Consider the following 57,671-nt stretch of genomic DNA (forward strand, 5'->3'; position numbering starts at 1 on the left):
GACTCCTATTGGGGCATATTAAAACAAAATGCTTCGTTCAGAGCTGTCCCTGAGATAAAAGCGGTTATAGATTGCAGTCAGGTACTAGAGTCTAGAATTGAACAGGCAATTACCCGTTCAATTTATAAACCCATGGCATTGCGGTTGATTCGTGCACTATCTGTACACCGGCTTACAACCGGTGATATCCATGCAGCGTTGGGTGCCACAGCAGCAGAACTGCGAGATAGTTTATGCCTTTATGATTCCACGAATGCAGAAATGGGTAGTAATGAGCCGGAACTGGATCTGCAAACGCATGTTGAGACCGTTCTGCGTGAAATACATAAAACGGTCAGTGGACAATTCATATCTTCTAATCCGGATAATGGTCAATTTTATATAGATCTGAAAAAGACTGATGATTTTGACGCCCTCATTGACAAACGTGCCGAAAGCCTTGATGACCCAGCATTGGACCGTTTCTACTATGAAGCCCTCCGAAGAGTAATGGAATGCCAGGATACCACTTATGTTACAGGCTATAAAATCTGGCAACATGAGCTGGAATGGCTGGAACGTAAAGCTGCCAGAACCGGTTATCTTTTTTTCGGTTCGCCAGATGAGCGGTCGACAGCGGTTCCTCAGAGAGATTTCTACCTCTACTTTATTCAGGTCTACGATCAAAGCCCCAAGATTAACCGATATTTAAAAGAGAAAAACAGTGACGAGGTATTCTTCAGACTGAACGGTACTGACGAAGAGTTTCAGATATCACTCAAAAACTATGCAGCGGCTCTTGATTTGGCATCAACATCATCTGGACATGCAAAGGCAACCTACGAAACAAAGGCAAATCTGTTCTTGCGGAATCTGGTTCAGTGGTTGCAGAAACACATGATGGATGCTTTTGAAGTTACCCACCAGGGAAAAACCAAGTCCATTACAGACTGGGCCAAAGGAAAATCCTTGAGGGATCTTGCAGGCATTTCTGCTCATGAGACCATAAACTTCCGGGATTTAGTCAATGCTGTCAGTGGAATCTGCCTCTCAACTTGTTTCGAGGATCAGGCCCCTGACTACCCTTTTTTCTCTGTAATGATAACGGGTAGTAACCGGCAACAGGCTGCTATGGATGCCTTGCGTGCTATTGCCGGTCAGAGTAAAACAAAACAGGCAACTGCTGTTCTGGATGCCCTTGAGCTGTTTGATGGAGATAAGATTGATACGACTAAATCAAAATACGCATCTTTCATTCTTGATATTACCAGAAAGAAAGGTCACGGCCAGGTTGTCAACCGAAATGAAATCATCCAAGACTACAATGGTATCGAATATATGAACCCCGAGAAAACAAGACTTGAACCGGAATGGAGTATAGTGATTATTGCAGCACTGGTTTACGCGGGTGAAATCGTCATGGCTATTCCCGGAAAAAAGTTTGATGCCACCGCACTTCAAATGATGGCTGGTACTCCCATGGATGAGCTGGTTCGTTTCAAGCATCTGGAGCAACCGAAAGAGTGGAATCTTCCAGCCTTGAAGGCCCTTTTTGAGTTGCTGGGTCTGGCTCCCGGAATGGCACAGTTGGTTTCTCAGGGGAAAGATGAGCCGGTACAACAAATGCAACAGTCCGTAACCGGAATTGTGAAAAAAGTAGTGATGACACAGCAATCAATCCGTGACGGCTTGGCCTTCTGGGGGATTAATTTGTTGTCTGAAGAACACCTTGCCGAGCAAAAAGAGGTGTTGAGTCAGGCGAAGGAATTTTTCGAATCGCTACAAGCATACAACACACCAGGGAAATTGAAGAACTTCAAATACAGTGTAGAAGATATAAAAGGGTATGGTAAAGCTGTTAAGTTGCTGGATACTATTGCTATTCTACGAGAATTCATTTCAGACCATGGAACGGCAGCATCCTGGCTCTCTACGGCTGAAGCTGTTTTACCATCCGATCATGATTGGTCAGACCGGATGAAAGCCATCAGACAGGATATTATGAGTGATGTTACCAGTTCAAAGTCCAATATAAAAAGTCTGGGAGTATCTGTTTCTAAGAAACTGAACGAACTCAAAGGAGAGTATATAACAATTTACACCACGTTACATACAAAGGCCAGACTGGGAGTAAATGATGACAAACGAAAGGCCAGATTGCTGAACGATTCCCGACTTAAGATACTCCAGAAACTGGCCGGAATTGATTTGATGCCAAGGCAACAGTTAACAGATTTCCAGACCAGACTCAGCTCTCAGAGAAGCTGTTTTTCGATGACAGAGCAGGAACTTTCACAAACACCGGTATGCCCACATTGCGGATACAGGCCATCAGTTGAGAACCGGGAATCTCATCTGCAGGGCTCGGCTATGCTGGGCCAGCTCGATGAAGAGCTGGATACTATGCTGGAAGGCTGGACCGAAACCATACTGGACAACCTTGAAGATCCAATCACGCAATCAAATCTGGAACTGCTGAAAACCGATGCTAGAGATGCTGTTGATACATTTATCAAGACCAGAGAGCTACCTGAATCGCTTGATGGCGAATTTGTAAACGCATTACGTGAGGTCTTGTCCGGTCTGATAAAGGTGGCTGTAAAGACAGGTGATCTTCAAAGAGCCCTGAGAGTCAGTAGTGGTCCGGCAACCCCAACAGAGATGAAGAAACGGTTTGATGAATATATCGATGGACTGACCAGAGGAAAGGATCCGGCAAAGGTACGTATTGTCATGGAGTAGAACCATAGAAGATTAGTCCACAGATTATGCAGATGGGCACAAATTTATAGTATGAGGGATGAGTGGTAAAAATATGAAACAAGGGGAATTGTTTAAGAAGAAACTGGTTCCAGCCAAGCCCGGTTCCGGTAAGTTATTTGAAGAAGAAATTGTGGTTAATGATGGTCCAGTTGTGTGCCTTGGTCAAGAATTTGAAAGTGATGTAGCACGTCGTGAATATTTTGCAGCGTTGCTTCGGGAAAAATTAAATGATCCTGAATTCCGTAAAATAGAAGGTTTCCCTATTGGTGAGGATGAGGACATCCTCGCTCTTTCCGATCCACCATATTACACTGCCTGTCCGAATCCCTGGATTGGTGATTTTATTAAAGAGTGGGAAAGTCAGAAGCCTGAAAAGCCGAAAAATTATCAATACCACAGAGAGCCGTTTGCAGTAGATGTGAGCGAAGGTAAAAACGATCCATTTTATAGAGCACACTCTTACCATACTAAAGTACCGCCTAAAGCGATTGTAACCTATCTACTTCATTATACGGATGTTGGAGACATTGTCTTTGATGGTTTTAGTGGTTCTGGCATGAGTGGTTTAGCTGCATATTTATGTGAAAATTTAAATAGTCAAGATAAAGAGCAGATAAGAAATATTTTTCATGGTGCTTCATATAATGAACCTAGTTTTGGTCCAAGGCACTCTATTATTGGTGATTTAGGGCCAGCTGCAGTTTCAATAGGATATTCGTATAACCGGAAGGTTAATTCTATTGAATATAATAAACAAGCAAAATCACTGATTAAAGAACTAAGAAATGAATTTGGTCATTTTTATGAAACTTTACATTCAGATAATCAAAGTACTGGAATTATAAATTATACTGTTCTTTCTGACATATTTATATGCCAATCTTGTGGTGCAGAATTATGTTATTGGGATATTGCAGTTGATAAAGAAAAGAATGAACATAAAGAAATATTTGAATGTACAAGCTGTAAATCATCATTGAAAAGATCTGATTTGGATAGAGCCTACACTTCATACTATGATAATATTGCCGGTGAAGTTGTTAAATGTGTAAAAAGAAAGCCTGTCCTGATAAATTATTACATAGGAAAGAAAAAATACGAAAAAATACCAGACTCAAAAGACATAGAGAAATCAGAAAATATTGATTTAAAAAGAGTCCTTCAATACTTACCAGTGAATAAGATCCCGTATATGCATATGACACATGAAAGAAATAATTTGGCAAGTCAGGGTATAACTTATATTCATCATTTTTATAGTGCGAGAAATCTATTTATTGCAGCAGAAATGTGGCAAAGGATAATCAATAAATATACTTTACTTATTAATATTTTTACAGCAATAAATCCAAGGCTTATTACCCAAATGTCTGCATATAGAGTAGGTAAAGGAAAAAGTAATTTAAGAACTGGAACGCTTTATATTCCATCGTTAACGTCAGACTATAATGTTATTGGTGCTTTTGAAAGCAAATACAAAGTTTTGTCTAAAATACTTTTATCTTCAGAGAAAAGTAAGCCACATACTATATCAACTACACAAAGCCATATTGACTTATCAAATATACCTTCAAATTCAATAGACTATATATTTACAGATCCTCCATTTGGTGAGAACATATATTACTCAGATTTGAACTATATATGGGAAAGCTGGCTTGGGGTAATAACTAATAGTGATTCTGAAGCAATTGTTGATAAAGCAAAGAAGAAAGGTAATGTGGAATACAAATATTTAATAAGTATGTCTTTCAAAGAAGCCTTCAGAATTTTAAAAAAGGGAAGATGGATTACTGTTGAGTTCCACAACTCTCAGAATGCAATATGGACATGTATTCAGAATGCTTTAATAGAAAACGGTTTTGTTATTGCAGACGTAAGAATTCTGGATAAAAAGCAAGGCTCAATAAAGCAGGTCATTGAAAGTTCTGCGATAAAACAAGATTTAATAATATCTGCTTACAAGCCTGTTGAAGCTCTTAACGAAAAAATAAATCTCTACACTAGTAGTGAACAAAGTGCATGGGATTTCGTGAGAGAGCACTTAAAAATGTTACCTGTTTTTGTTAGTAATTTAGGTATAGCTGAGGTTGTTATTGAAAGACAAGGCTTTCTACTTTATGACAGGATGGTCGCTATTCATGTTCAAAATAACATGACAGTTCCTTGTTCAGCAGCAGAATTTAACTTAGGTTTGAAGACTAGATTTTCAGAGCGTGATGGAATGTATTTCTTGTCGGAACAGGTTACTGAATATGACAAAAAACGTTTACAATCAAAAGGAATTAGGCAGCTTTCATTATTTGTTACAAATGAGGCGTCGGCAATTCAATGGCTATACCACAAATTAAAAGATAAGCCACAAACGTTTAGTGATATACATCCTCAATTTATGAAAGAGATCAGTGGTTGGAGCAAAAATGAAAAAATACTGGAACTTTCAATTCTGCTTGAACAGAACTTCCTATGTTATGACGGTAAGGGCAGGGTTCCTGAACAGATCCATGCCTACCTCTCTACTAATTGGAAGGAACTGCGTAATCTGCGAAAAGAAGATCCGTCATTAGTTGCCAAGGCAAAAGATCGATGGTATGTCCCTGATCCAAGCAAAGCTGGCGATCTTGAAAAACTGCGTGAAAAATCCCTTCTCAAGGAGTTTGAAGAATACAAGGCGTCAAAGAAAAAGCTCAAACTCTTCCGCCTGGAGGCCGTTCGTACAGGATTCAAGAAATGCTGGCAGGAACGAGACTATGCCACTATCATCAGTGTTGCAGAAAAGATTCCGAACAATGTCCTTGAAGAAGATCCGAAGCTGCTCATGTGGTATGACCAGGCAGTGACGAGAAGTCAGGGATAGGAACCACAGATGGACACAGATAAACACAGATTTTTGTATAAGGAAGAGACACATCAGATTATTGGATGTGCATTTGAAGTTTTGAATACGCTTGGCCATGGTCTTCTTGAAAAACCATATGAAAATGCACTTGTTGTTGAATTTGGTTTAAAACAAATACCGTTTCAGCAGCAGACGCGGTTTCCGGTGATTTATAAATCGGTACAAGTTGGTGAATATATCCCCGATCTGATTGTTTTTGATAAAATTATTGTTGACACCAAGGTCATTGAGAAAATTGGCAATAATGAAATAGCGCAAATCATCAATTATCTAAAGATTACCGGGTTGAGAGTAGGGCTGGTATTAAACTTTAAACATGCCAAACTTGAATGGGAGAGAATTATCTTATGAAGAAAATGCCACAGATGGACACGGATTTTGTATTATCGAAAAACAAAATTATTAAAAATATTATCTGTGTGAATCTGTGTTCATCTGTGGTTACAAATGGAGTTGTTTCGTGAGGATGAATGAACAAGAACTCTTAAAATTGCTCAGCGCCCATGAGTGGAAAGATATTGAGTTTAAAGAAGCCCAGAGAGCTGTCCCTAAAAATGCTTATGAATCTGTTTCCGCCTTTGCCAATACGGAAGGCGGTCATCTTGTATTTGGTGTAAGAAAAGACGGATCAGATTTTGAAGTAGTAGGCGTCTTAAACGTGGATAAAGTACAGAGCGACTTCCTGACTTCATTACGCCAAAAAGATAAGATCAGCTTGATTATTGATGTAAAGGAACAGCTCCATTTGGTTAACGAAAAAAATCTACTCGTGTTTTATGTGCCGGAAGCGCCACGTACTGATAAGCCGGTGTTCTTGAATGGAGATATTAGAAGAAGTTTTCTTCGCAAAGGAGCCTGCGACGTAAAATGCTCCAATGAAGAAGTTCAGCGGTTAATCAGTGACGCTTCACTGGAACGGTATGATGGGCAAACAGTTGATCATGATTTAAACACCTGCTTCAGTTCCAAAGATATTGGCTGGTATCGTAGGCAGTACGAAGGAAAGACAGGTAATCGCAGTTATGGCGATTTAGAGGATTTGGAGTTTCTATTTCAGCTTGGTCTGATAAAAAATACGGACAGAGGCCAAAAACCGACTATTGCCTCAATTCTTTTATTTGGTCAGGATGGTTACTTACGCGGTCTACTTCCCCGGCCGGTTATTGATTGTCAGCGGTACTTATTTAAACATGACGATTATTCAAGAGGTGAACGTTGGCATGATCGCACGGTTTGCGATTACAATTTAGTCCAGAGCTGGCTTGCTGTTCTTGAATGGTACTATCGTTTCGCTGAGATTCCGTATGAAGTAAATCCAAAAACTCTTCAACGCAGTGATACTCCACCGGATTATATTGCTTTTCGAGAAGCAATCATCAACATGCTGATTCATCAGGATTATGCCGACCATTGCCGCAAACCGGTTATTGCTCATTTTACCGATTTAACCCGATTTTGGAATCCAGGTGATGCATTTGCCAATGTAAGGGATCTGCTTGAGCCAGGAGAGAAGGAAACAAGAAACCCAATTCTGGTGACGGCATTTAGACGTATCGGATTCAGTGAAAACGCAGGCTGGGGATTACGGGATGTATTTAAGAACTGGCGAGGATTGGGTAAGGTCCCGCCTGTAATAAACAACGATAAATCAAAGAAATCATTCGAACTTGTTTTACATAAGGAAGTCCTGTTATCAAAAGAACAGGTAGAATTTCAGAAGACAATCGGTGTTCACCTCTCAGAAGATGAGGCGTCTATTTTTGCATATGCATACAAGCACAAAAAACTCTCCATTTATGATATCCGGGATGTTTCAGGTAATCCACTTCAAAGCTGTCGAGACATTGCTGATCATTTAGTCATTCAGGCTCTTTTTGTTAAGATTGACAATGATTTATACGAACTTTCACCCGTCATGCAGGAACGGTTCAAACATATTGAAGCTGAGGCCCATGATGAGGCCCATGATGAGGCCCATGAGAAACTTCTAGGTGACATGACTGAAACAGAACGGCAAATTCTCAATTACTGTGTCGAACCCAAAAGTACTCCTGAATTACTCAAATTACTCGGATACCGTTCAAGAACGGGTAATTATAAATCTGCTCTATCTAACCTGCTTTCAAGTGGTTATCTGGAAATGACTATTCCAGGCAGTCCAAGAAGTAAGAATCAAAAATATAAATCAACAATGGAAGGCAAACGACTTGTACACAACGACTAAGACACGAGTTTATAAGCTTGGTCAGTTGTGCTTGCAACTTGTGCACTCAAATACTTCATTTTCAAGTATTTCTCGCCTTTCATGGCTTATGCACATTAAGTATCTGTTTTTATGCGCTTTCATCCTTTGTTTAATAAAGGGCTCCTATGAACTCGGAATGGCAATACAGCACAATCCACAACTGCATATGCAAGGTGATTGAAAAGCAAACCTTGTGGGGACAGACAGTTTTTCGTATCTGGCTTCCTGCAAGCGATGCCATTGTTAAGATTCCAGGTTCTGCGCTTAACCCTATAAGAGAGGAAATTAATCCGGAAAATGAACGCCATCGAATATCATACATAGCTACAGCTGCTAAGGTAGCGGATTTACTGGAAGGCAGCATTAATGTCCGTAACGAACATTTACTCCTTGCCCCGATGGAATCAAATGTTATTCCTCTTCCCCATCAGATTACGGCATTGTCACGGACAATGTCGGGAGACAGGGTTCGTTATCTTCTTGCTGATGAAGTTGGTCTGGGAAAGACCATTGAAGCGGGACTCGTTTTGCGCGAACTCAAATTACGTGGACTTGCTCGTCGTATACTTATTGTTGCACCCAAAGGCATTGTTACCCAGTGGGTTTCTGAAATGCAGACACACTTTAACGAAAAATTCCAGTTGATCCTTGGTGAAGACCTGAAAACATTAGGTAAGGTGTCTTCAGGTGAATCATCAACACCGTGGACAATATTTGATCAGATTGTGGTATCCATTGATTCGGTTAAACCAATGGAGAAGCGCCGTGGGTGGCCAAAAGAGCGTATTGCGGAATACAATAAGATTCGATTTGAGGATCTGATAACAGCCGGTTGGGACTTAGTCATTGTGGATGAGTCACACCGCCTTGGAGGCAGCACTGACCAGATTGCTCGATATAAATTGGGACAAGGTCTTGCAGAATCGGCACCCTATCTTCTTTTGCTGACAGCAACACCTCACCAGGGGAAAACAGATGCTTTTCATAGATTGATGAAACTCCTTGATACCGAAACCTTTCCTGATATTGAAAGCGTTTCAAGAGACCGTGTCGCTCCTTATGTTATCCGTACAGAAAAGCGTAAAGCTGTTGATGCTGAGGGGCAACCGTTATTCAAGCCGAGACGGACAGAAATGTCTCCTGTTTCCTGGCAGCAACATCACCACCTGCAGGAACTTCTCTATAAGTCAGTTACTGATTATGTGAGGGAAGGATATAATCAGGCGATTAAGGACAAAAATTATCATATCGGTTTTCTGATGATTCTCATGCAGCGACTGGTTGTGTCAAGTACAAGAGCAATTCGAACTACACTGGAACGAAGGCTTGAGGCTCTTAAGAATCAAACGCAGTTAATAATCGAGAAACTTGATAATTATGAGAGTCTGGACTCTGAATTAGAATCCATATACGACATGGACGGACAAGAACTGCTTGATGAGCTTTTGGAGTTTCATGTTGCAGCCTTGGAAAACGAAGTAAACCTTGTGGAATCTATTCTTAATAGTGCTGTTCAGTGTGAGCAGGCAGGACCTGATGCAAAAGCTGAATATCTTATCGACTGGATTTATCGCCTTCAGTCTGAGGAAAATGAATCTGACCTCAAGACTCTAATCTTTACTGAGTTTGTTTCGACACAGGCAATGCTTAAGGAATTTCTGGAGGCCAGAGGAATTTCTGTTGTTTGTCTTAACGGTTCATTAAGTATGGAAGAACGTATACAGGTCCAGGAATCCTTCCGGACTAAAACACGGGTTTTAATTTCTACGGATGCCGGTGGAGAGGGATTAAACCTTCAATTTTGTCATATTGTTATTAATTATGATATCCCCTGGAATCCAATGCGGCTAGAGCAGCGGATAGGACGTGTAGACCGTATCGGTCAGCGAAAAACAGTGCGTGCCATCAACTTTGTTTTTGAAAATTCAGTTGAGTTAAGGGTCCGTGAAGTGTTGGAACAGAAGCTCTCTGTTATTTTTCACGAGTATGGAATCGACAAAACCGGAGATGTTCTCGATTCAGCTCAAGCTGGAGGGATTTTTGAGGAAATGTTTACAGCGGCTATCTTGAATCCTGATAACATCGATGACGTCACCCAGAAAACTGTTGACCAGATAAAACAGGAGATCCGTGATGTTAGAGAACGTTCGGCAATATATGGCATTTCAGATGAACCGGATTTGCATGCAGCAGAACGCCTTCGCTCACATCCTCTACCTCATTGGCTGGAACAAATGACAATTTCCTACCTGGAGTCACATGGAGGAAAAGCTTCCCGGAAGAAATCGTGGTGGAATTTACTCTGGCCTGACGGAGCAAAACATACAAAAGCGGTTTTCAACTCCCGTGATGCGGACATCTTTAATGCTAAGCTTTTAAATCTAGAAAATCCCCGAATCAGAGGTCTGGCCTTAAATATACCTCCGATTGCTGCGGGACAACCAATCCCGAATGTACAGGTTAAAGATCTCCCGGAAAACATTGCCGGTTATTGGGGACTCTATGAAATTCGCATTACTTTGAGTAACCTTCAAATACCTTCATCATTAAGAACACCACATGCCAGGCGAAGGTTTCTTACTGTTTTCACCAATGAAGAAGGCAAAGTCTTTCTGCCTACAGCACGCCACATCTGGAATGGAATTAATGATTCAGAACTGTCCGTGACGGGAACGCTATCGATGGATGACTCAAAGCATGCCTTTGAAAGGCTGAGGGAGGTTGCTGAAGAGACGGGGAAGGATATTTTCAGCGAGCTAATGCAGGAACATTCAACTGCTCTGGATAAAGAGTCTGAGAGAGCGGAATATGCGTTTGAGTACCGTCGTAAATCCATTGAAAAGCTTGGTCTTGCTGAAGTTAAGAATTATAGAAACAAGAAGCTGGACGAAGAGATATCTACATGTCAAAGGGATATAAAGTTAGCACGGAATGTGATTCCAGATCTCAGGCCACTCCTTATTATGAAAGTAGGAAAAGGGGCGAAGGATGAATAGCTGGAGAGACACCATATTAAATGAATTTGTGCCAAAGATCAGCCGATTGACGATCGTTTCTGATCCTGATGCTCTATTAACAGAAGAAAAACTGGCAGTCACATTAAGAGAACGAGGATTTGATTTGATAGAGTTCAATGATGCTATTGAATTCCGTTATGCATATGAATCGAATTACAGAATCTTCTGGGATCAGGAAAAACACACTGATCTTGTCGTCGTTCTAAGGTTACAGGACACTGAGGTAGATAACCTGCCATTTGATTTGTTAAAAGCAGGACGAAGATTATCTTTTGATTTAGGGTCGATTTTCCCTAATTTGAGCTATCCGGTTATAGAAAAACTTGATCGTAGTCTGTTGGACACATTATTTGATGCTCAACAAAACTATTCTCCAGGACGTATTGGAGATAACGCAACAAAAGACTTTATACTCAGTCATGTATTTGGTATTGCAGCAGAACTGATAAAGAGTGATGCTGACCTGCTGCGAATTCTTTTACGTATTCACTACAATTCTCTCAGCATACCAGGAGAGCTTATTGATCGACTCGTACAGGTATTGAGTGGGCACAAGGCATTTGCCGGTTGGCCTCTTGCCGATGTCATTCCGGATGAAAATGCTTTTTTTGCATTTTTGCAGGAGAGATGGCCAATCTTCCTTTCTGGTCTACATGCAACTGATCAAGTAGGAGAAGTATCAGAAGGATACGGGCTTAAGCATCACGGGCCAGATTCTCTCCCTTTTGATCATCAGGATATTCGAGTCTACATCGACAATCTGTTTGTAGAGGGCAAGCTTACACCAGTTGCTGCTGATACTATAGGATTCGACATAAATACATTACAAGGTGATACATGGATAAAAAGCGGTATTGCGGATACGGGAAAAAATGAAGGGGTTAGAATCACCAGATTGCTTGATTTGATTGTAGGGGAAGGACCTACAGAAGATTCCCGATACTCCGATTGGACTTCTTTGGCATTTAAATGGGCAGAATTAGCAACTCTTATTCATAATGATTCTACAAAAGAACACCGGGACTGCTTTCTTAAGCTAGGAGATAGCCTTAACAAAACCTTTACTGACTGGCTGAATAATCATTATGCCGGACTTATAAACCTGCCACCAACTAATCCGGTAATGCTCCACCATGTTTCAAGAAAAATGGCGAGGGAACTGGAAGACTCACAATGTGCGGGTGTGGCATTGGTAGTATTGGATGGTCTGGCGCTCGATCAATGGATTCCTTTAAAACATGTCATCCAGGAGCAGGCGCCTGATATTACGTTTCGAGAAACTGCTGTTTTTGCGTGGGTTCCGACATTAACATCGGTATCAAGACAAACCATCTTTGCAGGTAAAGAACCTCTCTATTTTCCAAACTCAATCAATACAACAAACAATGAACAGGTGCTATGGCGACAATTTTGGGAAAACCATGGTTTATCACGGTTAGATATTTCCTATAAACGTGGACTGGGTGATGGCGATCCAATCGTAGATCTTGAACCTGTATTCAATCCAGGCAGGACGAAGGCCATTGGTCTGGTCGTAGATAAAGTTGATAAGATTATGCATGGAATGCAGCTTGGCGCAGCAGGAATGCATAATCAGATTAGGCAATGGTCTAAACAAGGCTATCTGTCGGCATTGATAAAGTATTTACTGGAGATGGACTATCATATTTGGCTCACATCAGATCACGGAAATATTGAATGCAATGGTAAAGGACGACCTTCGGAAGGGTCCATCGCAGAGACATGCGGTGAACGTGCGAGAGTATACCCAACGCCTGAGTTGCGATCGAAGGTTTTGAGTGATCATATATCTGCCAAAGAGTGGAGAGCTCCCGGATTACCTGCAGATTACTATCCTTTGGTAGCTGAAGGGAGAGATGCATTTATAAAAGAAGGTGATAGTATAGTAGGGCATGGAGGTATATCGATTGAAGAGATCATCGTGCCGTTGGTTAAAATTGAGCGGAGGACACGATGATGGGTAGCCGACATGAAAAAATCGGAATAAAACAGGTTATTCGTTTGGAGTGGATGGATAAAGTGCTATCAATGTTGCTAGCTGGCATGTCTGAAGCATTAATTCGGCAGGAACTTGACGAATACCTTTCAACTCAGAAACAGAGCGGCGGTCAGGGAGAACGTGGTAAAAAGACCTACGGTATGGCCATAGGTGCTCTTTCCTCCTGGTTTTCACCAGACAAAGATCTTATTCATTTCAGGAATGATGCATTAAAGCTGGCTCGTGAGCTTCCAAAAGATAAATGGCTTCCGCTTCATTGGGCGGTCATATCAGCCGCATATCCATTCTGGTTTAATGTGGCAAAACAGGTTGGTCGGCTTCTGAACCTCCAGGATAAGATCACACAAAAACAGATATTCAACAGATTAAAAGAGCAATACGGTGATAGAGAAACGATAGCAAGAAATGCTCGTTATACCGTTCGCTCATTTGTAGCATGGGGAGTACTGAAAGATTCTGACGTTAAGGGATGCTACGTAAAAGGAAACAAATTATTGGTATCTGATTCTAAAGAGATAATGATACTATTAGAAAGCGGACTACTTGCTAACGAAGAAGGAAAAAGTCCTCTCAATGTGCTTTTGGCATTTCCAGGCTTTTTTCCGTTTGCCATGTCAACGGTAACCGGAGCATTTATAGCACAAAATTCTCAACGTATCAATGTTGCCCGTTATGGCCTTGACGATGAATTTCTGAAGTTGAAATAAATTAAAAGTGAATTGTGACCTCTGTCTGTTGTTAGTCATTATAAAAGAGTATGGTTGTATTGCAATATGAAACATATTAAAAAATTCATTTATATCATGCCCAACGCTTCATCAGCCGCCTTTGCAGATGCACCGGGAGATCCGATTAAAGATGTTATCTCTTTAAGTCCGGCAATGCACGCCTCTCTCTTTTCTTCATTTAAAAGGAGCTTGGTTGCATGTGAAGCCAGCCATTTATAGTCATCCTTATACATGAGTTTCTCCGGGACAATTGTTTTTTCTGCCATTGCATTGACCGGACAGATGTAAGGTGTGCTCATGTGTGGTTTGACAGACAATAGGGGAAATACAAACTGTAATCTTCTTGACTAATTGATTTATAAGGGCATACTTGTTTGATAGTTAATGAAGAGAAGTAGGAAGGGTCAGGCTATGTGGAGTAGAGCTACATTAGACATTGGAAATTTGCGAGAGGCTTCTGCTTGCTAAACTTAGAAGTAGCAGACGTTTTTGCTTTTTGCCTACTTTTATCATCTTTAGATCAAAAGATTAGTCTATGAAAATTTACCTCATATACATCCGAGACGAGGACTATTACAATATTCTTCCTGAAAAACTCAGGAGATTGGGGAATAGCGACCTTATTGAGGTGATGGCTTTCCCGCCACTTGGCATTCAGACACTGGCTCCGATAATTCGCAATTACGGACACAAGGTAACCATGTTCGATACCTGTCATCCACAGATGAAAGAAGAGCATATAGAGCAGGCCGTGAAAGATGAAAAACCTGATGTAATTGCCCTTTCATTTCTTTCAACTACTTGTTATCTCCTTGTAAAGAGTATGGCGCAAAGGCTAAAGAAGACGGCGCCAAAAACACCCATTATTATCGGAGGGGCTTTTGCAACGGTAAATGCTGTTAAGATACTGAAAGACACACCATACATCGATTGCGTTGGCAGAGGGGAAGGTGAAGAGTTGATTCCTGAGTACCTCGACAACCTAGACAATCTGAAAATAGTAAGTGGTCTTACCTGGCGATCCAATGGTGAAGTGGTTCATAACCCTGATCGCCCCCTGATCAGTGACCTTAACCAGTTTCCTTATCCTGACCGAAAAAGTTTACCCATTGAATACATCGAATCGATGCCAATGGATACACCGGCAGTTCTTTCTCTCGATCGTTTTTGCACCATGCAAACCACACGCGGCTGTCCTTTCAAATGTATTTATTGCGACATTCCATCCCTCGCACGTGGTAAGTGGCGGAACCGCTCACCGGAGCATGTCCTGGGTGAAATGCAACAGTTGCATGATGAAGGCTACAGATCAATCTACCTGACCGACGATCATTTCCTGATGCAGCGTAAACGCATAGAGACCATTTGCAACGGTATCATAGACAAAAAGCTGGGATTTCATTGGGGATGTGAGGGTAGAGTTGATTCGGTGGCTGTAGAGGAACTCCCATTGATGGTAAAGGCTAACTGTACTTTTCTTGCCTTTGGTGTGGAAGCAGGAACAAAGAAAGTACTCGACCGCCTGAAAAAGAACCAAACCCTTGAACAGATAGAATATGCCGTAAAACAAGCCAAAAAAGACGGAGTTGAAACGACACACGGCTTTTTTCTGGTCGGCTCGCCGGATGAAACCTTTGAAGATATTCTGGAGAGTTTTCGATTTGCCGTCCGGCTTAGACTCGACACATTTAGCTTTAGCCGGTTATGCGCCTACCGCGGAACTCCGTTATGGCAGGAATATGTGGAAAGGGGTATTATTGATGATGAACGCGACTGGCATAAGTGGTTCAAGTGTTCAGACATCGATCCAACAATTCTTCCGAGTGAAGTGATTCAGCAGGCAAGGATAAAGGGATATAAGCAGTTGTTTGGTTACCTGATACTCCGTCGTCCCATTGCTACATTCAGGCTTCTTCGCAAGTTTGGCCGGTATATGACGTTTTCAGATATTCTCAGATTATTATGGAGTCCATTTATCAGAAAGGCTAAAACCAGAAAACCTGAACTTCCTGAATGGATGGTTGAGCAGGGACTGGATTCACCGATCAGGTCCGCTTTTTAGGGAAAATAGATCTAAATAGTAACCAAAACCAACATGCCAATCCTTAGTATTATTGATCATATCGAGGTTGGTGTTCTCCTGAAACAGGTACGAGCTCCAAAGAGGTTGATGATTCTTATGGAGGGAGGGAGTCTGTTTAGTGAAGTTACCCTCATTGTCACCGCTCACCTCGTATTTGGGACGGCCATTGCCATATGAAACTCACCAAAGATTTGGCTTATATCATACCCAATACTTCATCAGCAGCCTTTTCCGATGCGCCGGGAGATCCGATTAAAGATGTTATCTCTTTAAGTCCGGCAATACACGCCTCTCTTTTTTCTTGATTTAATAACAGTTCAGTTGCGTGTGAAGCCAGCCATTTATAGTCATCCCTGTACATGTATTTTTCTGGGACAACCGTTTTTCCCGCAATCGCGTTGACCAGGCAAATATAAGGTGTTTTCATATGCGGCTTGGCGATAAAGTAGCAAAACGGGGAGGTGCGGTAGAAAATTACCATGGGTACATGATAGTTCGCTATTTCCAGGACAACCGTCCCCGAACTTGCGATACAGAGCGAAGATGCCTTGATCACTTCAGAAATCTTTTCTTTAACTATTTCTATCGATAACCTTTGATTTATTGCAGAGGCATAACTCTTCATAATGTCTTGTATCAATTCTGAATTTCTCGTGTTGCTGCATGATATAAGGAATTTTGCTGATGGGATTTTTTCATGAATGATATTTGCTGTCTCCAGCAGAATAGGCAGCAATCTCCTTATTTCCTGTTTGCGGCTACCGGGCAATAAAGAAACAACTGTTTCGCCTTCTCCGGCTTTCATTTTTTTTACGAGAACTTGGTCTATACCCCTCGTGTTAAGTTCATCAAAAAGTGGATGCCCAACATATTTCACGGAAACACCTCCATTCGTATAAAATGTCTCCTCAAAAGGGTAAATGACCACCATCCTGTCTACAAATTTTTTGATTTTTTTGATTCTCCATGGTCCATGGGCCCAGAGCTGGGGGCTTATGTAATACATAACCGGTATATTCCTTTTCTTCGCAGCTTTCGCCAGGTTGAGATTAAAACCTACGTAATCAATCAGGATGACCAGCTTTGGCCTCTCTTCATCAAAAAACCGAGTGCAATCTTTAAATATATTTCTTAATTCAGGAATCTTTTTTAGAGACTGAAGCCACATGACGGAACGGGAACTCATGTCGTGGATACACTGCATGCCCGCCTCAACCATTTTATCCCTCCCTAAACCATAGAACCTGATTGACGTATCTTTCTTGTGTGTTTCACGTATCAGGTTTGAACCGTGCATATCACCGGATGTTTCACCGGCGCTTATAAATATTTTTTTAGTAGTTTCCAAGGTATAAAATAATTAAATTTATGGGAAGTAAAATTGGAGAAAATACCCATGCTATTATTGATGAAAAAGAGGTGTCGATACAGAATATTCCATACTTTACATCTAAGGCAAACATTACGAGACATGAAACGGGAAGCACAACACACGGTATCATAAGCAGGTAAAAGAAAATTGTATAATTTCCATAAAGAAGGCTATGTGCAAATATTATATTCGAAATAAAAAATATTAAGGCAAAGAAAATAGAGAGCTTAATCTTCGAATAAAAGTAGCATGCTGCCGTTAATGGTAGTGAAAGTATAGATAAAGTAATTATTGTCATTATTAATGCCCACGAAATACACGAAAAAAACACGAAATTGTTTTTCTAACAAACTTACAGAACAAGACGCTCATACTCAAGTTTTGGGTGATGTCCAAAATTCACCAGTAGACCCATATTTCTAAATATTCCTGATAAACCGCTTCCAAAAAACCATTTCCATGATCTTATACACATTCAGCGTCATCCGGTTAGGTTTTTGCATATTCCAAATTAATGCTCCAAAACTGTCATTCCCGCATGCTTTAAGCGGGAATCCAGATTGAACGAGTCACATAGATACCCGATAAAGGAATTCGGGTATGACAAAAGCGGTATATGCAAAAACCTAACCGGATGACGCTGATACACATTAAAACATGCACCAATAATTGCATAACTTTCTTCTTTATAAAGAATTTTTGAATCCATCAATACTCTGTTCGTGGGCCAGTTATTTATCTGAAAAGTAAAAAAATAAACGCAAAGTATCCCAAAACCAGTATAACCCCTTCAAACCTGTTAACCTTCAGGTTGCCTCTTGCCATTATCATTGGTATTAACGCAAACGAGAAGAGGAGCATGGCGGGGAACTCAAAATAAAGGATATCTTTCGTTACATTAACCGGTCTTATCAATGAAACAGACCCAAGAACCATCAATATATTGAATATATTACTTCCGACCACGTTTCCCACACAAATATCTGCCTCTTTTCTCAAGGCGCTTACAACGGATGTTGCCATTTCCGGTACGGATGTACCAAAAGCTACTACCGTCATTCCGATAACCATTTCACTTATTCCGAAGCTGCTGGCTAAAAAAATTGCGGACTTAACTAATATATGCGCGCCGACCAGGAGGCAGACTAATCCAATCACAATATAAACTATATAAAATAATAGCTTCTTCTTTGAATGATTCTTCTCTGCGGTACTCTCTTTTACCTTTGTTTGATTATCATGACCACTAGAATCTACTTTATGACAGGAAGAGTTTACCGTTGAAGTTAGAATAGGAACATTATCCGTTTTACCTGTTACATTTTTAGAAATTTTCTTAAAATTCAGCGTATTATAAATTTGATAACCTATAAAAAATATTATTCCTGTAAAAAGGAATAACCCGTCTATAAGTCCAATCTTTTTATCTATTGCCATTAAATAAAGAGCTACTGATATTGCAATCATCAATGGCAGTTCACGTTTCATTATGACTTTTTCTACCTTTAAGGGGAAGGCAATTGCGGCAATGCCAAGAATAAGTCCGATATTGGCGATGTTGCTTCCGATTATATTTCCGATAGCAATATCGTTTGAACCTTTAATAGATGCAGTTAAACTGACGGCTAGTTCAGGGCTGGAGGTGCCAAAGGCGACAACGGTTAAGCCTATTACTATTGGTCTTACTCCAAGGTCACGCGATAAATTTGATGACCCCTTGACCAACCATTCGGCTCCAAAGTACACACCTGAAAGTCCAATAATAAAAAAGATAGATTGTAATAGCATTATTTAATCTCTTATTTTTGATTCCCGTAAAACTGATATGATAAAAGTATAATAGCAGTAACCCTTCCGTCAAAGATAAAAACCCTCTGCGCCGTTCTTTTGCTCTTTGTGTATTTAAATTAATGCCTCAAAATTGTAATTCCCGCACGCTTCTCCATTTGAACAGATCCATCAGTGAGAGCCCAGAAATAAGCTGAGCGGGAATCTATAATAAGCGAGTATTCTGATTGCTCGAAGAATGTAAATACGACAAAAGTAGGGATGCTTAAAAATCTGATTTAAGAGAAAAAAATTATTCTTATAAAAAATTTAAAAAAACGGTTGACATCCCGGAATAAATGGATAGAATGTTCTAGATTGCGACTCAGTCTCAACAGTAAGAAGGTTTTAGCCAGTAGTATTAATTTGGTAAATTTGGTATTGAAAAGAACGAACAAATTAATTTTTTTTGAGCTATTGCTGAACTTGAGTCTCAATCAAAGATATGGCTTGTCTTGTACAAACACGAACAGAAAAAACTATATTTTTTTACTAGTAACTGAGAATGAGACTCAATTGGTCTCGCAATTATTTTAAGTGCTTTGAAAGGAGTATTTTATGAAGAAGTGTACAATCATGTTTCTCTGTCTTGCGGTCCTGTTTATCAGTACCGTTTGTCCAGGTGTCTATGGACAGGGTACAGATGCAGAACTTAAAAGGAAAGTAGACAAGATGGAGAAGATGCTTATGGAGTTAAAGGGTCAGCTTAAGCAACAGGCAGAAGCAACTGATGAACTTCAGGCTATGAAAGAAGAGATAAAAAAGATTTCTGCACCTGAAGCACCGGCCAATGACTTTTATTGGGCACAAAAAGCCCAGGAACTCGAGGACAAAGGACTTGCACCAGCATTTGGTAAACAATACGGTAAGCCATTCTTGCGCAGGTTTGGAAGAAATACTTATATCGGTGGATATATGGACCATGAGCTTGAATTTGATGAAAATGGTGGGCACACATTTGACCAGCACAGGCTTATCCCGTTTATCTACTCTGATGTGTCTGATAGAGTTAAGTTTGCGACTGAAATAGAAATAGAACACGGTGGCCCTCAGTCACCCGGTGGTGCACAAGATAGGACGGAAGCCAAGGGTGATATAAAAGTCGAATTTGCTACAATTGATTTTCTCATGACCGATTGGCTGAATTACCGTGGTGGTATTATCTTGAGTCCTCTTGGTAAGTATAACCTTGTTCACGATTCTCCATTACAGGATTTGACAGACAGGCCAATGGTAAGTACCAGGATCATACCGACAACCCTCGCTGAATCCGGGATGGGTTTCTTTGGTACATTTTATCCTACGGAACTTTCAAAACTTGATTATGAAATCTATGCGGTAAATGGTTTTTCCATGGAAGAAGATGGTACTTTTACCGGTTCAGGAATCAGTTTTATAAGAAATGGAAGGGGAAACAATCAGTCTAACAACAACAGAAATTTTGCTCTACTTGGTCGTCTTGCATATAGCCCTTTTCTTGGGTTGGAAGTTGGTCTTTCTGCACACACAGGATATATAGATGAGCATGCTAGCAACAGGATGACAATTAAGGCGGTTGACTGGACCTATCAGCGAGGTGCATTTGAATTTGTTGGTGAATATGCACACTCTTCAATAGAAAGGGATGGTAAGCACTTTGATGGAAGGGACAACAGCAATGTATATAATGGTGACATGTGGGGGTTCTATGCGGAGCCAAGATATCATTTTATGCCGCAATTCCTGAAGGATCATGCACCAACTTTTTTTACAGAGAACTCCACCTTTACAGCGGTCTGCAGAATAGGACATCTTGATATTAATAATCCAACTCCCGGTTCGGCCGATAGAAGGCAGACTCGCCTGACACCTGGATTTAACTTCAGGTATACTGAAGATACTGTTTTCAAGGCTGAATACCAGTTTAACTGGGAGAATGACCGTACAAGAAGCGAAACAAGCAATAATAGCTTAGTCTTTTCTGTTGCTACATATTTTTAATTTGAATGTTACATAATTTCACAATCATGAACTGAGGTATTAAATGCTCCATTATGTTTGAGCAACAAACAGAGGCTGATAAGATGCGTTATACACCTCCCCGTATAACGCATCGGCCTCAGTTATAAATCGTGAACGATTACATCAGTTTAAACCATGTATCAGAAACAGAAGGAAAAGAACCATCTTGAAGTATATACTTAAGAAATAAAATTTTTTTATTATGCCATTGAGACTGAGTCTTATTTGCATAGATTGATTTGAAAGGAAAATATAAGATGAAAAATATATTGATCATAGATGATAACGAAAAGATTCTTGGCACTTTTAAACAGCTACTATTGGATGAAGGCTATCGTGTAACTACCGCAAATAATGGCGCAATAGGCATGATACTATTTATGAGGAAAAACTTTGACCTTGTAATAACAGACCTCAATATGCCTGAAATCAACGGAATTGAAGTAATAAGAAGGATAAATAGTATTACTACGGTTCCTGTTATATTAATGAGTTCTGACTATTTACCGGTTGAACCGGATGATACAGAACTTCTGGGGGTAAATGCGGTGATTTCAAAGACAATTGATGATTATGACCTTTGTGAATTGGTCAAATACTGCCTGGAAGATAAGGTGTGTATAAATAAAGTTTTTTAAATGTTCCTGTAAATTTCTGAATAAGGAGAAAGAGTATATGTCATTAAAAATATTTGTAACTATTTTGTTTTTCTTTTCATTTGTTTGTATATCTGTGTCCAATGCAGATGTACCGGTTTTGAGAAAAATGGACAATGAGGAAAACAGTGTTAGTCTCTTTTCAGACAAACGAACGAAAAAAGGTTCTGCAAATGCATATGAATCGTTACGTGAACTGGAGAAAGAGATGAAATCAGGAGTTGATGATATTTCATTTCCTGTTATGTTTTCAAAATACTTAACCGGCTGTATGGACCTCAATGAGCATAAAAAAGCAAAGGGTTTTTTCCTTACGCTTGCCGAAGAAAACCCGAAATCTCCTCATGCCATTACAGCAAAAGGAATCGTCACCTATGGTTGGTGGGCTGAAAATGTCCTGAGACATGGTCTCAAAAAAATTGATGAGGCAATCTTGATTGATAAAGAAGCGTTTTTTCCAAGACTTTGTCGCGCAATCTATCTTTCCTGTCTTCCTGGAAAATTTACGGTTTCAATAGATGAATTTAATACCCTTTTAGAGACGGAAAAGGAGAATACTTCAAACCTTCTTGATGTCTATTCGAATCTTATCAGGGTCTATGGAGAGCATGGCCACTATGACATAATTGAACAGGTGAACAAAAAACTGCAAAAAACAGAAAGACATATTTTTAAGAAAATTAATTATTCGAATACGAAGTCTATCGTCAATATTATGTATGACAGCGAAATTATCAAACCACATTATCCAATTGTGAATAATGCCAATACTAAAAGGACAAACACTTCTAAAGACAAACATTTAAGTGGAGATCTTACGATACTTGAGAAAAGCATGGAAAGAAAAGTAGACGATGAGGCCTTTGGTGATATTTATAAACGCTATATCCTTCTGATAAATCAATATCAGGAAGCAAACCGGGCAATCAATTTCTTTGAAAATCTAACAGAAAGATATCCTCAATCTCCAAATGCGCTTGCTGCTTCAGGGATGATAACATACGGTTTGAAAGGACAGATATTATTACAAAAAGGGTTGGTTTGTATTAAGAGTGCTATAGAGCTTGAGAAGGACAATTTTTTTTCCAGGATAAGCCATGCAACCTTTAACACCCGCTTTCCATACGGGTTTATGAGATCAATGCGTGAACTCTCCTTCATGAAACAGGCTGAGGCAGGCGTTCACCATAGGGTTCGTCTGATTAACAAGCGTATAGAGCTTATTTGTTCTCAGCATGGGCACGACAGTATGCCGACAGAAAATAATGAGTCCGTTATTATGCGCCGGCTTTAGTTAATATCAGTTTATTTACAATACAACTCTTTCTCACCTTTTTATTCAGGAGGAAAACAACATGTCCGTATTAATAGTAGGTGGAGATCACCTTGGCAGTATACCAAAGGAACTTAAAAAGATAGGTGTAGACGATATCCGACATATGAACGGCAGAAACAGAAACGTCATTAAAAGAGGCATGCCGATGACAATGGACTTGATTATAGTATTGCACGATTATGTCAACCACAATCTAACGAGTGTAACCAAGAAACAGGCAAAAGAATGTAACATTCCCATTGTCTTTGCAAAACGATCCTGGTCATCGATATACAAGAAACTACCATCTTGCCTGATCAATAATTAATGTGAATGAGCATTGAATATTTTGAATTAGGTTGTGTAATAAATTAAAATTAAATTAAAAGGAACCAATTGGGTATTTTGCTTGTTTAATAGTGTAATAACGTTTGATGATTTTATAAATACAATAAAAAATGGGTGCACTGACATTTTCTCCTTCTCCTTTCACAGTGCACCCATTTCTTTTTTAATAGCCTTCCAATCCTTAACTACACTTATTAATTCCCGGTAATTGCTTGACAAGAATATCTACTCTTTGCTATTATTACCTATTAGACTCTGAGTCTCAATTGCAATTTTTTTATGTCTACTACAAAAATATTTTTGGTCATTTCACTGTTATTTCTAACAGGATGTTCTCTTTTTGATAGCACTTCTCCCTCTCATGCATATGATGGACGTTCTTCAGGATCACAATCTTCAAAATTTTCAAAGGCTTTTAATGATGATTTTGAGCATGTTTGGGCGACAGTTATAAAGGCGCTTGGAAATATGCCATTGGACAAAATAAATAAGGAAAAAGGTTTCATTAAAACCGGTTGGGCAGAGGGTTTTTCACAAACAAGAAAAGCCAGGAGTGTAGTGACGGATCGATTTTTAAATGACTATTGGAAAGAAAGGTATCGACTGACAATTACTATTTCTGGTAATATAATAACAAGTTCTGTAGAGGTAAGGTGTCAACTCCAACAAAAACCCAGAGGGGGCAGTGCTGCATACAGATGGCAGAGAATGAAATCTACGGGTGAGATAGAAGAAGAGGTATTAAGGAGAATTGAAGAACTTCTGATGGAAAGCTAAGGGCTGTCCTCTCTTTCGAGAGGACGGTCATGTTGGCACATCGAATGAAAGCTGAGAAATTTATGAAAATGGAAAAAAAGTATATTTATTCAATACTAATATTAATACTGGTATTTACATATGGGATTGTAACGACCGATTACGCGCAGGCCGGTTATGATGAAACACCAACAGATAACTATATATCTCAAGTTTATTTGACGGAAGAACAGGCATTGCAGGAGGTGTTTCCGCATTGTGATGAGATCCTCTTCAATGTCGTGCCTCTAACGAAAGAGGAAAAGACCCAGCTTCAAAACAGGCTGAGGAGGAAAATCTATGAGGAGTTCTTTGTTGTCTATATGGGTATGAAGTCGGGGGAAGTAACGGGATATGCAATAATCACCGAAGAGATTGGCAAATTTCACCCTTATACTTTCATCGTCTCAGTAGATCTTAAGGGTAAGATTAATAAGATTGCGATACTTGTTTATCGCGAAAGCAGGGGTTCTGAGATTGCAAAGAAGAGATTTCTTTACCAGTTTAAGGGTAAGTCTCTTAAGAACAAAATACGTATTAATAAAGATATCATTAATATCTCAGGTGCAACCATGTCTGTTGTCACCATGTGTAAGGGTGTGAAGAAGATACTGGCGGTGGTTGATGAGTTCTATTTAAGCGGTAAAAAGAGAGATAAAATTGCCTCTCTGGAAAAGATAAGGTATGGCTATGAAGACGGCACAGGAGAGAAACAGACATTAAAACTTTTCAAAAAAGCGGCATTAAGCATGAGTACGCTCTTTGAGATCACTATCTATGCTCCTGATAAATATGTGGCAGAAAAAACGTTCAATGAGGTTTTTCAGGAGTTAAACAGGCTTGATTACCTGATGAGTAATTATAAGAAGACAAGTGTGTTGTCGGAACTAAATAAAAACGCTCCATCAGGACCTGCCGATTGTAACAAAGAGCTTGCTGATGTAATTGAACAATCTTTACAATATAGCGAAATCACTGATGGCGCATTTGATATTACTATTGGTCCACTTATGAAAAAATGGGGATTTTTTAAGAAGCAGGGGAGAATTCCCGGTAAAGAAGAGTTGGAATCGGTATTGGGCTCGGTTTCCTACAAAAATATTATTATTGAAGCAAAAGCCAAAAAATCACTCGCGGAGAATCCGGTAACAGAAAAGACGGTATCCTTTAAGAATCCTGGTACGCAGATTGATCTGGGAGGGATTGGAAAGGGTTATGCGGTTGACAGAGTAACCCTTGTTTTAAAACAGAACGGAATAAATTCCGCGCTTATAAACTTTGCGGGAAATATTTATACATTTGGTACTCCGCCTGAAAGAACGTCATGGGTGATAGGGCTGCAGCATCCACGCGAGAGTGAGGGGCTCCTCGGTACATTTGATATTAAAGATAAAGCTGTCTCCACCTCCGGTGACTACGAAAAATTCTTTACCATTGACGGAAAACGCTACTCACACATAATCGATCCCAGGACCGGTAACCCCGTTAAAGGTGTCGTGAGTGTAACAATAGTAGCAGAGAGCGCGACCAGGGCAGACGCGCTCTCTACAGGGGTCTTTGTTATGGGACAGGAGAAGGGAATGGCTCTTATAGAAAAACTTCCGGATGTTGAAGGTATTATTGTGTATGAGGGTGCTGGCTCCAGGTTATCCACCAAAACCTCTAGCGGAATGAAAGCTCTTTTCAAAAGAAACACCGACAAAGAATTAAAATCAGACGTAATCATGTCAGGAGGTTAAGGTATCCACAAAAACTCCACCCGTATACACAATTTTCCAACTTCTTGTTATATCCTCATCTAATCGCATATCAGGAATTTTATTGATAATTTTTTCTCTATCAGTCGCCGAAAAATAATTTCTATACATGCACAGAAAAAGCTGTCCAAGAATATGTGATCACAAATCCCCTTGAGGCAATGAGTATTTTTTAAATTCACTTACGAACAACTGCTGAGATAAGACATCACTCTCTAAGACTCGGCTGGTCGATATACCTTTGATCCCTTGTCCTTTCAAGATTAAAGACTCTGTATTTGCTAATTACATATGTTAATTAAATAGGTATGGTGTCCACCGATTAGTCCCGCTCAGCATGCCTTTTACCAATAGGCCTAACGCGTTTTCACTCAGCAGCCTCAAACAACGCACCGATGTAGTCGAAGTTCTCATCGAACCTGGGGTTGAAGTCTTCACCAGCCCTGGGGAGAAACTTCAGTTGTGTGCGGGATATCCCCAGTGCCTCATAGTGGAACATGTCACCATAATCACTCATGATTACATCATGGCGCAATGCTGTCCGTAAATACCCTGGGTTGCACTCTTGCCATAGAGGGTATTTGCATTTCGAATTCGCCGTTGACCAACAACTGGACCTGACGGGCGATATCGGCGTCCGATAGCCCGTCTGCAAGTCCCGCACTGGGACGGATGGGCACGATGCCTCCGGGGTCCATCACTACAACCTGTACCCGGCCGCTGCCGTCATTCATAGGGACGAAACCGAAGTTATCCCACTTGTTATCGAGCCAGACTAGCCCCTGCCGGTTGAGATCGCGTAACGCCCCTTCGTAAGCCATCATCTGCGCCACGTTCATGCGACCACCCTGTCTGCCAATCGTCTGTTGCGCTGTTTCTGGCACACGCTCGACAACCATGACCCGTGTGATTTCAGGTTGGCCGACATCGCTTACCCGAAGTTCGACAAATTATTCTCAAAAAAGGGCAAAATCAAGCAAAAAACAATAGAAATCTGTCGTAAGCTCTTTGTTTGTTTGTCACGTATTGTGCGTAGTGCCTGAACATATGTTTTTCTGCTTGCCATAGGCGTCTCATTGCGGTATAATCAGTATCATTATGTTTATCCGCGAAAAGACAAAAAAGGCCAAGGGCAAAAAGAGATATATACAACATCAGCTTATAGAATCAGTACGCACCACAGCAGGCCCGAGACAGCGAATAGTTTTAAATCTTGGTCAGCTTCACCTACCTGAAGACAAATGGAAAGAGCTTGCCAATTGTATTGAAGAATTGTTAACCAATCAAAGACGTTTATTGCCTCAAGACCCTGAGGTGGAAGCGAAAGCGAGACATTATGCTAACCAGATAAGAGAGGAGCGATTGGCCAGGGCTCAAGAAGATGTAGTAGATCGTAAAGACGTTGCAGTAAAAGAAAACACTCAATATGAGCAAGTAGATATAAATTCTCTCATAACGAATGATGCCAAAACTATAGGGGCGGAGCACGTGGCGGTAAGCCAAATGGATGAATACGGACTTGATAAGATATTAAAAGACCTTAATTTTACTGAGAAGCAAATTGTTTATGCCAGGATGTTAATAGTAGGAAGAATGATTCATCCTGGTAGTGAGCGAGAGACAGTGCGATGGCTTTGTGAGACAAGCGCAGCGGGAGAGTTATCAGGTTCACAGGTGAAAGTGTATGATACTGCACTACATCGTGTGGCGGTTTTGTTGTGGGAGAATCATGTAGCAATAGAACGAGAGTTGTCGAATCGTGCGAAGGAGATATTTTCTCTAAAAGAGACAGTAATTTTATATGATTTAACGAATACCTATTTTGAAGGGAGCAAGAGAGGTAGTAAAGTAGCTGGGTATGGCAAATCAAAAGAGAAGCGCAATGATTGTCCAATGGTTACACTATCGCTTACAATAGATGAAGAGGGATTTCCTAAGCAGAGCAAAGTGTGGAAAGGCAATGTGTCAGAGCCGGATACGCTTGAGGGTATTTTGTTGGGGTTAAAAGAAGAAGAAAGCTTGTTTTCGAGTCAGAGAACGATTGTTGGACGAAGCCGCTATCGCGGAGAACAAAATCGGAAATTTATTATATAATGTAACCTCACACCCTCAACGGGAGGGTGAATCTATTAACAAATAGGAGGTTACAGGTCTATGAAAACATTATCTCAATCCGATTTCAACAAAAATTACCAAACGCATCTAAAGCACCTACGCTTGAAAGGACTCCGGCCAAAAACAATCGAGGCTTATTCACGTGCCATCCGACGGATCGGTGATTATTTTGACAATCAGATACACGATCTATCTGAACAGCAACTACTTGACTATTTTTCCAATCTCCTCAATACCCATTCATGGAGCGCAGTCAAATTAGACCTCTACGGACTAAAGTTTTTCTACACTCATGTGCTTCATAAGCGTTGGGAGCAAGTAAATCTTATTAAACCACCCAAAACGCAACGTTTGCCCGATATTGTCACCATTAATGAAGCCCACCAACTTTTCCAGGTGACGAGAAAACTCAGTTACCGGGCCTTCTACTTTGTTCTTTACAGTCTTGGTCTCCGCCTGGGTGAAGGACTACGTCTTGAGGTTAGCGATGTCAATTCTCAGCGAATGCGGGTGCATATCCGCGATAGCAAAGGCAATAAAGACCGTTTCGTACCCCTGCCAAAGGTAACCCTGAATCTCTTACGCCGTTTTTGGCTTGTTCATCGCAATCCTGTCTTTCTATTTCCAGGCCGTCATGGTGGCTTGAAATCAGCCCACCTGGCAAAAACACCTCTGAATAGAAATGGCGTTCAGGCCACTCTGCGTAAGGTAGCCCGGGAGTGTGGAATTAAAAAAAAATTACACCACACAGTCTGCGACACAGCTACGCAACCCATCTGATTGAGGCGGGTGTTGATCTGCTTGAAGTACAAAAAATCCTCGGCCACCACAGTATTTTAACCACTGCCAAATATACCCACCTGACCTCTCATACAAATCGTAATGCCTTGCAATTAATTAATGATTTGATGAATGGTTTTTCCATAGAATGGGGGAATGTTATATGATATCTCTCTCCTCTATAATTGAGACCTTCATTGCTGACTTTATCACTCTTTATCATGGTTCGATCCTGCCAAGTCAATTCAAAGCCCTGGCAGCCATGAAGGATTGTCGCACTACGCAAAGCCGCGTCATGCTGGTCCAATGTAATGACTGTGAAAAACAGGTTTTTGTACCGCACTCCTGCGGTAACCGCAATTGTCCTCATTGTCAGAGTCATGAGTGTCAGCAGTGGTTGGAGCGTCAACTGAAAAAAGAAGTGCCTGCTGACTATTTTATGCTCACCTTTACTATACCCAAAGAGCTTCGATCATTAGCATGGCAGCATCAACGCTTGCTTTACTCGATAATGATACAGTGTTGTTGGGAAACCGTAAAAACCTTTGTCCAAAATGACAGCGTATTACAAGGAAACGCTGGAGCCATCACTGTTTTGCACACCCACTCTCGCTCTCTCGATTACCACCCGCATATCCATCTGGTAATGCCAGCCGGGGCCATCAATCAGAAGAAAAAGCTTTGGAGCTTCAAAAAAAGCGAAGGAAAGACGCGGTACCTTTTCAATCACAAAGCGCTGGCTAAAGTGTTTCGAGCAAAAATGCTCGATGCCGTGAACAAAGCGGCTCTTACGCTTCCAGTTAATTATCCCAAAACATGGGTCGTCGATTGCAAATTTGTCGGCAACGGTGAAAAGGCACTGGTCTATCTTGGTCGTTATCTCTACAAAGGGGTCATTCAAGAGAAAGATATTATTACGTGCAAAGATGGTCAGGTGACCTTTCGTTACCAGGATAGTAAGAGCAAAAAAATGCTCACAAGAACACTTCCCGGCCCGCAGTTTCTCAGGTTGATTCTCCAGCATGTTCTACCCAAAGGTTTCAGGCGAACACGGAACTTTGGTTTCCTCCACCCTAATAGCAAACGCTTGATTGCATTGCTTCAGTACCTTACCGGTATCAACCCGAATAAGTCGTCAGCCTGGTTCAGAGAGCGTCCAAAGCTTACGTGCAAATGCTGTGGAGGAATAATGAAGATCATAAAAACGATGATACCTCCATCACACAAATCCAGGTCTTTCCCCTACAAGTTAACAAAAGAGGAGGCTGTTCTGGTTATGTAATCGAATCCGCTATGCATCTAAGATTTGCAAAAACGGCATTATCGGGTCGAGATGGCCCCCGTTTGCCCAAATTTGAGGTAAAATGGCCGAAAAACCATGTTCTGTAGCTCCTAAAGCATGACGACAGCAATTGAAAAATCCACTTCTTTGGCTTCATAGCTTCTGCGGTAAAAAAGAGAAGCAATCTTCATAAGATATTTTCTTATACAATGTTTAGCACCCAAACAACGGGCTTGTCCAACAAACGGTTCAGATTGTGGTTCGTCCCTCACACAATCTAACCTTATTCGTTATGGATGCAGGGATTGCTACGGAAGATAATATTGCATTGATTAAAAAGAACGGCTTTAAATATATAGCAGTCTCACGCAAGAGAACGTATGATGATGCCCTCTGGTCTGGAGTGCAAGAGGAGAAGGTCGCATTATCGGAGGGGAAAACAATATTGAGTATGAAATTAGCCCGAACAGAAGAAGAGGTGTTTCTTTTATGCCACTCTGAAGCAAAAGAGGCCAAAGAGAGTGCAATTCTTTTCCGTCGTGAGCAGAAATTTGAACAAGAGTTAACAGCGATACAAGAGGGATTAAAGAAGAAAAGGACGCTCAAGAAATATGATAAGATCATGGAACGTATAGGTCGTTATAAAGAGCGATATAAAGTTGGTAATTTATATACGATTAATGTAAAGCAGACGGACGGTAAAGTGACTGATATCCAATTTGAAAAAAATGAGCAATACCGTACAAAGGAAACATCGGTTGGTACCTATGTGCTACGGACAAACCGTCTTGATCTTTGTTCTGAGGAGATATCCAGGATTCATAGATCTCTGACAACACGAGAAGATAGTTTTAGAAACATGAAAGGCAATCTGGGTTTGCGTCCAAACTTTCATCATGACGATATCCCGACAATTGCGCATGTACATATCACGGTATTGGCTTATCATATGCTTGCAGGGATATTAAAAAAGTTACGAACAGCGGATGTGCATTATAATTGGAATACGATTCGTAATATTCTTGCAACACATGTAAGGGTAACAACCACTATGAACACAGAGGATGGACACGTTATTGACGTCAGAACATGCACAACACCTACAGAAAAGCAACATATGATTTACAATAAACTACGTATTAAACATACTCCTTTGGAGAGAAAACATATGAAATCATCGGTTAAGACCCAAAAATGTAGTGCCAAAAATTGAGACGCGGAAAACTTAATTGCCTGCAATTATTAGAGATACAACTTTTGCTTGTCGAACTTCGGTTAAGATAACATCATAGGACTGTTCCACACGGACCGGGCGGATATGCACCGAGTTGACACGAGTCCTTAGCGCACGATCTCCGAACTCGTCCACAGTTGCAGCCGGAGAATTCTCGCGCAAATGTGTAATCCGGATTGCCAGATTTTCGGGATCGTCGGCATGGGCAAACGTCTCGCTAGTAGCACCTCTACCAAGCCATTCGCCGAACGGCAGCTCCTCGATATCCGCCTCCGTCATAAAACGCACGTGAGCGTTTTCCGGCACTCTGACATCGCGCGCATTGGGAACATCACCCGATGACCTAGGTGTCTCGATCCTGCCCACCAATGGTGGGCGGGCCGTGGCAAAGCCGGTATCGGCATCTGGATCGAAGCGCATGGGCACAGATGGCTCAAAGGAATCGACGGCATTAACGGGCGACAGTTCCGGCTCTGGCAACGCCTGTCTTGATTTGGCAATCTCTCTGTATTCATCAACAATATCAATTGCTCTGCGCTCAACAGCGGACAGTGACTCCGCACCAGATGTTTGACGGCGCATTTGGGCGCTCATGGCGAATGCTCCAAAATCCTGTAGGTCCACCGGCTTCAGGCTTTCAATACCAGCCACACCTTCCAGAGTTCGGACCACATGTCTGCCGCGCGCAACTCTGCGCAACGCCGCAAGTTTCGGCAAGGCATCGAAGCCGCCCGCAACAGCGCCAAGCATCGAAGTGCCTATACCGAATGTGGTACTGGCCCATCCCTTTGCATTCTTCAGGGCTTCAACGTAGCGCTCTTCACCAATGGTGACCGATGCTCCAAGGGCAAATCTCAACTCGGCTTCGCTGGCAAAATATTGCGACAGTTCGCTAACAGTCGTGACGCCCAGATCAATAAGGTCAATCGCAAACGAGATAAGGGCAACAGCAGCATTTTCGGACAACATAAATGGTAAAGCGAGAAACGTGATCGCGGCAAGCGTCAGGTCGGTATCTTCCGACGATTTCCTCTGTTGCTCTCTCACGGCGGCAGCCAGAGGGGTCACCTGATCGATCCATAACCGTGCCGTCACATCGGGTCTCCAGAGATGGTGACGTTGACCGCCTGTGGAGGAAGTTTCCTCAAGTGTGACTAATTGAGACTTCAGCAGATTGCCAACCGACCCAAAGCTGAAACCGGTCATGCGGACCAGATCCTCGACTTCGCAATCACCAGCGTCACGCGCATCCTCAAGCGCTTCATTTGCCGCTTCTATCAGCTTGCCTAGTGCGGCCACCGTCGCGCGCACCTCCCAGACTTCAATCGCCGCCGCTTCTTTTGTCCCTGTCTCCTCGACTTTCCAGTAGGGCATGTACCTAATGGCATTGCGATACTCAATCTCGCCCTTTCCGCCGAAATCAGTGATCTTCATCCTGAGCAGGGGATTTCCATCATCGTATTTGTGCTGTCTCATATAAGCTAGTAATCCTTTAACAGCCCGGCTGTTCCCCATGATCCACTCCAGCTTTTTGAGTTGCTTTTCTGTGATCTCCAAGAACATATCTCGCAACAGGATGGCAGCTGCGTGTTGGCCAAACTTGACCGATTGATCTGGAAAATGATCACTGGTAGTCAGAACCATCATATTCCATATGTTTTCTGATTCATCCAGCGTTAACAGGTTCCAGTCTTTGACATCGACGTCGGAATTGCAGGCTGCAGCCCGGCTTAGCTCATCATTCCACACCCAACTGTATTTCCCCTTGGCCGGTGTCAAACTGATGTTAACCGAGGCCACGATCGGATCCAACTGAATACGGAATTTCTGAAATATAAAATCTTCATCGATGCGGGCTTGTATAACCTCAAGGCTGTCTTCACCAAGCCGGACCGGGATCGCGGTTCCCCCCGCCAACGATGCCGGACGTCCCTGTGGGTGAAGGTCAAGTGGTTCTGTAAAGTAGAGCCGTCCATCGCCTTTATCTTCCGCCTGGCCGTCATGGCGATTTCGCTGGCTTGACCGGTGACCGGCCCTAAGCAACTCAGGGCTTAGAAAAACCGGAATTTCCTCCAGAGGCAGTGGCATATTTGTTTCCACAGCGAGGTGGATGCGCTCGGGTAGATAGGCGTTTGTGAGAAGATCAAAACTGCCGTCGTCTAGAATGCCTACAAACGAAAGTCGCGCCGTTATATCACCAAATTCCAGTCCCCAGTGTCCCTGTGCACCGGATACCGTGATCGTGTGTTGGCCGGGCAGTATGCCTTTCTTGAGGTCGGCTCGTACAAGGATTGCGTCATATCCGTCTGCCTCGGCACGGGCGATCGCAACCTCCGCATCATCAATATCGTAAAAGCGTTGCCACCCCCTGGCAAAGAACTCCTTATTATACTTCTCAAGAAGGAGGGAATAATTGATCGTTTCGGTGTCGAGTATCTCCGATGAGGGCAGGTCTTTCGGGAAATTGTGGCCAATGACCAGGAGAGTGCGGGATTCCCTAACACGGTTGTTGGGTCCGAAAGGATAGGGATAACCCAAGTTCGACAAGTTAAAATTGTATCTTTCATAGTATCAAGCAGTTACAACTTTAACCATTCATTTTTCAGCACTACATCTTTGGATTATTGAAAAATACAACCAGACATGTTTTTTTTGATGAATTTTACCAAATACCATACCAGCGTCAACATAAAAATATAATATTCAGGCACTACAGTTGGTATTTCAGGGCAATTTCATCCGATTCTACAGGACTTATGACAGATTTAAGCAAAATTTGCTTGATTTTTGAGGTTGATTTGTCGAACTTGGGATAAGACACAACCTCGTTTTCGATCCTGGTTTGGTCAGCAATAACAACAACATCCATTATCCGTGGCAGTGCCATTGTGCCCAGGACTCCCGCATCAGACACCACACCGCCAAGATCTCCAGTGCTCTCCATGTCAACCGTCCAGATTATAGCTCCAGCCATCGGCATTTCGGCGTGAAATATAATGTCTCCAACTTCGCCGGGGTCCATGTCACCCAGCGTGCAGCGGAACTTCCCATTACCCAGATCCTGACAAAACTTGCTTTGTGGTACCAGATGCTGCAGTGCATGTTCGGTGCGGGGATCGGCAAGCGTTAGGTCAACGGTGATTCCGGCAGCAGGATATTGACAGGTATTTTCGATGCGAAACCCAAACGTCACAGGCAGACCGGGGACGGGCTTGCGCGGGTAACGGCGGCCTCCAGGGCCAGGAACGGTGGTGATTTATACTCAGGCTTTCTGGCATCCGTCGGATTCAACAGATACAAGTGCAACTTGCCGTCAAGGATTCCCGATCCCAAGATCTGGCCATGGTCGTTGATGTCGAGTGCCGACCATAACTGCCACCCTCTGTCATCGGTAATCAACTCCTGCAGTGGACGTGGCCTCTCCTGACCAGCCAAATAAACCACCGGAATACAAAATGGAAACGCTTCGCCTAGTATCGCAGGCGTATTATTGAGATTCAGCGTTCCTAAAATCACACCTTTGTCATTAGCACAATGAAAATCAGTATGGAATTCTGGTTCTGCACTGACAAGTCCCATCTTTGATAACTGAGGCTGTGTCAGGACCGTTGGCTTGATCTTGCTAATCCTGCCGCTCTGGATGTCGTACAAAATGTGAGAGGAATTATGTCTGTTTTGCGGAGGGAATAACGGCAACAATATAGACCCATTCGAAGTGAAATAATCAAGTCGACGTGTGTAAAAATAGTTTCGAAAAACAAATCCATCAACGTACTCGCCAAGATCTAGGTTGCAGAAACCTTTCTCCCTATCCCACACCCAAAAATGCATTAAAGAGAATTGGAATGGACTTGGACGATGATTTTTTCGGAAGTACTGTATACATTTATACTCTACGCCGAATACTTGACCTGCATCGTTAAAGTCCAGAAGAGTATTATCATAAGTAATACACATAAACGGTTTGTTAAAATCAGTTACCGATTTGTCAAAATCAGCTTCATTCTGATAGTAATAACCAGCATCCTTCATGTAACTATACTTCACCACATGTGACGAGCCGTCCGAATCCACAACCACAAAATCTTGTGTTGTGTGGGTTTCTGCAAGGACCTGCCCAGCTTCATTAAGCTCAATGGGTGTAGGTCGAATATAAAAGTCGTCAACTGGCATTTGGACAGTGCTCCGCCCGTAATCATCCACAACGATAGAATTAGAGATACCAGGATCATATACGATTATCCGGCCGTCGCCACTATATTTTTTCAAATAAAACTGCTCTGGCAAATTACAAGGAGTAACCTTGCCGTTGCGAAGGATATAATAGCCTTCAATGCCGTTTATACTTCCACTGAATATAACGACACCTTCATTGTTAAGCAAAGGACCACTTATAACATTATCCCACTCACCGAGATCCTCGATAGTATACTCAGGCACAGCCGCTTGTACCGGTACCGCTAAAGGCGATTCAATAAAAGCCACCATGCACAACAGAAGACCACTAAAACCAATGGCCCGTAACGGTCTCATAAAAAAGAGGCACAGCATGACAAACCGTGCTACTCGATCCAATGCTGATATTCTATTCTCTTTTTTCATGATAGATCTCCATATTATATAGGGGGCTAAAGAGAAGTCTATTAATAATGTTAGTGAAATTCGTGTCATTAAAAAATTTATCGGGTGACTACATCCAATTTTTTATTGATGATCCTCTTTACTTCAGCAGTCGAAAAATCATTTCCATATATACGCAGAAAAAGCTGTTCACGTAATTGAGATGCATTGAGTTGGTGTTTCCCATTTTGTATTCCAGAGATTACGAGCTTTCTTCCTGAATCATACATCCTGCTTGCCATCCTTAATCGTTCTGAGGGCGTTAGAGACATAATCATTTTTTTGTACCGTAATTGTACTTGTGTTGGAGTGTCACCCATTTTCCTTCGCCTTTCGTAATAGATCGTTAACCTTAAGGACTTCTGCCCAATTCTGCAAATATTTCCAATCAAGTTCTGAAACAGTAGTTATCATCTGGCAAACATCTTGAAACTGAAGTTCCGATTGTGATCGTTTTCCCCAGACCAACTTCGACAAAATAAGATCCTCTGCCGCAACCACAGAGATCGTCATATTCTCTAAATTTATTTTCTGTCTCCGAGAAAATTCTTCTTTTCGATAGACCTCATTTTTCCTTATGATAAAGTCTGCCTTCACCATCCAGTCGTTATGGATAATGTTGAACATTCCATGTGTGTTTACCGCTTGCGTGACGCTATCTTGACTTATATAACAATCTTCTAAAAAAAGATCGACGATTTTATCAACATCTGTGGGCTTAACTTCAACAACCAGATCAATATCACGGGTCATTCTTGGCATTGAATAGATTGCCATTGCCATAGAACCGGTTATCATATAAGGAATACTTGCAGAATCCAGTCTCGATGCGATTAACATCATAAATTCCAGTTGGTCATTCATTTATTTACTCACATTACTACGAAATTCCTATTATGTTTCATTTCTCAGATTTAAGATAGAGATCAAGCCTATTAATAAACTAAATAACCAGCCTACTACCTATTGCATTATTTTGTTAAGTATAGTACTGAGGTCTATAAAAATACAGTATTTATTTGAAAGATCTGGTTCATCTGCTTTAATAAGGGTTTGTGAAAAAAGAAGCTTTAATTTTTCAAGTAAATGAATACTGTCCGATTGTAGAACAATCGGACACACAAAATAAAAGTAGTTCTACTGCTTATTACAAACAACAGAATTATGAATGATAGAGAAAAAAGGTTACTCACGCTCCCCGGACAAAAGGCGCCGAGGACAAGAAGCTGCAAAGTTCGCAAAGCGCAAAAGGCTTTTAGTCTTATTTTGTATTATCTTGGTGATCTCTGCGGCCTTGCGTGACAATTTGTAATTTATACTTGCTTAATTGAAATGACTGACAAAATTAAACACAATAGCTTGCTCAAAAACCAACTTAAAGAAACCGCAATAGGTATAGTTAAACGCTTGAAAGAAAATGGTTTCAGGGCGTTATTTGCAGGCGGCTGCGTTCGTGACATGCTTATGGGTAGTATTCCGGAAGACTATGATATCGCCACGGATGCTCGGCCCGATGATATAATTAAAACATTCAAGCGAACGGTTCCTATCGGCGTCCACTATGGAGTTATGCTGGTTATGGAAAATAACTTCGATTTTGAGGTCGCATCGTTCAGGTCTGACGGTATTTACACAGATGGACGTCACCCTGATTCGGTAACATTCTGCGATGCAAAAGGTGACGCGTTAAGACGAGACTTTACAATAAACGGAATGTTTTATGATCCGCTTGAAGGTAAACATTTTGATTATGTTGGAGGGGAAGATGATCTGAAGGCGGGCCTTGTCAGGGCAATTGGAGATCCTTTTGAAAGGTTTGATGAAGACAGGCTGCGAATGATAAGGGCCGTACGTTTTGCATGCCGATTTAACTTCAAGATTGAGAACCGAACTGCCGAGGCTATAAAAAATCTTCATGATAAAATAGTATCCGTTAGCATGGAAAGGATTAGAGATGAACTCCGGAAGACATTAACAGGTCCCAATCCCGATAAAGGGATAAAAATGCTTGACGATCTGAAACTGCTGAACGAAATACTTCCCGAAGTTACGTCAATGAAGGGAGTAAGACAACCGGAAAACTTTCATCCTGAAGGTGATGTTTTTATACACACCCTACTCACATTATCAAAATTGGCAGAAGGGAGGAATATAGCGGATATGAGGGGGGAGTATTCTTCTACATCAAGCGGTTCAGGGGGGGGAAGTGTATCTGGAAGTTGGGAGCTGGCAATGGCCGTACTTCTTCACGACATAGGTAAACCGGTAACATTTGAGCTTGCGGATCGCATCAGGTTTAACAACCATGATAGTGTTGGTGCCAAAATGGCGGAAAATATATGTGAACGTTTAAGAATGTCGAATGCGGAGAAAGAGCGCATTACGTGGTTGGTAAAAATGCATCTCTATCTGAGACATGCAAAGGAAATGAGGATAAGCAAGCTGAAAAGACTCTTTGCTCATGAAGGCTATCCTGAACTTGCGGAGTTGTATAAAGTGGATTCGCTTGCCAGTACTGAAAATCTTGATGATTACAACTTTTGCCAGAAGATGTTTAAAGAACTGAAAGTTGAGGAGATAAGGCCAGAGCCCCTTATAACAGGTAATGATTTAATCGCTTTAGGATTGGAACCCGGGCCAATTTTCTCAAAAATCCTGGATGCCATAAAAGATGAACAACTTGAAAAGAAGATTACCACAAAGGAAGAGGCGTTAATAAAGGCAAAAGAGCTTATATAGTACGGCATAGCCGTACGTATCTGTTCAACAGTACTACTGTCGAACAGTAATTTCAAATATTTTTCCACAACTTTGGCCTGCTTCAAACTTCAGGTACTTTTAACTTTTTTTGAAAGGTTAGATAACATTGAAGGTTATTATAAAAAATGCAAAAAGAGAATATGATGGTTATTTTAAGGTCGATAAGGTCGTTTTACAGCATGAAAAGTTTGATGGATCAATGAGCAGTGAGATTGACAGGTTAAACTTCAACAGGGGAGACACCGTTGCAGTTATTCTCTATAATAAAACGAATAAGTCAGTTGTTCTGATCAGGCAATTTCGGTATCCGGCGTATGTGGATGATGGCCCTGGATGGTTGATAGAGTGTGTTGCGGGAATCAAAGACAACGATAACGTCACTGTTGCAAAAAAAGAGGTGCTGGAAGAGACCGGTTATGAGATTGATGATGTGGGACTTCTAACACAGTTCTATCCAAGCCCTGGAGGATGCTCTGAAAGAATCTTTATATATCTTGCTTATGTTGGAGTAAAAGATAAAACAAAAGAGAAATACTTTGGTATTGGAAATGAAGATATACAGGTACTGGAAATACCACTGACCAAAGCATTTGAGATGGTCAAGAGCGGTGAAATCTGTGATGGAAAAACTATAATAGGACTATTCCACCTTCGTGAAAAGTTAGAGAAAGAGTAGGACTCTTTCAATTATGTATGTTTGACAGTAGAACTGTCAACTGTAAAAAAGATAAAAAACTGGATTCCCCACGAGAGTGGGGGAAATTTATGAAAAATAAAACTGTTTTTGTCGATATAGATACTCAATTTGATTTTATGAATCCCCTGGGTAAACTCTATGTTCCGGGTGCGGAAGAAATAGTTGATAACATTCACAAGCTTTTTGATTATGCAAAAGAACACAAAATTAAAATACTATCTTCAGTAGATGCACACGCGGCTGATGATCCGGAATTCAAGCTCTTCCCTCCCCATTGCGTAAAGGGAACTCCCGGTAATCAGAAGATTGAAGCAAGCACGTGTAACGACAATAATATTATTGAGAATATAGAACAGGATATCACAGGATCCGTGATGGACCATCAGCAGATAATTGTTGAAAGCCAGACATTTGATATCTTTGACAGTCTTAATACAGACGAAAAAAAAAACTGGATGCACAGAATTATGTAGTATTTGGAGTGGCGACAGACTACTGTGTTAAAGCGGCATTTCTTGGATTATTAAAACGTGGTTACAACGTTTCCCTGGTAACGGATGCGACAAGGGGAATAACAAAAGAGGGAGAAGAGAAAGCATTTAAGCAAATGAAAGATGCCGGAGCTGTTTTTACAACGACAAAGGAAGTAGTAGAATTGTAAATCTCAAACGAAAGAGGTCTGCATTATAATCTCTTTTCATTAGTATCAAAACAGTGTAATTTTTGTATAATCTGGAGAATTGATACAATTTTTCGTTACATTATTACCCAAATTGAGCGGTTTTAATATTACGACAAAAAAAAATGAAATATATTCAATTTTTTCTAGCCAAAATTGTTTCGGTTTGGCAATAAACCTTCGCTTACTAAAAAAATTCTTTTAGAAATGCATTTTTAGTACAATTTTCCGGAACATGGACATACCTCTCCCACAGATAACCTTGTTTTCAACTTCTTGTCACGCTTATATGATTATTGGTATGGGTTTTTGACTTCGTTGCCATAATATATCAAAGTGCAAATTGTCCATTACTGCCTGTGTTACTTTAAGGATTAGCTGCCTGCCAGTGCCTATTAACTTTGCTGCCAGTCTAATGCCTTTCTCCTTACAGTTGTTGCATAGCGGCCGATTGGCAGTACTCCGACGGACACATCTTCCATATATGTTTCAACCAAAATTTGATATCTTTGACAGTCTTATACTACACTATTTGGTACAAATCTGGATGCACGTAATTCTTCAAATCTTGGAGTGTTAACCCTCTATGCTGTTATTCATCTGCTTCTCTCATTAGATGGCTCGGTTACTTGTTCTGTGGTAACGGACTTCTCTCTTCCTCCTGAGTACTACGGATGGAGACACCTTTGGACTAATGACAAATGCCGGAACAGTTTTTACAACTACCCGCGAAGTGTCCAAAATGCTTTGTTCTCCGAAAGACTCTGCATTATGTACTCTGTTCAATAATATCTCAACCATGAAACTTTTGTATAACCTGGATAATTGATACTCCTTTCCGGTACCCTATTGCTGTAATTGACCCATTGGTCCTCTAACTGGACACCTACATACTCCTTTACTCCCTTATACATCTTGCCAGTACAGATAAATCCTACTCCAAGATTGTCACATGCTTGTAATATTTTCTCATCAAAAAATCCACTATCAAGCCTGACTATTATCGTGACTGTCTCACTATATTCCTCACGGATTACCCGCACAAGGTCTCTCATCATATTCACCACGGTATTACCATAGTTGCTGTGTTTCTTTCCACCTCGGAAGACCGCATCCACTATCTTACCATTCCAAATTGCTTGTAAAGGTTGGAAACCTTTTACTTTCTTATAGGTGGGCTGTACTCCATAGCGCTTCTGTGCTTCATCGTTGTCCATAACCATTGTATCTAATGTTAAGTCTATGACCTCAGGGTTTTCTCGCCTTAACCTCCAAATAAACATCTTTCGTAATATCTTCCGAAATGGGCCTCCACATACCCATGAAAACGATTTATAAAACCGTTTTATCTGATGTGACGACACCATCTCTGTCTGAGAATTCTCTATTACTGATGCATAGCCCTCATCTGCTCTTAATTGATCAAATGAATTTAGGTGGCGACTCGTCCCATCATAAAACCAACAAAATATCTGTTTGAATATATTCCACACCGGAAGACCTTTGCCGCTTTTTCTGATATCTCCAAAAAACTCTTCTAATAACGGGTATATTTCTACACTACTTAAATATTTAACAAATAAAGACATGCCTCCTCTGCCGGTTAATGTGTCATTTGTTACTCCGATTTTGTTAATCTTGCACTTGCTTTTAAATACATTTTTCTTCATAATACTCTCCTCACTTAATGGGTGATGGATTTTGTTTTCTTGAAAATGTATTATAACAAATTACTATTGCCTTTTAAGTGGGTTTTAAGTCTTTTTTGCAAATACAAATCGCTCAACTTAGGTATTAATAAATGATCATCCCGAAATTTATAGAACATAGTTTAGTTTTTTTCCCGAATAAAAGTAATGACAGCACAATGCCGGATGAATTTGGCATTGTGTATGATGATATTACATTCCGAACGGAAGACGGACTGGACTTGAACGGCTGGTTTATTCCAGGCAAAAAATCTACACCTGATGATGGCGTTCCCAGCTGCCAGGCGGACAGGCACACTCTCCTGTGGTTCCATGGTAATGCGGGAAACATAAACCGCAGGCTTGACAACTTAAAGATGTTACATGAGAGAGTGCCGGCAAATGTCTTTATCATTGACTATCGTCAGTTCGGTAAGAGTGAAGGCAAGATATCCGAAAAAGGGACATATCTCGATGCAAAGGCTGCCTTGGCATATCTACACTCACGAAAGGATGTAAACAACGAAAAGATCATATTTTTTGGCCGGTCACTTGGCAGTGCAGTTGCTGTTGACCTTGCTGTCAAAGAGAAATGTTGCGCCCTGATCCTTGAAACACCTTTTACGTCAATAAAAGAGATGGCAAAAATACTCTATCCTTATCTCTCCATAATTCTTCACCTGTTAAGTACAAAATATGACTCTCTTTCCAAGATAAAACAGATAACAGTACCAACCCTGATAATGCATGGAGACAAAGACGAGCTTGTCCCGTTTGAACAGGGAAGAAAATTATATGAACAAGCTAACGATCCCAAGGAGTTTTACACCATCCCCGGTGCCATGCACAACGATACTCATATTGTTGGTGGAGAAAAGTATTTTGATGTAATCAGGGATTTTGTTAATAAGTTAACAAAACAAGATTGCGAGGACTAATCTTCCTTTCTGTAACTATTATCTGATATTTACCTCTTGAGAAAAACATATGTTGACGCATCTTTACATCGGTAGATGCATCCGGTCAATCGAATTAATCCTGTCAAGTCTTTTACCGCTTACGATTCATCCTTCTCCTCAGTAGGGAGCTGTGTGACAACAAATGATTTTGTTGAAAGTAAATCCTGATCATCTCTGGTGACGATGGAGATGACATTCGGGCCGTCCTCAAGCGGAACATCGCTCGCAAAAGAGAGGCTTGATTTGTCTTCTTCAGAAGCATCTTTATTAGACTTGTAAAATACCTTATCTTCATTTACCAGGATGTAGACGTATTGAATTTCATTATCATCTTTGACCGTTCCGGAAAGAGATATATGTTCCTGACGAAAAGTATCATGTGGATTTTGTGTATCAAGTTCTATTAATGGAGGAACGTTTTGCAAAAACATGTCCGGCTCTTTCTGTTCAGCGGAGTCTACGCCCCCACTGATTTTTACCTTATCAGAAGAGATCCATCCAAACCTCTCTTCAGGCATTTTTACGCGATACCAAGATTCTGTCTCCTTGTCAGCCATAAGAGTAGCCCCTGCATTTGTGTAGGAGATAACCGGGGTTGAGGAAGACTTTCCGTTGTAAATAGGAACGGAATCATCCATTACCATGAGGGGTTTTTCTGTAGGCGTCATTATCCCATTCTCACCATTCTGGTCAACTTTAAATTCCAATTTACCGGAAATACGTGTTCCATAAGTGGTATCCGCGATGGTAAGATCAACTGAAAAATCATCTGCTTCCAGAGTCTCTCTTACCGTGAGTTTTATTTTCAGAGATTTTGATTCTCCCGGAAGCAACTCTCCTAATTCCATTTTACCTCTCTCTATATACACCTCTTTCTGGCTCAATTCCCTCAGGGCAATAATGTTCTTTTCAGATGTGCCTTTACCAATATTTTTAACAAAAAGCACCAGATCCAAGACCTCTCCTCTCTGTATAATTCCATCTCCGTTCCCTGTTAATCCCTCGCCTTCGTCAATAATCTGATATGAATATGAGAATACAGGTTTGGGCAGCGCTTCGATTGATACGGCACTCTTAATATCTTCAGGTGCATTTTTATTAAATTCATGGAATTTAACGATAAGCTCATCCTTTCTGCTTACAGAATTTTGTGGAATTTTTATTGTCTGAGAGGCTGTTTTTGTCTCACCCTTCTCTACTTTACCAAAAATAAACTCACGTTTATCGATAAGAAGGTTCTTGGATTCTGTCATACCTCTCAGCTGATACATGGTGCCTTCACTATTATTTGTAACACTGATATCTATTTTCAACTCATCCGCAGCTTTAACTTCTCCCTTTGGCGGTATGAGTTGTAGTTTTGTTGTTGCCGTTGGAGGAGAGACCGTTTCTCCTGTGGACCAGTCAATACCCTGGGTATGTAAGGCGTCAGCGATCTTTGTATCTTCACTTTTTTTGAAATCCTCAATAATCGGTTTTAACTTGTCTAAAAATTCGTCGTCTTTACCATAGAGATTTGAATTAAGGATAATAGTTCTTGCAAATTGTACGTGTGTATCTTTCTCCAGATCAGGTATTTTATAGTAGTCTTCATCTTTTATTTTATCTTCTTTTCCCTCTTCTTCGTTTTCGCCTTCTTCTTCATCAATGTGTACAAGATACCTGACTTTTTCATAAGGTACTTCACCTTTTGAATGTTCATCCAGGTGTTTTTTAAGATCTTTTTCTCTAAAATGCGGATTCTCATTGAATAAGATAATTTCATCTTTTGTAACCTGTGACTGGACAAGCTGAATATCTGGTGCAATACCTACTGACTGTATATCGGTAAAGTTAGGAGTTAAATACTTTCCTACCGTGAGCTTTAACGCGGCGCCACTATTGATAAGATCGATCAACTGCTGTATGGAACCTTTTCCGAAACTGGTATCGCCAATAAGCGGAGCCCGATTGTTATCCTTCAAGGCACCGGCAACTATTTCAGCACCGGAAGCGCTTCCAGCATCTATAATTACAACCAACGGGCATTTGTCGAGGTCTTTAGATGATTTTTTCGCCTTCTGGATTTTCTGCTTACCCATTGGTTCAACAGTAACGACAATCATACCTGAAGAGAGAAATTTGTCTGCTACGGCAATCGCCTGGCCCAACAAACCCCCTGAATTATTACGAAGATCGAGGATAATCCCTTTTAAACCCCCACTTTCAGCTGTTAGCTTCTCAATCTCTTCTTCTAATGCCTCTGACGTATCTTCCTGGAAATTTCTTACCTTTATATACCCAATGTTGTTATCAGCTAATTTCGAACTAACAGTTGGTATTGAAATAATTTCTCTGATCAGTGTTACAGATTTATTGGTCTGAGATTTTTTACTTTCCACTATTAAAATAACGGCGGTTGAAGGATCACCTCTGAGTTTATTAACCGCTTCCTGCAATGACATGTTTATAGTAGAATCTTCGTCGATTGCGATGATCTTATCCCCAGAGTTGAGGCCAGCCCTGAATGCGGGTGTCCCTTCAATAGGAGAAATTACGGTTAAAATTCCGTCTCTCAGGCCTACAACCATTCCAAGGCCGCCAAATTTACCAGAAGTCCCTATTTTAAATTCGTCAAAGTCTTTAGGAGGGAATACAACGGAATGGGGATCCAGTTGTGAAAGCATGCCATTAATCGCTGCGTATTCAATATCTTCTGTTTTGATCTCGTGATGTTTATTATCGTTTACAAAGTATAATACATCGGTCAAGGTATTGTATAATTCACCTAGTCTGTGTATTTTGGAAAAATCGACTACTTTAGAAGCTTCATCAACCAGGACCTCTATTTTTTCTGTTTTGTCGTCCACATTAACCCGGACTTCCGGGATTATTCTTTCCAGCCAGGAAAGCGATTCTTTCAACATCTCTTTGGGTTTTATTCTATCGGGTTCAACATAAAAACGATTTACATATGAACAGACAATACCGACCAAGCGGAATTTATACTCTTCTTCCTCCTGGTTAACCGCTTCGCTGAAATGCTTATTAAGTGAACTGCTATTTGATATCGCGAAGAAAGTAACGAAAATAGACGCGCAGAAAAAGATTGCGAGTATATAAATATATTTTTTCTTGTTCATTTTGAAAGTTTCCTAGCTAAAATATTGTCACAAAGTAATTTATTTAAACTTGTCTGCTATTTCTCAAAACCTAATATAAGCTTGATTTTTTGCCAAGTCAAGGATAAGTTCATGATAAGTAAACACTAAGTTTAAAAATTTATTGACATAACGACCCATAATGCTTAAACTTGCTCTTCTGGGTTTTACAAAGGGCGATTAGCTCAGTTGGCTAGAGCGCTTGCCTTACAAGCAAGATGTCATAGGTTCGAGTCCTATATCGCCCACCATCATACAAAAAGAGAAAAAAGATTTATGGCTTTTTCATGTAAATGAAGAAAAAGGGGCCGTAGCTCAATTGGTTAGAGTACCAGACTGTCGATCTGGATGTTGCGGGTTCGAGTCCCGTCGGCCTCGCCATTATTAAATTTTTTTTTCTCGCCATCCAATATATGTCTCTCCATCAGATCGATTATCTTCTGAACAATATACTAAAACATTGTTCAGGGTGAATCGGGTTGTGCATTTCCTCTCATATTTCTATAAATTCAATGATGGGGATGCCTTGCAAGACAAAAAAGAGACACAAATTTCACAGATTAGCACTAGAGAGCCTACACATAAATCTGGCTCGCATAAAATATACATAACATTTATAGTATACTAATAATATTTAAGTGCTATATGTAGCTTCGCCCTTCTCCAGAATGGAGTTTATGCGTCTGCTCTAAAGAAAAATGGGAAATTTAGTCACAAATTTTCACAGATTCGCATGTGATGTGCATATTAACACGTCTGTTGAATATTTAATAAGGAAGGAATAAGCGCTGGAAAATAATTACTATCAGAATATATTATTTAGCCCGGCTTCAGGGGCACATACTGAATATTGATTTTGCGGTGAAGCTTCTGTTTTGCTTCCTTCGGTACTCCTTGCAGGGTCTCACCGTCCGCTGTTATTGTCAAATCTGTCTTAGAACCAAAAAGCCACCGAAATTTCCTTAATTCCACGGATACGTACTGAGGACCATTCTTCAGAGGCAGGGTTCGATATTGTATCATGTGGGCCTTCCCGAAGATTCTGAGAAAGCCTTTAATGGCCTTTCCTCTCAGTCCTTTTACCTGGTCACAAACTACAAGGTTATCATTCCTGTATTTAAGCAGCCGATAGGTAATTATTCTATCATAGAAAATCTTCAGTGGTGGTTTTGAATCCAGGTCTTTATAGGAGACGCTCTTTTTTGCGGAGTCCCAGAATAGTGTGATATTTGCAGCTATTTCCAGATTGCCGGCATCAGATGCATATCTGATTACCTTGTCCCGGTTATAGTCGACTACCAGGTTCTGTTTAAATTCATAGGCCCTCTTGACATATTCAGGGACATCCCGGTCATGGCAATGTACGCTCTTAAACGCCAGGTACCACTCTTTGTAACCGAAAAGAAGAGGGAGCCTCTCTCCCGGCGATTCCCGGTCCTGACCCACCTCGTATTCTAACAGGTAAGCAAGGACGTCTATCTGGTATCTTACACCGTTTGGTGTAGCAGTTGGATCGTAAGCCGGACCCGAACCGTCATCCTTCTTCAGGACAATCTCCATTGCACGCTCGATGCTTTTCTGATCAACTCTTTGAAAAGGCCCTTTTGTCTGTTGAGCAACCAATACTGATTGAACAGTTAATAAATTCAGGACCAAAAATAATACCAACTTGGCCTTCATATCTTTCACCTTCTTATTCTCTTGCACCGTATCCTTTAAGAGGCTTGACGCCAGAGGATAGATGCAGGCAGTCAGTTTGAACAGATTAAACACTTTAAGCTGCTCAAACAGTTCAAATAGGTAAGGTTTCCCCCGGGTTTTTTATATTCTCATACATCTTTTCGCGCAGTTTATTAATAACAGGATTTTCCAGATATTCATCAAATGTCATCTTTTTATCTATAACGCCATAAGGAGTTATCTCAATTATTCTATTCGCTATTGTCTGTAAAAACTGGTGGTCGTGAGAAGCAAACATAATAACACCCTTAAACTCGATCAATCCGTTGTTTAACGAAGTGATTGCTTCGAGGTCCAAATGATTAGTGGGTTCGTCTAAAAGCAGTACGTTGGCGCCACTTAGCATCATCTTTGACTGCATTATGCGTACTTTTTCACCACCGGAAAGTATATTAGCTTTTTTTAATGACTCTTCACCACTGAAAAGCATTCTGCCCAGAAAGCCTCTTATAAAGTTGTCGTCCTTCTCTTTGGAGAATTGACGAAGCCAGTCAATCAAAGTAACATCGTCATTAAAGAATTCTGCATTATCTTTTGGCAGGTATGACCGTATTGCGGTTGCACCCCAGGTGTAATTACCACTATCTGCTTTAACCTCATCCATTAATATTTCAAAGAGTGCGGTCTTTGCCAGATCATGTGCACCAACAAAAGCGATCTTGTCATCATTATTGATAGTTAATGTTATATCATTAAGGACAACTTCTCCATCCACTTTCTTTGAAAGATTTTTTATTGTAAGTACATTGTTCCCTATTGGCCTTTCGGGTGTAAAACGGATAAAAGGCAACTTTCTTGATGACGGTTTAATCTCCTCAAGGACCAACTTATCAAGAGTTTTCTTCCTGGAAGTGGCCTGCTTTGATTTGGATGCATTTGCACTAAACCGAGCGACAAATGCCTCAAGATCCTTCCTTTTCGCCTCAGTTTTTTTATTCGCGTCTTTTGCCTGCTGTAAAGCCAGCTGACTGGACTCAAGCCAGAAGTCGTAATTGCCGGTATAGACAGTAACTTTCCCGTAATCTATATCTGCCATATGTGTACATACGTTATTAAGGAAATGCCTGTCATGTGAAACAACAATTATTGTATTCTTAAATTTTGTCAGAAACTCTTCAAGCCAGTTAATGGATTGAATATCCAGATGGTTTGTGGGTTCATCTAGCAGTAAAATGTCTGGATTGCCGAAAAGGGCCTGTGCCAACAGGACCTTTACCTTTTCATTACCTGAAAGCTCATCCATTTTCTTTTCATGCAGTTCGTCTGCTATTCCGAGCCCACTCAAAAGCGTAGAAACCTCACTTTCCGCCTCCCATCCATTAAGCTCAGCAAACTCATCTTCAAGGTCGGAAACTCTCATCCCGTCTTCATTGCTGAAATCACTCTTCGCGTAAATAGCATCTTTTTCAGTCATAATTTTAAAAAGCTTTTTATGCCCCATTAACACAGTTTCCCGTACTTCAAATTCGTCAAACTCATACTGGTTCTGTTTTAAAACGGCGATTCTTTTTCCCGGCGAAACACTTATGTTCCCCGAAGAAGGTTCAATCTCCCCTGACAAAACTTTAAGGAGCGTTGATTTACCCGCGCCATTGGCTCCAATGACTCCGTAGCAGTTGCCCGGACTGAATTTTGTAGTTACATCTTCAAATAGTAATCGTTTTCCAAATCGTAAACTTATATCATGTGTCTTCAGCATAATCTTCTCTTTTCGTTAAATAGGTAATTTCTTCGAATTTAAAAAAATATGGATATCAAGTGACAGAAGCTTTAGTAATATGATGATTCCGCAGTGTGCAACGTGGTCAAATTGATCTGTAACAGCTGTCTATTGTCAATCCATTATAGATGAGTGGGAGTGTTTTGCAATATAAAAGATTAGACACAAATTTCACGAATTAGCACTAATAGAAAAGGGTTTCCTTCCGGAAAAGTGTTTCGCATGGATTGGATATTGATATAAGCGGAAAAACACTTATAATCAATGTCTGATTATATTGAATATTATATGGGTTGAATATTATATGGGAGAAATGAAAGGCGTGAAAGTACTTGGTATTAGCGGTAGTCCGAGAAAAAGCCACACAACACAAGAATTAGTTAAAACTATACTGGATGCAACCGACCTGGAGACGGAGTTCATATCCCTGCATGACATGACAATTAATGGTTGTATTTGCTGCCTTGGCTGTATTAAGGATAATGTCTGTAAAGTTCGGGATGATTATATTCCATTGATGCACAAGGTATTAGAAGCCGACGCAATAGTTATCGGTGCTCCAAATTATTTCGGAAGGCTTAACGCCCTGACACACTCGTTTCTTGAACGGTTTTACTGTTTCCGGCACGACAAGGATGGGCATGGGGGGATGAAACTTTCCGGTAAAGTAGGTGCAATTGCTTCAGTAGGTGGCGGTGGAGAGTGGGAAATGCCTGGAAGAGAAATAAAAATGTATGAAATTGCAGGTGATGACATCAAGGGGTTCTTTGATTATAACGAGATTGAGTGTGTAGGTCTTGTTGCAGCACAAGGCGCTGTAGCATGCTTTTCGTGTGGTTATGGTGAAGTTTGCCGCGTAAGTGGTGTGAAGAAGTTTTTCGGTAAGGATGTAAAAATTACACCCGAGATCATTCCTTGCCTCGAAAAACAGCCGGATGTAATGAATAAGGCAAAACTACTTGGTAGGTCTTTGCGGGAAAGATTAGAAAAAAATTTTGAAGAGTATAACTAGGTACTTAATTAGTAGAGAAAAACTTGTAAATTATCAACCATTCCTTTTCCTCTCCTTAAAAGGGGGGGATTGGCTTTCCCGGCAATTTTATCAGAGTAAAGATCTTGGTTTTTATGCTCGGGAAATAGAAGGTTTTTCCCATTTATTGAGTACTCGCTAATATTATCAAATGAAAAGTTACAATTATGAAAAATTATTTCCTGTCAAAAAAAATATTTGTAGCAGGTATTATCTTGAGCGGAATTATTATTCTGACAGGAAGAACCCAAGCGGGTCCTTCTGATTCTAAAGCTCCGGAGTGGGTGATCTCCGAGTGGATAAATAGTAATGGACTTGCACTTGCCGATCTGCATGGAAAAGTAGTCGTAATTGACTTCTTCCAATTATGGTGTCCCGGATGTAACAAGTTTTCAGGACCCCTTATGGAGAAATGGGACCAACAATATAGTGACCGCAAGGATATTCAACTGGTTGGTATCCACACGGTTTTTGAAGGGCATTCTCAACAGAGGCCTGAGCGACTGCGGCAATACGTTAAAGAAAAGAACATAGCATACCCGGTAGGAGTAGACGATCATGTTTCTGATCAGAGATTACCGGAGACAATGATTCGCTATCACACTCGTGGTACTCCTGAGATAGTTATTATTGATAAGAATGGAAAAATCCGTTTTCAACATTTCGGGAGTTTTAAACCCGGCGTCGTAGAAAAGCTGATAAATACTCTTTTAAATGAAGAGTAATATAGTCTAAACCTGAAACTTCGGCTATTGAGAAGCAAGTGGTACTCCTTATTTCCGTCATAATCGCAACCGTTATGGGTTTGCCCATATCAAAAACCCACAGTATAACAGGTGCTCTGGTTGGAGCCGGTTTTATTGCAGTAGATTTTCAGGTCAACTTTTCAGTTTTAGGTAGATCATTTTTTTACCCCTCTTGTAATCGCACCGGTTATTGCGGTGGCGTTTGGCAGTCTCCTTTACAAAGTCTTCAGAAATATACGTATACGTTCCGGTATAGCCAAGGAGTGGTGCCTTTGTGTTGGTGGGAAAAAGACATTGGCTCCATCTATTCAATCAACTGCTACCATTATGGTACACTACGGCAGTTCGATTGAAGCTGCAATTGACAAAAGTGAAAATTGTGTGGAGATGTATAAAGGTAGCTTTCTGGGTATGAATTGTCAACAACTTTTGGACAGTTTTCATTTTTGCTCTGCTGGTGTTGTAGGTTTTGCACGCGGCCTGAATGATACACCAAAGATAGTAGCTCTCTTACTCTTAATCAAGGGGTTATCTGTTCATTGGGAAATGACATCTGTAGCCTTTGGTATGGCTGTGGGCGGACTTCTGAATGCAAGAAGGGTGGCTTGAAACAATGAGTAATAAGATAACTAAATTAAATCACGGCCAGGGTTTTACGGCAAACCTCGTTACGGGGTTCCTTGTTATATTTGCCAGCAAATTTGGTGTTCCTGTTTCTACGACACACGTATCGGTAGGGTCTATCTTTGGCATAGGGTTGGCATCGAAACATTTAAATACTGGCATTATGCAGGGAATACTATTATCATGGCTGGTGACCCTGCCGGTAGCTGCCGTTTTTAGTGCAGGAGCTTATTGGATTCTAATCTGTGTCACGTAATAAGGCATTTGGCAGATGGTACAGGGTTCTTTAATGTATCAGGCAGAGGAACGCTTTTATAAATTTATCAACCACCCCATTTACCCTCGTTCATAAGGAGGGGATTAGTGTCCTCAGCGTTTTCTGTCCGTGGAAGGAGAGGTCTTCCTCCAAATGACAATTTACACTTTTATTTGAGCAATAACAAAAACTGACATTTATGGAGAAAGCATTATTAGTAATAGTCCTTATTTTCTACTGCCCGGCGGCACTGTGGCTGTTCATCTATGGTATTAATAATTATTATATGATTTACCTCTTCTGTAAAAGGGTCAGGAAGGAAACATCCGGAAATCGAAAATTCCTGGAACAATTCTGGTCAAACCACAGCAAGGATAGCCTGCCAAAAGTGACTACACAATTACCAGTTTATAATGAAAGGCATGTGGTAGAACGTTTAATTCATGCCGTCGTAAATATTGATTACCCTAAAGATCTTCATGAAATACAGGTACTTGATGATTCAAATGATGAAACAAGGGAGATAGTTTCAAAACTGGTTAATAAATACAGAGAGATGGGGTTTAACATAAAACATGTTGTTAGAGAGAATAGAGATGGATTTAAGGCAGGGGCATTAACCCTGGGAATGGAAAAGGCGGAAGGTGAGTTTCTGGCAATATTTGATGCCGATTTTATTCCGGATAACGAATTTCTTTATAATACCATTCCATTCTTTTTTGAAAAACCAAAGATCGCTATTGTTCAAACACGTTGGGGGCACATTAACCGAAATTACTCTCTCTTGACAATAGCACAGAGCATTGGTATGGACGGCCACTTTATAATAGAACAGGGAGCCAGGACCTGGAACGGATTATATATGAATTTTAATGGGACTGCCGGGGTATGGAGACGGAAGGCAATTATTGACTCAGGAGGCTGGTGTTTTGATACCCTGACCGAAGACCTGGACCTCTCTTATAGAGCACAATTAGAGGGATGGAATACTAAATTCCTGCTTGATGTCGTCGTACCATCTGAACTCCCAGTTGACATAAATGCCTATAAATCTCAACAGCATAGGTGGGCAAAGGGTTCAATTCAGACTGCAAAAAAGCTTTTACCTCAAGTATTCAAGACAAACGATAGTTTGATAAAGAAAGCTGAGGCCTTTATTCATCTGAACCAGTACATGGTTCATCCAATGATGATTATTCTTGCACTGTTATCCTTTCCCCTGATACTCTTATTAAAAGTGCGGATGAGCAATATGTCCATCTCTTTAACGATGATAAGCATGGTATTCCTGATAACTATGGGGGCACTTGCTCCTACAGTCCTTTATATAGTTTCCCAAAAAAAGGGTTATAAGGATTGGATAAAAAAATGCCTGTTTATACCCGCGCTTATGGTTATTGGGTGTGGTATTGCCATTAATAATACAAAAGCGGTACTTGAAGCGCTGTTTAATATCAAGAGTGATTTTATCCGAACACCCAAGTATGGTGTGACCAAACGAGGCAGAAATATACTGGTAAAAAATTATTCTTTACCATTGCAGATTTTTTTTATCAGTGAAATACTCTTAAGTGCTTATTGCTTTATGGGGTTTATGCAGTATACGAGTAATAAGAAATTTGTATTCGGGCCTTTTCTGTTGATGTATGCAGTTGGATTTCTTTATGTCGGCGTGCTTTCTCTTTTTCAAAAGTTTAATGAGACAATAAAATGCTGATTGAATATTCTCTTTGCAGAAAGCATCTATGCTTATTTTATTTAGCGTTGTGCTTTTCGATTTTTAGTACCCGTTTATGTTGGGCCAATACTCTCATTTCACAAAAAGAGGATGAGATACAAAACGCTCTCCCTCGTGATACAATACCTGCTATAAAAAATCCTGATTTTGTTCACGCGGAAGAAGCAGGACTAGATGAAAATGAACCAGTTGTCGGTATAACGATTAATGATGAGAACCGTGCTTATTCTGTTTACCTCCTGAACCATCACGAAATAGTAAATGATAGAATTGGGGATACTGCTATCGCTGTTACCTGGTGTCCTCTCGCGAACCTTGCTGTTGTATATAACCGCGAAATTGATAGCAAAGAGTATACGTTTGGGGTCTCTGGTAATTTACTCAAAAACACACTTGTAATGTTTGACTACGAAACGGAATCTCTCTGGCCAATTGTTTACGGTGAGTCAATAAAAGGTACATTGACTGGTAAGAAACTGAAACAGATCTCGGGATGCCAAAAAATACCGTGGGGAGCCTGGAAAAAATCTCACCCGGATTCTCTCGTATTATCCCATCATGGTTCAAGGACCGTTGGTTATGATGTTTACGGAGACTATCATAAGAACGAAGAGAGAGGTATTTTCCCCGCTATAAATATTGATCAAAGGCTGGGCGTTAAGGCAAACATTATTGGAATAGAAATAAAAGGCAGACATAAGGCCTATCCATTCTATCTGTTTAACAATACTCCGATAATAACCGATGAATTTCAGGGGGTGAAACTTCTGGTTTATAGAAATAATGACACCGGCATTATTAATGTATATGACAGGCAGCTTGACGGAGTTGTAATTGATTTTGCGGAGAAGGTGAATAATACAACTGACACGGTAACAAACACTACCTGGGATATGGAGAATGGTATAGGCATAAAGGGAAACATGAAGGGCAGAACACTCCTTCCCGTAAACTTTCTGTCTGTTTACTGGTTTGTCTGGGCAGATTACTTTCCGGATACAGAAATATTTCATTAAAAATGAACAGGAAATTAACGTCTATTATAATAACAGGTTTTATCATTGAAGTCCTCTGTGCTGCAATTGCTTACAGCGGGGACATAAAAAAGAATATTCCCTTTTTTGCTATCATGTATATAGCCTCTTTTATTACATATATCTTTACCATTTTCTATATTTCTAAAAACGCTGAGGCTCATGATCAGGATAATAACAGTTCAGGAAAAGTACTCTGGGTTATTATTATTTTTGCATTGATGTTTCGATTTACGCTTTTACCGGTTGCTCCTTCAGACGACATATATCGTTACCTGTGGGAAGGAAAGATACAGTTAAACGGGATAAGCCCCTACTCCTATCCGCCTGAATCTTCCAGCCTGGAACATCTGAGAGATAGTTTTTTTTCCGATATTAATCATAAACATCTGCCTACGATTTATCCACCTCTTACGCTTATGGTGTTTGCAATAGCAGATTATGTTTCACATACTATTTTATTGATGAAATCTGTTTTCCTGGTTTTTGATATACTCTCCATTTTCCTATTATTACGGTTTTTAAAGGTGATGGGAAAAGACCCACTTGATGTGTTGATATATGCGTGGTGCCCGTTAATACTTATCAGCTTTGCAGCAAGAGGACATTGCGATTCCCTGCAGATACTCCTTGTTATACTCGCGCTGTATCTTTACGCAATTAGGAAAAACCTGGGAACCGTCTTTTCTATTGCCCTGGCAGCAATGTCCAAATTTATATTCATCATTATTGCTCCTTTTCTGATTTCGGGCAAAAGAATTAAATATGCTGGAGTATTGCTTGCCATTATTACTGTTTTGTATTTACCATATATCAGTGCAGGCAAAGGGCTGTTTTCTACCCTGTTACAATTTGGGACCCAGTATCATTTTAATGATTCTGCCCATTTTCTGATTTTCTGTTTGTGCATCGGTTCTCCTCTGGCATCTAAGATAGTAACGGCATTGATCTTTGGGGCGGTGCTTCTGCTCTTATATAAAAGGCATATCACTTCTTCATTGGAAATTGCGAATAATCCAGGGTCTGAAAAAAGAGGAAATATGGAGATTAATAATTTTGTCTTAAATTATGCTTTTATTGCTATTGGGACTTTTTTAATATTGGCCCCAACATTACATCCGTGGTATCTGACTTGGATTATCCCATTTCTCTGTTTTAATAAAAACCCGGCATGGCTTGTCCTGACTGGAACTGTTATTTGTTATTATTTCATGAACCATGAACTGTTTTCGAAAATGATATTCTATAACAATGAATGGGTATGGAAAGAAGTACACTGGTTAAAACTGCCGGAATACCTCCCTTTTTATACTCTATTAATATATGGATGGTTAGCAAAGAGGGACTACAAAATACCCAAGAAGTTGAGAATGGCCACTTCTCACCAGGACACAGAATACCGAGGGTTTTCTCCGGGCAAGTAGCGACTAAGGCTTCAATCCCCTTCTTGTGAAGGAGGGTGAAGGAGGGCGAAGGGGTGGTTGATAATTTTAAAGTTTTTCTCCGCTTATTGAATATTTAATAAATAATTTTACTGGATACTGTCGCTGTTGAATAGAAATTTTATTGGAGGTAAAAGTTAAAATGGAAATAAACGAAAAATCGCAGTTTTATGTTCCGGATTATTATCATATAGAAGAGGGGTCTCTTCATCTGTTTTTAGACCATGAGATGCCAAACTGGATTATTACTGACAGAAGAGGTGGTCAGATTATAGAGGATATCAAGAGTTGTAGAAATATGAAGGAACTGATACATAACTATGCAGTAAATTTTAATGTAGACTATACTAAAGCATGGTTGGAAGTCCACACTTTTTTAAAAGATCTGATAAGGTCAGAATTCCTGACATCAGAACCGGTAAAGAGGACTGAATACACAGGACGTGCAGATTTTATTCACGCGGAGAAACTCAATGAATTATGGCTACATACGAATAATTCATGCAACCTGACATGTTCACATTGCCTGGTAAACTCATCACCAAATGAAGATAAAGGCCTTTCAACTGAGGTGATAAAGAGAATTATTGATGAAGCAACGACATTAGGAACAACTCGTTTCTACTTTACCGGTGGAGAGCCATTCATACGAAAAGACATTTTTGAACTTACTGACTATATCTGCAACCATAAAAAGTCCGAACTTATAATACTCACGAACGGAACCCTTCTGAAAGGTGAAACTATAGAAGAATTACAAAAATTCGATAAGAAATATTTAAAGATCCAGATTAGCCTTGACGGTTCAAGACCGGAGGTCAATGATCCGTTAAGGGGAAAAGGTAGTTTTAATCAGATCGTTGAAGGGATTAAGAATAGTATTCGCGCCGGATATTACCCAACTGTTACAACGGTCATAGCAAACAGCAATATTGATGACATACCTGAAGCTACAAAACTGCTTGCGTCGTTAGGGGTGAAAACTCACCATCTCCTGTGGGCCCATAAGAGGGGAAGGATAACTGACAATGGCAACAACTCCATCCCTCCGATAGATAAGGTGATTGAAGTAACAAGGAGAGTGAAAGAGGTTGCCGGAGAGTCAGGTATTACCGTCGACAATCACGATTCATACAAATTCAGGTCAAATAGTAATAGAGGCACACGGTATGATCTGGGAAATGCCTGTTACGACAGCATGTGTGTCTATTCGAACGGCGACGTTTATCCGTCCGCTTCATTTGCCGGACATGCGGGACTGAGATGTGGAAGTATTCTTGATAATACGCTCAGTGAGATCTGGAAAAACAGCAATATGAGTAAGGCATTCAGAAACGCGACACTTCAGCATAAAGAAAAATGTAGAGAGTGTCATATTAAATTTGTATGCGGAGGCGGGGACATTGAACACTCATTCTTTTTCTCAGAAAACGGTTTCAAGCTGGAAACCGATAGATTCCCAGCAGATCTTGGTATACATGCACTGGATCCTTATTGTGATCTTCACAAAGAGATAACAAAGGATGTTATATTTGAACTTGCCGAAGTCAGGAAGAAAATGATGGAGAGGAAAACCGGATTC

Annotated in this window: 45 protein-coding genes, 2 tRNA genes and 3 pseudogenes (2 of these 50 running past the window's edge); 35 read left to right on the forward strand and 15 right to left on the reverse strand. The window is 40.7% G+C overall.

All coding sequences use genetic code 11. The annotated features are described in order from the left end of the window. The 7 genes from SCALIN_RS13975 to SCALIN_RS14005 form a co-directional block, all read left to right on the forward strand. Positions 1–2,721, forward strand: the 3' portion of a protein-coding gene (locus tag SCALIN_RS13975) for a DUF6079 family protein (protein WP_096895081.1). Its footprint begins 1,026 nt before the window's first position; only the last 2,721 of its 3,747 coding nucleotides appear in the window; the start codon falls outside the window, past its left edge; the stop codon is at positions 2,719–2,721. Between the two features lie 73 nt (positions 2,722–2,794). Beyond that, positions 2,795–5,599, forward strand: coding sequence for a DNA methylase (locus tag SCALIN_RS13980; protein WP_096895167.1), 2,805 nt, complete (start codon positions 2,795–2,797; stop codon positions 5,597–5,599). A 9-nt stretch (positions 5,600–5,608) separates the two neighbouring features. Next, positions 5,609–5,992, forward strand: a complete 384-nt coding sequence (locus tag SCALIN_RS13985) for a GxxExxY protein (protein ID WP_096895082.1) — start codon at positions 5,609–5,611, stop codon at positions 5,990–5,992. A gap of 115 nt (positions 5,993–6,107) precedes the next feature. Continuing rightward, positions 6,108–7,865, forward strand: a complete 1,758-nt coding sequence (locus SCALIN_RS13990) for an RNA-binding domain-containing protein (protein WP_096895083.1) — start codon at positions 6,108–6,110, stop codon at positions 7,863–7,865. A gap of 146 nt (positions 7,866–8,011) precedes the next feature. Further along, complete coding sequence (locus SCALIN_RS13995) at positions 8,012–10,882, forward strand: DEAD/DEAH box helicase (RefSeq protein WP_096895084.1); 2,871 nt, start codon at positions 8,012–8,014, stop codon at positions 10,880–10,882. Next, positions 10,875–12,881: a BREX-3 system phosphatase PglZ gene (pglZ, locus tag SCALIN_RS14000; RefSeq protein WP_096895085.1), complete on the forward strand. Its 2,007-nt coding sequence runs from the start codon at positions 10,875–10,877 to the stop codon at positions 12,879–12,881. The genes SCALIN_RS13995 and pglZ overlap by 8 nt, the downstream gene beginning before the upstream one ends. Next, positions 12,878–13,630, forward strand: a complete 753-nt coding sequence (locus SCALIN_RS14005) for a hypothetical protein (protein ID WP_203415504.1) — start codon at positions 12,878–12,880, stop codon at positions 13,628–13,630. The genes pglZ and SCALIN_RS14005 overlap by 4 nt, the downstream gene beginning before the upstream one ends. Before the next feature lie 89 nt (positions 13,631–13,719). Here the strand turns inward: SCALIN_RS14005 and SCALIN_RS14010 are convergent, their stop codons facing one another. After that, a complete protein-coding gene (locus SCALIN_RS14010; protein ID WP_133111924.1) occupies positions 13,720–13,917 on the reverse strand; it encodes a hypothetical protein in 198 nt (65 codons plus the stop codon). Positions 13,918–14,186: 269 nt separating this feature from the next. Between SCALIN_RS14010 and SCALIN_RS14015 the strand changes: the two genes are divergently transcribed. Continuing rightward, positions 14,187–15,713 carry a B12-binding domain-containing radical SAM protein gene (locus SCALIN_RS14015; protein WP_096895088.1) on the forward strand — a complete coding sequence of 509 codons (1,527 nt, stop codon included), beginning with the start codon at positions 14,187–14,189 and terminating at the stop codon, positions 15,711–15,713. A gap of 33 nt (positions 15,714–15,746) precedes the next feature. Further along, positions 15,747–15,911, forward strand: coding sequence for a hypothetical protein (locus SCALIN_RS22300; RefSeq protein ID WP_162532325.1), 165 nt, complete (start codon positions 15,747–15,749; stop codon positions 15,909–15,911). Between the two features lie 19 nt (positions 15,912–15,930). On the opposite strand, the gene lpxB is transcribed toward SCALIN_RS22300, so the two are convergent. Beyond that, on the reverse strand, positions 15,931–17,082 hold the full coding sequence (lpxB, locus tag SCALIN_RS14020; protein WP_096895089.1) for a lipid-A-disaccharide synthase: 1,152 nt from the start codon (positions 17,080–17,082) through the stop codon (positions 15,931–15,933). Between the two features lie 20 nt (positions 17,083–17,102). Here lpxB and SCALIN_RS22305 point away from each other — a divergent pair, with 20 nt between their 5' ends. Next, positions 17,103–17,246, forward strand: coding sequence for a hypothetical protein (locus tag SCALIN_RS22305; RefSeq protein ID WP_162532326.1), 144 nt, complete (start codon positions 17,103–17,105; stop codon positions 17,244–17,246). A 595-nt stretch (positions 17,247–17,841) separates the two neighbouring features. On the opposite strand, the gene SCALIN_RS14025 is transcribed toward SCALIN_RS22305, so the two are convergent. Beyond that, the gene (locus SCALIN_RS14025; RefSeq protein WP_096895090.1) at positions 17,842–18,894 is read right to left on the reverse strand and encodes a calcium/sodium antiporter; all 1,053 of its coding nucleotides are present in this window, start codon (positions 18,892–18,894) and stop codon (positions 17,842–17,844) included. Positions 18,895–19,491: 597 nt separating this feature from the next. Here SCALIN_RS14025 and SCALIN_RS14030 point away from each other — a divergent pair. The 6 genes from SCALIN_RS14030 (at position 19,492) to SCALIN_RS14055 (ending at position 25,787) form a co-directional block, all read left to right on the forward strand. After that, on the forward strand, positions 19,492–20,913 hold the full coding sequence (locus SCALIN_RS14030) for a hypothetical protein (RefSeq protein ID WP_096895091.1): 1,422 nt from the start codon (positions 19,492–19,494) through the stop codon (positions 20,911–20,913). 278 nt (positions 20,914–21,191) lie between these two features. Continuing rightward, complete coding sequence (locus SCALIN_RS14035; RefSeq protein WP_096895092.1) at positions 21,192–21,572, forward strand: response regulator; 381 nt, start codon at positions 21,192–21,194, stop codon at positions 21,570–21,572. Positions 21,573–21,609: 37 nt separating this feature from the next. Beyond that, positions 21,610–22,884 (forward strand): hypothetical protein, encoded by a 1,275-nt coding sequence (locus SCALIN_RS14040; protein ID WP_096895093.1) that lies wholly within the window; start codon positions 21,610–21,612, stop codon positions 22,882–22,884. A 61-nt stretch (positions 22,885–22,945) separates the two neighbouring features. Next, positions 22,946–23,233 carry a DUF2325 domain-containing protein gene (locus tag SCALIN_RS14045; RefSeq protein ID WP_096895094.1) on the forward strand — a complete coding sequence of 96 codons (288 nt, stop codon included), beginning with the start codon at positions 22,946–22,948 and terminating at the stop codon, positions 23,231–23,233. 299 nt (positions 23,234–23,532) lie between these two features. Further along, positions 23,533–24,030, forward strand: coding sequence for a hypothetical protein (locus SCALIN_RS14050; protein ID WP_096895095.1), 498 nt, complete (start codon positions 23,533–23,535; stop codon positions 24,028–24,030). 62 nt (positions 24,031–24,092) lie between these two features. Further along, positions 24,093–25,787, forward strand: a complete 1,695-nt coding sequence (locus SCALIN_RS14055; RefSeq protein ID WP_162532327.1) for an FAD:protein FMN transferase — start codon at positions 24,093–24,095, stop codon at positions 25,785–25,787. A gap of 385 nt (positions 25,788–26,172) precedes the next feature. Here SCALIN_RS14055 and SCALIN_RS22310 read toward each other — a convergent pair whose 3' ends face one another. Both SCALIN_RS22310 and SCALIN_RS14060 read right to left on the reverse strand, forming a co-directional pair. Continuing rightward, positions 26,173–26,322 (reverse strand): hypothetical protein, encoded by a 150-nt coding sequence (locus tag SCALIN_RS22310; RefSeq protein ID WP_162532328.1) that lies wholly within the window; start codon positions 26,320–26,322, stop codon positions 26,173–26,175. Between the two features lie 7 nt (positions 26,323–26,329). Then, positions 26,330–26,704 carry a hypothetical protein gene (locus tag SCALIN_RS14060; protein ID WP_096895097.1) on the reverse strand — a complete coding sequence of 125 codons (375 nt, stop codon included), beginning with the start codon at positions 26,702–26,704 and terminating at the stop codon, positions 26,330–26,332. Positions 26,705–26,903: 199 nt separating this feature from the next. Here SCALIN_RS14060 and SCALIN_RS14065 point away from each other — a divergent pair. The 3 genes and pseudogenes from SCALIN_RS14065 to SCALIN_RS14080 form a co-directional block, all read left to right on the forward strand. Then, a pseudogene (locus SCALIN_RS14065) lies at positions 26,904–27,881 on the forward strand (IS1634 family transposase); the annotation flags it as partial. A 78-nt stretch (positions 27,882–27,959) separates the two neighbouring features. Then, positions 27,960–28,867: pseudogene (locus tag SCALIN_RS14070) on the forward strand (tyrosine-type recombinase/integrase). Then, entirely contained in the window at positions 28,864–29,982 is a 1,119-nt protein-coding gene (locus SCALIN_RS14080; RefSeq protein ID WP_096892569.1) for an IS91 family transposase, read from the forward strand. Before SCALIN_RS14070 ends, SCALIN_RS14080 begins: the two are co-directional and overlap by 4 nt. Before the next feature lie 110 nt (positions 29,983–30,092). Here SCALIN_RS14080 and SCALIN_RS22315 read toward each other — a convergent pair whose 3' ends face one another. Beyond that, positions 30,093–30,254, reverse strand: coding sequence for a hypothetical protein (locus SCALIN_RS22315; RefSeq protein ID WP_162532133.1), 162 nt, complete (start codon positions 30,252–30,254; stop codon positions 30,093–30,095). A 17-nt stretch (positions 30,255–30,271) separates the two neighbouring features. Between SCALIN_RS22315 and SCALIN_RS14085 the strand changes: the two are divergent. Then, a pseudogene (locus tag SCALIN_RS14085) lies at positions 30,272–31,195 on the forward strand (IS1634 family transposase); the annotation flags it as partial. Positions 31,196–31,207: 12 nt separating this feature from the next. On the opposite strand, the gene SCALIN_RS14090 reads toward SCALIN_RS14085, so the two are convergent. The 5 genes from SCALIN_RS14090 to SCALIN_RS14110 form a co-directional block, all read right to left on the reverse strand. Beyond that, a complete protein-coding gene (locus SCALIN_RS14090; protein ID WP_133111926.1) occupies positions 31,208–33,763 on the reverse strand; it encodes a hypothetical protein in 2,556 nt (851 codons plus the stop codon). Positions 33,764–33,926: 163 nt separating this feature from the next. Continuing rightward, a complete protein-coding gene (locus tag SCALIN_RS21735; protein WP_133111928.1) occupies positions 33,927–34,238 on the reverse strand; it encodes a hypothetical protein in 312 nt (103 codons plus the stop codon). A 167-nt stretch (positions 34,239–34,405) separates the two neighbouring features. Next, complete coding sequence (locus tag SCALIN_RS14100; RefSeq protein WP_133111930.1) at positions 34,406–35,887, reverse strand: hypothetical protein; 1,482 nt, start codon at positions 35,885–35,887, stop codon at positions 34,406–34,408. Between the two features lie 8 nt (positions 35,888–35,895). Then, the gene (locus SCALIN_RS14105) at positions 35,896–36,156 is read right to left on the reverse strand and encodes a hypothetical protein (RefSeq protein ID WP_096895104.1); all 261 of its coding nucleotides are present in this window, start codon (positions 36,154–36,156) and stop codon (positions 35,896–35,898) included. Continuing rightward, positions 36,149–36,700 carry a hypothetical protein gene (locus tag SCALIN_RS14110; protein WP_096895105.1) on the reverse strand — a complete coding sequence of 184 codons (552 nt, stop codon included), beginning with the start codon at positions 36,698–36,700 and terminating at the stop codon, positions 36,149–36,151. The genes SCALIN_RS14105 and SCALIN_RS14110 overlap by 8 nt, the downstream gene beginning before the upstream one ends. Positions 36,701–37,168: 468 nt before the next feature. Between SCALIN_RS14110 and SCALIN_RS14115 the strand changes: the two genes are divergently transcribed. From SCALIN_RS14115 to SCALIN_RS23430, 4 genes are all read left to right on the forward strand, one after another. Further along, positions 37,169–38,575, forward strand: a complete 1,407-nt coding sequence (locus SCALIN_RS14115) for a CCA tRNA nucleotidyltransferase (protein ID WP_096895106.1) — start codon at positions 37,169–37,171, stop codon at positions 38,573–38,575. Between the two features lie 127 nt (positions 38,576–38,702). Next, positions 38,703–39,272, forward strand: a complete 570-nt coding sequence (locus SCALIN_RS14120) for an NUDIX domain-containing protein (RefSeq protein WP_162532329.1) — start codon at positions 38,703–38,705, stop codon at positions 39,270–39,272. Between the two features lie 89 nt (positions 39,273–39,361). Then, positions 39,362–39,766: a cysteine hydrolase family protein gene (locus SCALIN_RS23425; protein WP_162532330.1), complete on the forward strand. Its 405-nt coding sequence runs from the start codon at positions 39,362–39,364 to the stop codon at positions 39,764–39,766. An 8-nt stretch (positions 39,767–39,774) separates the two neighbouring features. Next, the gene (locus SCALIN_RS23430) at positions 39,775–39,954 is read left to right on the forward strand and encodes an isochorismatase family protein (RefSeq protein WP_162532331.1); all 180 of its coding nucleotides are present in this window, start codon (positions 39,775–39,777) and stop codon (positions 39,952–39,954) included. Between the two features lie 800 nt (positions 39,955–40,754). Here SCALIN_RS23430 and SCALIN_RS14140 read toward each other — a convergent pair. Continuing rightward, positions 40,755–41,642 (reverse strand): transposase, encoded by an 888-nt coding sequence (locus tag SCALIN_RS14140; protein ID WP_096895111.1) that lies wholly within the window; start codon positions 41,640–41,642, stop codon positions 40,755–40,757. A 131-nt stretch (positions 41,643–41,773) separates the two neighbouring features. Between SCALIN_RS14140 and SCALIN_RS14145 the strand changes: the two genes are divergently transcribed. Beyond that, entirely contained in the window at positions 41,774–42,598 is an 825-nt protein-coding gene (locus tag SCALIN_RS14145) for an alpha/beta hydrolase (RefSeq protein ID WP_096895112.1), read from the forward strand. A 119-nt stretch (positions 42,599–42,717) separates the two neighbouring features. Here the strand turns inward: SCALIN_RS14145 and SCALIN_RS14150 are convergent, their stop codons facing one another. Continuing rightward, positions 42,718–45,741: an MXAN_5808 family serine peptidase gene (locus SCALIN_RS14150; RefSeq protein WP_096895113.1), complete on the reverse strand. Its 3,024-nt coding sequence runs from the start codon at positions 45,739–45,741 to the stop codon at positions 42,718–42,720. Between the two features lie 192 nt (positions 45,742–45,933). On the opposite strand from SCALIN_RS14150, the gene SCALIN_RS14155 reads away from it, so the two are divergent. Together SCALIN_RS14155 and SCALIN_RS14160 are read left to right on the forward strand one after the other, a co-directional pair. Then, positions 45,934–46,010: transfer RNA gene (locus SCALIN_RS14155), tRNA-Val, on the forward strand. A 53-nt stretch (positions 46,011–46,063) separates the two neighbouring features. After that, a tRNA-Asp gene (locus tag SCALIN_RS14160) sits at positions 46,064–46,140 on the forward strand. 438 nt (positions 46,141–46,578) lie between these two features. On the opposite strand, the gene SCALIN_RS14165 is transcribed toward SCALIN_RS14160, so the two are convergent. Together SCALIN_RS14165 and SCALIN_RS14170 are read right to left on the reverse strand one after the other, a co-directional pair. Then, a complete protein-coding gene (locus SCALIN_RS14165) occupies positions 46,579–47,532 on the reverse strand; it encodes a hypothetical protein (RefSeq protein WP_096895114.1) in 954 nt (317 codons plus the stop codon). 19 nt (positions 47,533–47,551) lie between these two features. Further along, positions 47,552–49,198, reverse strand: a complete 1,647-nt coding sequence (locus SCALIN_RS14170) for an ABC-F family ATP-binding cassette domain-containing protein (RefSeq protein WP_096895115.1) — start codon at positions 49,196–49,198, stop codon at positions 47,552–47,554. A gap of 325 nt (positions 49,199–49,523) precedes the next feature. Between SCALIN_RS14170 and SCALIN_RS14175 the strand changes: the two genes are divergently transcribed. The 8 genes from SCALIN_RS14175 to SCALIN_RS14205 all read left to right on the forward strand — a co-directional run. Beyond that, positions 49,524–50,231, forward strand: coding sequence for a flavodoxin family protein (locus tag SCALIN_RS14175; protein ID WP_203415505.1), 708 nt, complete (start codon positions 49,524–49,526; stop codon positions 50,229–50,231). A gap of 185 nt (positions 50,232–50,416) precedes the next feature. Next, complete coding sequence (locus tag SCALIN_RS14180) at positions 50,417–50,974, forward strand: TlpA family protein disulfide reductase (RefSeq protein WP_096895116.1); 558 nt, start codon at positions 50,417–50,419, stop codon at positions 50,972–50,974. A gap of 216 nt (positions 50,975–51,190) precedes the next feature. Next, complete coding sequence (locus SCALIN_RS23435; protein WP_162532332.1) at positions 51,191–51,604, forward strand: hypothetical protein; 414 nt, start codon at positions 51,191–51,193, stop codon at positions 51,602–51,604. Positions 51,605–51,608: 4 nt separating this feature from the next. Beyond that, the gene (locus tag SCALIN_RS23440; protein ID WP_162532333.1) at positions 51,609–51,875 is read left to right on the forward strand and encodes an inorganic phosphate transporter; all 267 of its coding nucleotides are present in this window, start codon (positions 51,609–51,611) and stop codon (positions 51,873–51,875) included. A 199-nt stretch (positions 51,876–52,074) separates the two neighbouring features. Beyond that, the gene (locus tag SCALIN_RS14190; protein ID WP_096895117.1) at positions 52,075–53,592 is read left to right on the forward strand and encodes a glycosyltransferase; all 1,518 of its coding nucleotides are present in this window, start codon (positions 52,075–52,077) and stop codon (positions 53,590–53,592) included. After that, positions 53,586–54,629 (forward strand): DUF3179 domain-containing protein, encoded by a 1,044-nt coding sequence (locus SCALIN_RS14195; RefSeq protein WP_096895118.1) that lies wholly within the window; start codon positions 53,586–53,588, stop codon positions 54,627–54,629. The genes SCALIN_RS14190 and SCALIN_RS14195 overlap by 7 nt, the downstream gene beginning before the upstream one ends. Positions 54,630–54,631: 2 nt before the next feature. Further along, the gene (locus SCALIN_RS14200) at positions 54,632–56,071 is read left to right on the forward strand and encodes an MptA/MptB family glycosyltransferase (protein ID WP_096895119.1); all 1,440 of its coding nucleotides are present in this window, start codon (positions 54,632–54,634) and stop codon (positions 56,069–56,071) included. 160 nt (positions 56,072–56,231) lie between these two features. Continuing rightward, a protein-coding gene (locus SCALIN_RS14205) for a methyltransferase domain-containing protein (protein WP_096895120.1) crosses the window boundary here: on the forward strand, positions 56,232–57,671 show its 5' portion. Its footprint extends 1,116 nt past the window's final position; the window shows 1,440 of its 2,556 coding nt (coding positions 1–1,440); the start codon lies at positions 56,232–56,234; its stop codon lies off the right edge, out of view.

The organism is Candidatus Scalindua japonica (assembly GCF_002443295.1).
Classification (GTDB): domain Bacteria; phylum Planctomycetota; class Brocadiia; order Brocadiales; family Scalinduaceae; genus Scalindua; species Scalindua japonica.

Excerpts from the sequence above, each read along its gene's own strand:
- SCALIN_RS13980 (WP_096895167.1), top strand. The coding sequence starts at position 2,795 with ATGAAACAAGGGGAATTGTTTAAGAAGAAACTGGTTCCAGCCAAGCCC.
- SCALIN_RS13985 (WP_096895082.1), top strand. The coding sequence starts at position 5,609 with ATGGACACAGATAAACACAGATTTTTGTATAAGGAAGAGACACATCAG.
- SCALIN_RS13990 (WP_096895083.1), top strand. The coding sequence starts at position 6,108 with ATGAATGAACAAGAACTCTTAAAATTGCTCAGCGCCCATGAGTGGAAA.
- SCALIN_RS13995 (WP_096895084.1), top strand. The coding sequence starts at position 8,012 with ATGAACTCGGAATGGCAATACAGCACAATCCACAACTGCATATGCAAG.
- pglZ (WP_096895085.1), top strand. The coding sequence starts at position 10,875 with ATGAATAGCTGGAGAGACACCATATTAAATGAATTTGTGCCAAAGATC.
- SCALIN_RS14005 (WP_203415504.1), top strand. The coding sequence starts at position 12,878 with ATGATGGGTAGCCGACATGAAAAAATCGGAATAAAACAGGTTATTCGT.
- SCALIN_RS14010 (WP_133111924.1), bottom strand. The coding sequence starts at position 13,917 with ATGGCAGAAAAAACAATTGTCCCGGAGAAACTCATGTATAAGGATGAC.
- SCALIN_RS14015 (WP_096895088.1), top strand. The coding sequence starts at position 14,187 with ATGAAAATTTACCTCATATACATCCGAGACGAGGACTATTACAATATT.
- SCALIN_RS22300 (WP_162532325.1), top strand. The coding sequence starts at position 15,747 with ATGCCAATCCTTAGTATTATTGATCATATCGAGGTTGGTGTTCTCCTG.
- SCALIN_RS22305 (WP_162532326.1), top strand. The coding sequence starts at position 17,103 with ATGGGAAGTAAAATTGGAGAAAATACCCATGCTATTATTGATGAAAAA.
- SCALIN_RS14025 (WP_096895090.1), bottom strand. The coding sequence starts at position 18,894 with ATGCTATTACAATCTATCTTTTTTATTATTGGACTTTCAGGTGTGTAC.
- SCALIN_RS14030 (WP_096895091.1), top strand. The coding sequence starts at position 19,492 with ATGAAGAAGTGTACAATCATGTTTCTCTGTCTTGCGGTCCTGTTTATC.
- SCALIN_RS14035 (WP_096895092.1), top strand. The coding sequence starts at position 21,192 with ATGAAAAATATATTGATCATAGATGATAACGAAAAGATTCTTGGCACT.
- SCALIN_RS14040 (WP_096895093.1), top strand. The coding sequence starts at position 21,610 with ATGTCATTAAAAATATTTGTAACTATTTTGTTTTTCTTTTCATTTGTT.
- SCALIN_RS14045 (WP_096895094.1), top strand. The coding sequence starts at position 22,946 with ATGTCCGTATTAATAGTAGGTGGAGATCACCTTGGCAGTATACCAAAG.
- SCALIN_RS14050 (WP_096895095.1), top strand. The coding sequence starts at position 23,533 with ATGTCTACTACAAAAATATTTTTGGTCATTTCACTGTTATTTCTAACA.
- SCALIN_RS14055 (WP_162532327.1), top strand. The coding sequence starts at position 24,093 with ATGAAAATGGAAAAAAAGTATATTTATTCAATACTAATATTAATACTG.
- SCALIN_RS22310 (WP_162532328.1), bottom strand. The coding sequence starts at position 26,322 with ATGAGTGATTATGGTGACATGTTCCACTATGAGGCACTGGGGATATCC.
- SCALIN_RS14060 (WP_096895097.1), bottom strand. The coding sequence starts at position 26,704 with ATGGTTGTCGAGCGTGTGCCAGAAACAGCGCAACAGACGATTGGCAGA.
- SCALIN_RS14080 (WP_096892569.1), top strand. The coding sequence starts at position 28,864 with ATGATATCTCTCTCCTCTATAATTGAGACCTTCATTGCTGACTTTATC.
- SCALIN_RS21735 (WP_133111928.1), bottom strand. The coding sequence starts at position 34,238 with ATGGACCCCGGCGAAGTTGGAGACATTATATTTCACGCCGAAATGCCG.
- SCALIN_RS14100 (WP_133111930.1), bottom strand. The coding sequence starts at position 35,887 with ATGACACGAATTTCACTAACATTATTAATAGACTTCTCTTTAGCCCCC.
- SCALIN_RS14105 (WP_096895104.1), bottom strand. The coding sequence starts at position 36,156 with ATGGGTGACACTCCAACACAAGTACAATTACGGTACAAAAAAATGATT.
- SCALIN_RS14110 (WP_096895105.1), bottom strand. The coding sequence starts at position 36,700 with ATGAATGACCAACTGGAATTTATGATGTTAATCGCATCGAGACTGGAT.
- SCALIN_RS14115 (WP_096895106.1), top strand. The coding sequence starts at position 37,169 with ATGACTGACAAAATTAAACACAATAGCTTGCTCAAAAACCAACTTAAA.
- SCALIN_RS23425 (WP_162532330.1), top strand. The coding sequence starts at position 39,362 with ATGAAAAATAAAACTGTTTTTGTCGATATAGATACTCAATTTGATTTT.
- SCALIN_RS14140 (WP_096895111.1), bottom strand. The coding sequence starts at position 41,642 with ATGAAGAAAAATGTATTTAAAAGCAAGTGCAAGATTAACAAAATCGGA.
- SCALIN_RS14145 (WP_096895112.1), top strand. The coding sequence starts at position 41,774 with ATGATCATCCCGAAATTTATAGAACATAGTTTAGTTTTTTTCCCGAAT.
- SCALIN_RS14150 (WP_096895113.1), bottom strand. The coding sequence starts at position 45,741 with ATGAACAAGAAAAAATATATTTATATACTCGCAATCTTTTTCTGCGCG.
- SCALIN_RS14170 (WP_096895115.1), bottom strand. The coding sequence starts at position 49,198 with ATGCTGAAGACACATGATATAAGTTTACGATTTGGAAAACGATTACTA.
- SCALIN_RS14175 (WP_203415505.1), top strand. The coding sequence starts at position 49,524 with ATGGGAGAAATGAAAGGCGTGAAAGTACTTGGTATTAGCGGTAGTCCG.
- SCALIN_RS14180 (WP_096895116.1), top strand. The coding sequence starts at position 50,417 with ATGAAAAATTATTTCCTGTCAAAAAAAATATTTGTAGCAGGTATTATC.
- SCALIN_RS23440 (WP_162532333.1), top strand. The coding sequence starts at position 51,609 with ATGAGTAATAAGATAACTAAATTAAATCACGGCCAGGGTTTTACGGCA.
- SCALIN_RS14190 (WP_096895117.1), top strand. The coding sequence starts at position 52,075 with ATGGAGAAAGCATTATTAGTAATAGTCCTTATTTTCTACTGCCCGGCG.
- SCALIN_RS14195 (WP_096895118.1), top strand. The coding sequence starts at position 53,586 with ATGCTGATTGAATATTCTCTTTGCAGAAAGCATCTATGCTTATTTTAT.
- SCALIN_RS14200 (WP_096895119.1), top strand. The coding sequence starts at position 54,632 with ATGAACAGGAAATTAACGTCTATTATAATAACAGGTTTTATCATTGAA.